A 57671-nucleotide genomic window follows, 5' to 3' on the forward strand; every position below is an offset into this window, starting at 1 on the left:
AGCTCGATGGTGAGGGTCCCGGTGGCCAGGGCGACGGTCCGCGCGCAGCGGCGTCCGCCGGCGGGCCCGGCCCCTTCCGCCGGCGACGGGCCCGCCGGCTCCGGCGGCTGCGCGCCGTCCAGCACGATCTCCGCGCCGGAGGCGAGGCCGCGGACGCGGACCGCCACCGGGGCGTGGCCCGGCACCCGGAAGTGGTGAGCCGTCCAGGCGGGCTCGCCGCCCAGGCGCCAGCCCGTGGGCACCGAGAAGGGGTCCACCCAGGCCGGTGGGCGAGGAGCCCGTCCCTCGCCGGGGGCGGGGGGCAGGAGCTCCGTCTGCCGCAGCAGCGCGGCCGCCACGTACACCTCGTCCGGCACGTCGAGCGGCACGAGCGAGGCGGCGTCGCGGTCCACCAGACCCGTGTCCAGCGACCCGGACACCACGTCCGGGTGCGCCAGCAGGCGCCGCAGGAAGCCCGCGTTCGTATCCACGCCCAGCACGGCCGTCTCCGCCAGCGCGGCCCGCAGGCGGCGCAGCGCGGTCGCCCGGTCCGGGCCGTGGGCGATGACCTTGGCGAGCATCGGGTCGTAGGACGTCCCCACCTCGCTGCCCGGTGCCAGGCCGGAGTCCACGCGGACGCCGTCGCCCGCCGGCTCGCCCAGCGCGAGCACCGTGCCCGCCGACGGCAGGAAGTCGACGCGCTCGCCGCTCACCCGGGCCGTCTCCGCGCAGATCCGCGCCTCCACGGCGTGCCCGGTCAGGGCGATGTGCTCCTGCCCGATGCCCAGCCGCTCGCCGGCGGCGACCCGCAGCTGCCACTCCACCAGGTCCAGTCCGGTGACGAGCTCGGTCACCGGGTGCTCCACCTGGAGGCGGGTGTTCATCTCCATGAAGAAGTACGAGGCGGGGTCCTCGCCCGGCACGATGAACTCCACCGTGCCCGCGCCGGTGTAGCCGCACGAGCGGGCGGCCTGGACCGCGGCCTCGCCCATCGCGGCCCGTGTCGCCGCGTCCAGCAGGACGCTCGGCGCCTCTTCGATGATCTTCTGGTGGCGGCGCTGCAGCGAGCACTCGCGCTCACCGAGGTGGATGACGTTGCCATGGGCGTCGGCCAGCACCTGGATCTCGATGTGGCGGGGGCGGTCGACCCAGCGCTCGACGAGGAGCGTGTCGTCACCGAAGGAGCCCCGCGCCTCGCGCCGCGCGGCGGCGATCTCCTCGCCGAGCACCGCCTCGTCGCGCACGAGCCGCATGCCCTTGCCGCCGCCGCCCGCGGAGGGCTTCAGCAGCACGGGCATGCCGATCTCCCGTGCCGAGGCGGCGAGCTGCGCGTCGCTCAGGCCGCTGCCGGAGGAGCCCGGTACCACCGGCACGCCGGCCGCCCGGACCGTCTCCTTGGCGCGGATCTTGTCACCCATCAGCTCGATGGCCCCCGCGGGCGGGCCGATGAAGGCCAGCCCGGCGTCCGCGCAGGCGCGTGCGAAGGCCGCGTTCTCCGCGAGGAAGCCGTAGCCGGGGTGGACGGCCTGCGCGCCGGAGCGGGCTGCCGCGGCCAGCAGCCGTTCTATGGACAGATAGCTCTCCGCGGCCGCGGCCGGTCCGATGCGGACCGCGGTGTCGGCCTCGCGGACGTGCCGGGCGTCCGCGTCCGCGTCGCTGAACACGGCGACGGAGCGGACCCCGAGCTCCCGCAGCGTACGGATGACCCGTACGGCGATCTCGCCTCGGTTGGCGACAAGGACAGTGTCGAACATGCTCCGCCTCACATCCGGAAGACGCCGTAGCCGGGCGCCGCACTGTCCTTCTGGGGCAGCGGGGCGTTGGCACAGGCCGTCAGCGCCAGACCCAGCACCTGCCGGGTCTCCAGGGGGTCGATGACTCCGTCGTCCCACAGCCGGGCGGTCGCGTAATAGGCGTTGCCCTGGGTCTCGTACTGCTCGCGGACGGGGGCCCGGAAGGCGGCCTCGTCCTCCGCGCTCCACTGCTCGCCGCGCGCCTCCAGCTGGTCGCGCTTGACGGTCGCGAGGACCGAGGCCGCCTGCTCGCCGCCCATCACCGAGATCTTCGCGTTGGGCCACATCCACAGGAAGCGCGGGGAATAGGCGCGGCCGCACATGGAGTAGTTGCCCGCGCCGTAGGAGCCGCCTATCACCACGGTCAGCTTCGGCACGCGGGCGCAGGCGACGGCCGTGACCATCTTCGCGCCGTGCTTGGCGATGCCGCCCGCCTCGTACTGCCGGCCGACCATGAAGCCGGAGATGTTCTGCAGGAAGAGCAGGGGGATGCCGCGCTGGTCGCACAGCTCGATGAAGTGGGCGCCCTTCTGGGCGGATTCGGAGAAGAGGATGCCGTTGTTGGCGACGATGCCCACCGGGTGGCCGTGGATGCGGGCGAAGCCGGTCACCAGCGTCTGCCCGAACTCGGCCTTGAACTCGGCGAACCGCGACCCGTCGGTGATCCGGGCGATGACCTCGCGCACGTCGTACGGGGTCCGCGAGTCCACCGGGACCGCGCCGTAGAGCCCCGCCGGGTCGGCCGCGGGCTCCTCGACCGGCTCCACGGACCAGGGCAGGCCGCCGCGCGCGGGCAGCGTGGAGACGATGGTCCGTACGATCCGCAGGGCGTGGGCGTCGTCCTCGGCGAGGTGGTCGGTGACGCCCGAGACCTTCGAGTGGACCTCGCCGCCGCCCAGCTCCTCCGCCGTGACGACCTCGCCCGTGGCGGCCTTCACCAGCGGCGGGCCGCCCAGGAAGATCGTGCCCTGGTCGCGCACGATCACGGCCTCGTCGCTCATCGCCGGGACGTACGCGCCGCCGGCCGTGCAGGAGCCGAGCACGGCCGCGATCTGCGGGATCCCGGCGCCGGACATGCGGGCCTGGTTGTAGAAGATCCGGCCGAAGTGCTCGCGGTCGGGGAAGACCTCGTCCTGCAGGGGCAGGAAGGCGCCGCCGGAGTCGACGAGATACAGGCAGGGAAGCCGGTTCTCCAGGGCGATCTCCTGGGCGCGCAGGTGCTTCTTGACGGTCATCGGGTAGTACGTGCCGCCCTTGACCGTGGCGTCATTGGCGACGATCACCGTCTCGCGGCCGGACACCCGGCCGATGCCGGCGATCACACCCGCGGCCGGCGCCGCCCCGCCGTACATCCCCTCGGCGGCCAGCGGCGCGATCTCCAGGAAGGGTGAGCCGGCATCCAGCAGGGCGTCCACCCGCTCCCGCGGCAGCAGCTTCCCGCGGGCGGTGTGCCGCGCGCGGGCCCTCTCGCCCCCGCCCAGCCGTGCCGCGGCGAGCTTGCGGCGCAGCCCCGAGACCAGCTCGCGATGCGCGGCCTCGTTCGCCCGCCAGGCGTCGGACGCCGGATCTGCGGCGCTCCCCAGCACCGGTGCCTGCTGCATGGACTCGAGCTCCCTTGCTCGGTTAATGAGCGTTAACACGTGTGGCTTCAGGTTAACGACCACTAACGGCCCTGTCTAGAATTACCTTCGTGAAAGACGCAGCCGGCAGTCCCCGCACCGCTCCGCCCACCCGCCGCGAGCAGATCCTCCAGGAGGCCGCCCGCCTCTTCGCCGAGCGCGGTTTCCACGGCGTCGGGGTGGACGAGATAGGGGCCGCGGTCGGTATCAGCGGGCCCGGCCTCTACCGCCACTTCGCGGGCAAGGATGCGATGCTCGCCGAGCTGCTGGTGGGCATCAGCGGGCGGCTCTTCGCGGGCGGCCGGAAGCGCGTCGCCGCGGCCTGCGAGGCGGGCGCCGGCCCGGCCGCCGTGCTCGACTCGCTCATCGACGGGCACATCGACTTCGCCCTCGACGACCGCGCGCTCATCACCCTGCACGACCGTGAGCTCGGCCAGCTCCGCGACAGCGACCGCAAGCTGGTGCGCTCCCTGCAGCGCCAGTACGTGGAGCTGTGGGTCGACGTCGTGCGCAAGCTGCACCCGGGCGCCGCCGAGGCCGAGGCCCGCACCGCCGTCCACGCCGTCTTCGGACTGCTCAACTCCACTCCTCACCTCGGCCGGCCCGGCGCGCTCCCCAGCCGTGCGGCCACCGCCGCCCTGCTGCGCCGCCTCGCCCTGGGGGCACTGGGCGCCCTGTCGGACTGAGCCGGACCGGGCCCGTGCGGCGGGTGCCGTCCGGCCGCCGGGAGGGAGCCGGCAGGATCTGGACAGCCGCGATGACCGGCCGGTAACTTCGCTGAGCAAGCGCTTATGCAGCCGGGAGGGAAGCCATGCGCCGTACCGTCTTCCACGAGGACCACGAAGCCTTCCGGGACACGATCCGCGGCTTCGTCGCCGCCGAGGTCGTGCCCTTCTACGAGCAGGGGCGCGAGGCCGGATCGGCGCCGCGCGACTTCTACAGGAAGCTCGGCGCGCTCGGCGTCTTCGGCATCGAGGTCCCCGAGGAGTACGGCGGCGCCGGGCAGAGCACGTTCAAGTTCCAGGCCGTCATCACCGAGGAGTGCGCCCGCGCCGGCGTTTCACGCCTGTACGCCGACACCGGGGTCAGCCGCATCTACGGCGGTACGAGCGAGGTCATGCGCTCGATCACCGCCAAGTCGATGGGCCTGTGAGTCACGGGCCTGCAGGCCACCGCCCCTCATGGCGCCCCCACCCTCGCGCCACCCACCACCGTGTAAGGACCATCGGCCAATGAGCGAGCCCCTTACCCCCCTGGACGACCTCCTCGGTCTGCTCGACCTCGAACCGATCGAGAAGGACATCTTCCGCGGCACCACCGGCCGCCCCACCCTCGTGCCGCGCGTCTTCGGCGGACAGGTGGCCGCTCAGGCTCTGGTCGCCGCGGGGCGCACGGTCCCCGGCGACCGGCCCGCCCACTCCCTGCACTCCTACTTCCTGCGCCCCGGCGACCCCGAGGTGCCCATCGTCTACACCGTCGACCGCATCCGCGACGGACGCTCCTTCACCACCCGGCGGGTGGTCGCCGTCCAGCACGGACAGCCCGTCTTCCACCTCTCCGCCTCCTTCCAGGAGCACGAGGAGGGGCTGGAGCACCAGGAGCCGATGCCGCCCGCACCGGACCCGCTCACCCTCCCCACCCCCGCCGAGATGCTGTCCCGCCACGCCGACCGCCTCGGCGGCCCCGCCGTGGTCGAACGGATCCTGGAGGCGCGCGGCGCGGTCGACCTGCGGTACGTGGACGAGCCGCCGTTCGCCAGCGTGGGCGAGCCGCGCGAGCCCAGGTCGCAGGTGTGGTTCCGCACCAACGGCAAACTGGCCGACGACCCGCTGCTGCACATCTGCCTGGCCACCTACGTCTCCGACATGACGCTCCTGGACTCCGTCCTGCTCGCCCACGGGCGCGGCGGCTGGGCCGTCGGCGACGTCGTCGGCGCGAGTCTGGACCACGCCATGTGGTTCCACCGCCCCTTCCGGGCCGACGAATGGCTGCTCTACGACCAGGAGAGCCCCACCGCCCAGGGCGGCCGGGGGCTCGCCCGGGGGCGGATCTTCACCGCCGACGGACAGCTTGCGGTGTCGGTGATCCAGGAGGGAGTCGTTCGCGTGCCGCGGTGATCCCGGGGCCGTTACCCTTGTGATTGACCGTCAGAAGTCATAGGGGAGGGGCAACATGACGACTACGCCGGCGCCGATGGGGATGGCGTTCAGAGGCATGCTGATCGTGGGGGGCGGCGCCGTCATCCTCCTCGGCATCGTCCTCGCGTTCTTCTGGCACGCCGAGGTGGTCGAGCTGACCGGCACCTCTCGGCTGATGTCGGGGCTCGCCCTGCGGGTCTTCGAGGCCGCCGCGCTGTACGGCGGCTCGTGGCTGGCGGTGCGGGGCTGGAACGGCCGGCTGCGGCACGGAGGCTAGGACCTGTGGTCTTCCCCTCCCCGCCTCTTCCCGCAACCGGGGCTCCGCCCCGGGCCCCGGTCCTCGATCCGGGGCGGAGCCCCGGTTACAGCAGCCCCGCCGCATCCAGCAAATACGCCGTCATCGGCTCGTAGAAGCGCGGGTCCAGGACGTGGTCGTCCAGCGGCACCGCCACCTGCAGCGTGCCCTCCGCCTCGGCGAGGAAGAGCGCCGGGTCGTTGCAGTCGGCGTAGCCCACCGTGTCGATGCCCTGCTGCGCCGCACAGCCCGCCCAACCGTGGTCGGCGACCACCAGGTCCGGCAGCGGACTGCCCTCGTGACGCAGGCCGTCGAGGATCGCGGCCATCGGGGCCGGGGAGTGCGTGTGCCACAGCGTCGCACCACGCTCGTACACCGCCACGTCGGCGACCTGGTACACCGAGCCGTCGTCCGCCCGCAGCCCGCCGGGGATCGAGACGATCTCGCATCCCGCCGCCCGCAGCGCGGCCGCCGTCGCCCGGTGCACGTCGAGCAGCCCGCCCGGGTGCCCGGTGGCGAACAGCACCCGGTGCCCGCCCTCCGCCGCCTTGCGCAGGAACGCCGACATCCGCTCCAGCGCGGCCACCGTCAGCTCCGGGTCGATCGTGTCCTGGCCCGCGCGGTGGGCGAGGTCGTCGCTGACGCCGCAGCGCTCCGCCATGACGGCCAGGACGTCCTGCTCGTCCCTCCAGCGGTCGCCGAGCTCCAGGCCGAACCAGTACAGCCGGTCGCCCTGCGCCAGCCTTCGGTAGTGGTCGAGGTTGTTCTCGCGGGGAGTGGCGACGAGGCCCGCGATACGCGTACGCACGAGGTGATCGATCAGTTCGGTACGGCTGGGTGCTATCGGCATGGGCTCATTCTCCCCCTGGAGCGCGCGATGGACGCCATGTCCATATGGCGAGGCCGGACCCTTCAGTTCCGTACATGTGCGGAATCCGCCTCCCTGCCTACCCTCGGGTACGTCCATCGCCGCTGCTCCGGCGTTGACGTGACCGTGACCCGTCGGCGCCCCGTCCGTGATCCGAGAGGCCTCAAGCATGAGCACCCCCGCCCCCCGTGAACCGCGCGGCCCCGTCGACTCCTCCCGCATCCCCCGCTACGCGGGCCCCGCGACCTTCGCCCGGCTGCCCCGCCTCGACGAGGTCGGCACCACCGACGTCGCCGTCGTCGGCGTGCCCTTCGACAGCGGCGTCTCCTACCGCCCCGGCGCCCGCTTCGGCGGCAACGCCATCCGCGAGGCCTCCCGCCTGCTGCGCCCGTACAACCCGGCCCAGGACGCCTCGCCCTTCGCGCTCGCGCAGGTCGCGGACGCCGGTGACATCGCCGCGAACCCGTTCAACATCGACGAGGCCGTCGAGACCATCGAGGCCGCGGCCGACGACCTGCTGGGCACCGGCGCCCGCATGATGACCCTGGGCGGCGACCACACCATCGCGCTGCCGCTGCTGCGCTCGGTGGCCAAGAAGCACGGCCCCGTCGCCCTGCTGCACTTCGACGCGCACCTGGACACCTGGGACACCTACTTCGGCGCCGAGTACACCCACGGCACGCCGTTCCGCCGGGCCGTCGAGGAGGGCATCCTCGACACCGAGGCGCTGTCGCACGTGGGCACGCGCGGCCCGCTGTACGGCAAGAAGGACCTCACCGACGACGAGAAGATGGGCTTCGGCATCGTCACCTCCGCCGACGTCATGCGGCGCGGCGTCGACGAGATCGCCGACCAGCTGCGCCAGCGCGTCGGCGACCGCCCGCTGTACATCTCCATCGACATCGACGTCCTGGACCCGGCCCACGCCCCCGGCACCGGTACGCCCGAGGCGGGCGGCCTGACCTCCCGCGAGCTGCTGGAGATCATCCGCGGGCTGTCCTCCTGCAACCTGGTCTCCGCGGACCTGGTCGAGGTCGCCCCGGCCTACGACCACGCCGAGATCACGTCGGTGGCGGCGTCCCACGCGGCGTACGAGCTGACGACGATCATGTCCCGGCAGATCGCCGCCTCGCGCGGCTGAGGCCGTAACCGGGGCTCCGCGCCCCGGACCCCGGTCCTCAAACGCCGGACGGGCTCGACGTTGCCCTGCCTGTGACCGCCCGGCCAGGCATTTTTCTTGCGATGGGATGAAATTCGTACAGCAAAGCGTTGGGGCCTTCCGTCAGACAGGGGAGCGGGGCAGCGGGAGGTCTCGGGTGGCGGCGACGGAAACAACCGGTCAGGGGTGGGCCAGGAGGCTCACGTCGTACTGCTGGCGGTACCGCGGCACGGTACTGCTGGCGCTGGGCTCCTCCCTCGCCGGCATGGCCGTCATGGCGCTCGTCCCCCTCATACCCAAGCTGATCATCGATGACGTCATCGGCTCCCACCAGCGCCCCCTGGCGCCCTGGGCCGTCCTCCTGGTGGTCGCGGCGGTCGTCGTCTATGCCCTGACCTACGTCCGGCGCTACTTCGGCGGCCGGCTCGCGCTCGACGTCCAGCACGACCTGCGCACCGAGATGTACGCCAGCCTCGCCCGCCTGGACGGCAAGCGGCAGGACGAGCTCTCCACCGGCCAGGTCGTCGGCCGCGCGACCAGCGACCTCCAGCTGATCCAGGGCCTGCTGTTCATGTTGCCGATGATGATCGGCAACATCCTCCTCTTCGTCATCTCGCTCATCGTGATGGCGGTCCTCTCGCCGCTGCTGACCGTCGTCGCGCTCGCCGTGGCCCCGGCCATCTGGTTCCTCGCCCAGCGCAGCCGCACCAAGGTCTTCCCCGCCACCTGGTACGCCCAGGGCCAGGCCGCCGCCGTCGCGGGCGTCGTGGACGGCGCCGTGACGGGCGTCCGCGTCGTCAAGGGCTTCGGGCAGGAGGCGCAGGAGGCCGGGAAGCTCCGTGAGGTCAGCCGCAGGCTCTTCGCCGGGCGGCTGCGCACGGTCCGGCTGAACTCCCGCTACACCCCCGCGCTGCAGGCCGTGCCCGCCCTCGGGCAGGTCGCCATGCTGGCGCTCGGCGGGTGGATGGCCACGCGCGGACAGGTCACGCTCGGTACGTTCGTCGCCTTCTCGACCTATCTCTCGCAGCTCGTGGGACCCGTGCGCATGCTGACCATGGTCCTGACCGTCGGTCAGCAGGCGCGCGCGGGCGTCGAGCGCGTCCTGGAGCTCATCGACACCGAGCCGGTGGTACAGGAGCACGCCGCGGCGCGCGAGCTGCCGGCGAACGCCCCCGCGACGGTCGAGCTGGACCACGTCACCTTCGGCTACGACCCCCAGCGCCCCGTCCTCGACGGCCTCACCCTGCGTGTCGAGCCCGGCGAGACGGTGGCCGTGGTCGGCGCCTCCGGCAGCGGCAAGTCCACACTCGCCCTCCTGCTGCCGCGCTTCTACGACGTGACCTCCGGTGCCGTGCGGATCGGCGGCCAGGACGTACGCGAGCTGACGCTCTCCTCGCTGCGCGCCGCGATCGGGCTCGTGCCCGAGGACAGCTTCCTGTTCTCCGACAGCGTCCGCGACAACATCGCCTACGGCGCCCCGGACGCGACCGACGAGCAGATACGGGCCGCGGCACGGGCCGCGCAGGCGGACGGGTTCATCAGCGCCCTGCCCGAGGGCTACGACACCGAGGTCGGCGAGCAGGGCCTGAGCCTCTCCGGCGGCCAGCGCCAGCGCATCGCCCTCGCCCGGGCGATCCTGACCGACCCGCGGCTGCTGCTCCTGGACGACGCGACGTCGGCGGTCGACGCGCGCGTGGAACACGAGATCCACGAGGCCCTGCGCGGCGTCATGGCCGGCCGTACGACGCTGCTCATCGCCCACCGCGCCTCGACGCTCGCGCTGGCCGACCGGATCGCGGTGCTGGACGGCGGCCGGCTCGCCGACATCGGCACCGCCGACGAGCTTCAGGGCCGCTGTGAGCTGTACCGGCGCCTCCTGACGGACCCGGAGGAGCTGGCGGGCGTCGCCAAGGATCCCGCGGGGGCCGTGGGGACGGGCACACCCGCGCCCGCGCCGCCCGCACCCGACGGCCCGGGCGGGCCCGCGGGGACGGCGGCCGACGGCCCGCGGCGACAGCTGACGGCCGGTGGCGAAGCGGGCTCGGGCCCCCTGGTCAGCCGGGACGGGGCGCTCACGGAACCGGTGCTCGCCGGGGCCTTCGGCGGCGAGGCGGCCGCCACCGGGCCGGCCGGGTACCCCATGGACACCCGGCGCGACCGCACGCCCGGCAAGGGCGGCCGCACCGTCGTCGACGGCGTCACGCCCGCCCTGTGGGTGCGCAGGGAGAGCCCGGACGTTCCCGGGCACGGGCACGGCGTGCTCGCCGGGATGCCGGCCACGCCCGAGCTGCTCGCCAAGGTGGACGCCCTGCCGCCCGCCGACGACACCCCCGACGTGGAGGAGGAGCGGGCCGCGCGCCCCGAGGAGTCGTACGGTCTGCGGCAGCTGCTGCGCGGGTTCCGGGCGCCGCTCCTCGTCAGCCTGCTGCTCGTGGCCGTCGACGCGGTCGCGGGTCTGCTGCTGCCCGTACTGATCCGGCATGGCATCGACCAGGGCGTCCAGCGCATGGCGCTGGGCGCCGTGTGGGCGGCGTCCGCGCTCGCGCTGCTCGTCGTCCTCGGGCAGTGGGCCGCGCAGATCGGCGAGATGCGGATGACCGGGCGGACCGGCGAACGCGTGCTGTACGCGCTGCGCGTGAAGATCTTCGCCCAGCTGCAGCGGCTCGGCCTGGACTACTACGAGCGCGAGCTCACCGGCAAGATCATGACCCGGATGACGACGGACGTCGACGCCATGTCGACATTCCTGCAGACCGGCCTGGTCACCGCCGTCGTCTCCGTTCTCAGCTTCTTCGGCATCCTCGTCGCGCTCCTCGTCATCGACGTGGAGCTGGCCCTGGTCGTCCTCGCCACGTTGCCCCCGCTCGTCCTCGGCACGTTCTACTTCCGGCGGCAGAGCGTCAAGGCGTACGAGCTCGCCCGCGAGCGCGTCGGCGTCGTCAACGCCGATCTGCAGGAGAGCGTCGCCGGCCTGCGCATCGTGCAGGCGTTCCGCCGCGAGGGCACCGGCGCCCGCCGGTTCGCCGAGCGCAGCGCGGCCTACCGGCAGGCGCGCGTGCGCGGCCAGTGGCTGATCTCGGTGTACTTCCCGTTCGTCCAGCTGCTGTCGTCGGTCGCCGCGGCCGCGGTGCTGATCGTGGGCGCGGGTCGGGTGAGCGACGGCACGCTGACGGCGGGCGCGCTGGTGGCGTACCTGCTCTACATCGACCTGTTCTTCGCGCCCGTCCAGCAGATCTCGCAGGTCTTCGACGGCTACCAGCAGGCCACGGTCTCCCTGGGCCGGGTACAGGGCCTGCTGCGCGAGCCGACGACGACGCCGGTGGCGGCGCGGCCGCGGCCGGTACGGGAGCTGAGCGGCGAGGTCGTCTTCGACGACGTGCGCTTCCACTACGGTGCCGGCGACGAGGGGCCCGCGCTCTCCGGTATCCGGCTGACGATCCCGGCCGGGCAGACCGTCGCCTTCGTCGGCGAGACCGGCGCGGGCAAGTCCACGCTGGTGAAACTGGTCGCCCGCTTCTACGACCCCACCTCCGGTGCCGTCCTGGTCGACGGCCACGACCTGCGCGAGCTGGACCCGGTCGCCTACCACCACCGGCTCGGCGTCGTCCCGCAGGAGCCCTACCTCTTCCCTGGGACGGTGCGCGACGCCATCGCGTACGGCCGTCCGGACGCCGGTGACGCCGAGGTCGAGGCGGCGGCCCGGGCGGTGGGTGCGCACGAGATGATCGCCACGCTGGACGGCGGCTATCTGCACACGGTCGCCGAGCGCGGCCGCAACCTCTCCGCCGGTCAGCGGCAGCTGATCGCCCTGGCGCGTGCCGAGCTGGTCGCCCCCGACATCCTGCTGCTGGACGAGGCCACGGCCGCGCTGGACCTGGCGACCGAGTCGCTGGTCAACCAGGCCACGGACCGGCTCGCCGGCAAGCGCACGACCCTGGTGGTGGCGCACCGGCTGACCACGGCCGCCCGCGCGGACCGCGTGGTCGTCCTCGACCACGGCCGCGTCGTGGAGGACGGTACGCACGTCGAACTCCTCGCGCGGGACGGGCGGTACGCCGGGTTGTGGCGGGCCTTCACGGGCGGGACGGTGCCGGTCCGGCGGGTGGGTGCCGTAGGTTGACGGTGGAGTGATCTTTGCCGCAGGAGCGGGGACCCCTGCGCCAGCTCACGTACCTCATCTCCATACTCCTCGACGGGTGCATCGCCGGGCCGGACGGCGAGTACGACTTCATGTACCCGTCCTGGACGAGGACTTCACCGCCTCGCTCGCAGCGAGCCACCCCGCCGCCCTGCCCGGCCATGTGCGCCCGCACCTCGGGCTCGGGCCCGGGAACCGGGACTTCGACACGGTGGTCATGGGGCGCGGCACCTACGAGCCGGGGCTCAAGGCGGGCTTCCCCAGCCCGTATCCGCACGTTCAAGAACGGCGCCCTCGTCGTCCGCTACGCCAAGATCACCACCGATTGACTCTGGCGTGGCGGATGTTGCCCCAGGTAGGTTCGCGGCGACCTTTGCGAACCCAGGGGAGGGCGCATGCGCAAGGCTCTCAGATGGCTGCTGGCGCTGACGATGTCCATAGGGGCAATCGGAGCCGGCGGCGCGACGGCAGGTGCGGCGAGCGCCGCGACCGTGCCGGACATCAAGGAACGCATCCTGAAGATTCCCGGGATGAGTTTCGTCGAGGAGAAGCCCTACGAGGGCTACCGCTACCTTGTTTTGAACTATCAGCAGCCCGTCGACCACAAGAACCCGGCCAAGGGCACCTTCCAGCAGCGCTTCACGCTGCTGCACAAGGCGACCGACCGGCCCACCGTCTTCTATACCTCCGGATACAACGTCTCCACCAACCCGTCCCGCAGCGAGCCGGCCCGGATCGTCGACGGCAACCAGGTGTCGATGGAGTACCGGTTCTTCACCCCGTCCCGCCCGCAGCCGGCCGACTGGTCCAAGCTCGACATCTGGCAGGCGGCCAGCGACCAGCACCGCCTCTACCGGGCACTCAAGCCGGTCTACGGCAAGAATTGGCTGGCCACCGGCGGCAGCAAGGGCGGCATGACGGCCACTTACTTCCGCCGCTTCTACCCCAATGACATGGACGGCACCGTCGCCTACGTCGCACCCAACGACGTGGTCAACAACGAGGACTCCGCCTACGACCGGTTCTTCGCGGGCGTCGGCGACAAGGCCTGCCGCACGCAGCTGGAGTCGGTGCAGCGCGAGGCGCTCGTACGCCGCGACGAGATCGTGGCGCGCTACCAGAAGTGGGCCGACGAGGGCGGCAAGACCTTCAAGGTCGTCGGCAGCGCCGACAAGGCCTACGAGAACGTCGTCCTCGACCTGGTGTGGGCGTTCTGGCAGTACCACCTGCAGAGCGACTGCAAGACCGTGCCCGCGACCAAGGCGCCGACGGACCAGCTCTACAAGTTCATCGACGAGATCTCCGGCTTCGACGCCTACACCGACCAGGGCCTGGAGCAGTTCACGCCGTACTACTACCAGGCGGGCACCGAGCTCGGCGCCCCGACCTTCAAGTCCCCGCACCTCAAGGGCCTGCTGCGGTACCCGGGGATATACCAGCCGCGCAACTACGTACCGCGCGACATAGCGATGAAGTTCCGCAACGGCGCGATGGCGGACGTCGACCGCTGGGTGCGTGACGACAGCAAGCGCATGCTGTTCGTCTACGGGCAGAACGACCCGTGGAGCGCTGAACCGTTCCGCCTGGGCCGTAACGCCGAGGCCCGGCACGACTTCCGGTTCTACGCGCCGGGCGGCAACCACGGCAGCAAGATCTCCGATCTCGTCGCTGACGAACGGTCCGTGGCCACGGCCGAGGTCCTGCGCTGGGCGGGCGTCGCCCCCGCGGCCGTGCAGAAGGACGACCGGCACGCCAAGCCGCTGGCGCCCTACGACGCCAAGCTCGACCGCACGCCGGTGGAGCAGAAGTCCGTACTGCGGCCGTAACCGCACCGCGTTTTCAGGAGAGGCGGCGGGCGCACCCCACGGGTGCCCCACCGCCCACCTGGACGTACAGGTCGGTGTCCGGCGGGCAGTCCTCGCGGGTACCGGCCGTCTCCTCCACCCGGAACTCCGGGGCCCGCCCCCGCGAGCCCTCGCAGGCGGTCTCCTTCACCACCCCGCGCCGCTCGGTGTACACGCAGTCGCCCGTGACCGTCAGCGGGCCGCCGCCCCGGCCCGGGTCGCCGGGGTGCGGGGGCCGCAGGTTCCGCATGCAGGCGTAGCCCTCCGGGGCGCTCGCCGACTCCGAGGTACCGGTGTTGACGGCCGTGATGTGCAGGACGAAGTCCGTGGTGCCGGGGCAGCGCGGACCGCCGGACCGCGGGCCGTAGTAGCGGGCGAGGACGCTCGCGGTGGCCTGCTCGCTCGCGCAGTCCACCTCCCCGAAGTCCGGCCCGCCCCGGCCGGCACAGGAGCCCCGGCCCAGGAACGTCGCGCCGCGCCCCGGCCACGTCGGCGACATGGCCGCCTCCTCGCCCGGGGCGACGCTCTCCGCCCCGGCGCGGGCCGGGACCTGGCAGCCGGTCAGCGCGCACGATCCGTACAGGACGGCCAGCGCGAACAGCGCCTCCGGCAGCGCGCGATGGCGCATGTTCTCCCCCAGACATCCTGCGAGCGTCCACAGTTACCGGACGGCCACGAGCGCACGCCAGGCGTGCGGGAGGGTTTGCGGACGGTGACGCACGCCCCGGACGCCTGCCCCGGCGGCAGCACGCCCGTGGGACGGACCGCGCGCCGGAGCCGTCCGGCCAGGGCGCTCGCGCACCGGCCTAGCCCGCGGCGCCGCGGGCCCTGCCGAAGCCGCGTGCCCTGCCGAACCGCGCGGGCGGGCGGGTGGCCAGCAGCTTCGCGCGGGGAGCGAGCCGGCGGACCATCGCGAGGACCGACTCGGTACGGGAGCGGTCCGCGTCCAGCACGGTGAAGAGGTTGACCCCGAGGTAGAAGGTGACCGCGGCGTTGGCCAGGTCGCGCGGGGGCGTCAGCCGGGCCAGCGCGGTGCCGCCGATGACGCGCTCCAGGGTCTCCTCCATGAACGCCAGCCACGGTTCGACCCGGACCCTGATCCCCTCGCGCAGCTCCGGCTTGGCGACGGCGGCGGCGACGAGCTCCGACAGGAGCGTGATGTGGCCGCCTTCCAGGTCGTCGCGGTAGATGCGGGTGGCCCGCTCGGCGAGCTCCTCCAGCGTGCGCGCGTCGGCGACGGTGGCGGTGTGCCGCTCCATGCGCTCGGCGGAGGAGCGGTCGAGCGCGGCGAACAGCAGCGGGTCGACACCGCCGAAGTGGTAGAAGATCAGCGCGGAGTTCACGCCGGCCTCCCTGGCGATCGTCCGCGCGCTGGCCTTGCCGTACCCCTGCGTACGCAGGACCGTGCCCGCCGCGGTGATCAGCCGTTCCTTGGTCTCCACCGACATGTGCCGCCCTCTCGAAGAGCGTTCATCATACGGTTTAAGCGACTGATCAAAACGACATGTCACCCGGTGCGCTCGGGCCAGTGCTCGCGCAGCAGGCGCACGGTCTCACTGATCGCCGGGCGGCGGGCGGCGCCGGTGCGCCAGTAGGCGAACAGCCGTCGCACGGGAGCGGGTTCGAGCGGGACGGCCAGCACTCCTTCCGGGAGTGGGCCGCGGCCCAGCCGGGGCATGAGCGCGATGCCCAGGCCGGCCGCGACGAGCGCGACCTGGGTGTGGTTCTCGGCGGCCTGGTAGGCGAGGTCCGGCTCGCTGCCGGCGGCGCGCAGGGTGCGCACGAGCCAGTCGTGGCAGACGGTGCCGGCCGGCTGGCCGATCCAGCGCTGCTGCGCGAGGTCCGTGTGGAGCAGTCGATCGCGCCCGGCCAGCGCGTGGCCCCGGGGCACCAGGACGTCGCAGAGGTCGTCGCCGATCCGCGCCCGCCCCAGCCCCTCCGGGGCGGGCAGGGGCGTGATGTCCCACTCGAAGGTGACCGTCATGTCGAGCACCCCCTGGGCCACCAGGTCCACCGACAGGTGCGGATCGACCTCCACCAGGCGCGCGTCCAGGGCGGGGTGCTCGCGGCCGAGGGCGGCCAGCACACCCGGCAGGAGCCCCCGCGCGGCCGACGCGAACGCCCCGGCCACCAGACGGCCCGCCGGCAGCCCGCGCCGCTCCTCCAGCTCGGTCTCCGCCCGCTCGACCATGGCCAGCAGCTCCTGGGCGGTCTGCGCCAGCCGGACCGCCGCGTCGGTCAGCGCCACCCCCCGCCCCCGGCGCTCCAGCAGGGTGGTGCGGGTCTCCCGCTCCAGTTTGGTGATGGACTGCGATACGGCGGAGGGGGTGTATCCCAGGGCGACGGCGGCGGCGCTGACCGAGCCGTGCACCGAGACGGCGTGCAGAGCCCGCAGGCGGGACAGGTCCAACATGCGTTCCGACTCCCGTGGTTCGAGTATCGCTGGTTTGAGTATCGCTGGTTTGAGTATCGCTGAATCCCATCATGTAGAAATGTGTGCTGGTGCTACACGGTCGGCAGCCGTGATGCTCCTCGCATGCGTCCGTTGCACATCGCCCTCGCCGTTCTCGTGGCTGCCCTGTGGGGGGTCAACTTCGTCGTCATCGACATCGGGCTCGACCACTTCCCGCCGCTGTTGTTCTGCGCGCTGCGCTTCCTGGCCGCCGCCCTGCCCGCCGTCTTCTTCGCCGGCCGGCCACCGGTGAAGTGGAGGTGGATCATCGCAGTGGGGCTGGTGCTCGGCGTGGGAAAGTTCGGGCTGCTGTTCATCGGGATGCGGACCGGGATGCCGGCCGGGCTGTCCTCGCTGGTGCTCCAGGTCCAGGCGGTCTTCACGGCCCTGTTCGCCATGGCCGCCCTGGGCGAACGCATGGGCCGGGCCCGGGTGCTGGGCATGGGCGTGGCCCTGGCCGGCATCGCGGTGGCGGCCGTCGACGAGGGCACCTCCGGCCCGCTCCCCGGCTTCGCCCTCGTGGTGCTCGCGGCGGCCTTGTGGGGTGTGTCCAATGTCCTGACCCGCAAGGCGGCGCCGCCGGACGCGCTGCGCTTCATCGTCTGGGTGAGCTGCGTCCCGGTGCTTCCGCTGCTGCTGCTCTCCCTCGTCTTCGAGGGGCCGCACGCCGACGCCGAGGCGCTGCGTTCCCTGGACGCCGACGGTGTGGGGGCGGTCCTCTTCGTCGCCTGGGTCTCCACCGTGCTCGGCTTCGGCGCCTGGGGCTTCCTGCTGCGCGGCTACGACGCCTCCGCCGTCGCGCCCTTCACGCTGCTGGTGCCCGTCTTCGGGATGTCGTCGGCGGCGCTGCTGCTGGGGGAGGCGGTGAGCCCGCTGCGGTGGTGCGCGGCGCTGTTGCTGGTGGGCGGGGTCGCCCTCACGTCATTGGCGGGGCAGCGGCGATCAGGCCCCGCAGGTACTCCGCGCCCGGCCCCGCCAGCTGAGGGAAGTCGGCCGCCTGCGGGTGCCAGCGCTTCTCGTACTCCCAGCACAGCCAGCCGTCCCAGCCCGCGCGGCTGAGCGTCCCCACGAAGGCGCCGAGCGGCAGCACGCCCGAGCCCAGCGGCAGCGGCGAGGTCTCCTCCGCCGAGGCGACGTCCTTGAGCTGTACGTAGCCCAGGTGCGGGGCGAGGGGCGGGTAGCTGTCGGCCGGTTCCTCCCCGCCCAGCCAGGTGTGCAGCACATCCCACAGCGCACCGATGTTTCCGTGTCCCACGGGCCCCAGGATGCGCACGGCGTCCTGTGCCCGGCGGTGCGAGTCGTGCGTCTCCAGCAGCACGCGGACGCCCGTGTCGGCGGCGAGCGGCGCGACCGCGGCGAGGCGGCGCGCCGCCACCGCGTCGGCCTCCGGCGCGGGCAGCTCCCCGCCGCCGGGGAACACCCGCACATACGGCGCCCCGAGGTCCGCGGCGAGCCGGACCAGCCCGTCCAGCTCCGCGAGGACCGGCTCGTCGGGACCTGCCGCGGCGACCTGGGCGTACCCGGCCACGGCCAGGATCTCCACCCCCGCCTCCGCGAAGCCGACGGCCGCCGCCGCGCGCTGCGCGGGGGAGATCCCGGGGTGGACGGGTTCCTCCGGATGAGCCCGCACCTCGACTCCGTCGTAGCCGTACGTGCGGGCGAGCCGCGCCACGTCATGGAGGGGCATTCCGGGCACACCGAGGGTGGAAAAGGCCAGCTTCATGGTGATCGGTTTCCCCGGAACGCGGTGGGAAATGCCCCTGGTGCCGAAGACGGGAGGAACTCGCCGATGACGGTCAGGAACATACGCGTCGCCATGAACGGCGTCACCGGTCGCATGGGCCACCGCCAGCACCTCGTGCGCTCGGTGCTCGCCCTGCGCGAGCAGGGCGGCATCGACACCGGCGACGGCACGACGCTGTGGCCCGAGCCGGTCCTCGTCGGACGCGACGGCCGGAAGCTGGCGGGGCTCGCCGCGCGCCACGGCATCGAGCGCTGGTCCACCGACCTCGACGCCGTCCTCGCCGACCCGGCCGTCGAGGTCTACTTCGACGCGCAGGTCACCGCCGCCCGCGAGAGCGCCGTACGCAGGGCCATAGCGGCGGGCAAGCACGTGTACTGCGAGAAGCCGACCGCCGGCGGCCACGCGGGCGCCCTCGCCCTGGCCCGCCTCGCCCGGGAGGCCGGCGTGCGGCACGGAGTCGTGCAGGACAAGCTCTTCCTGCCCGGGCTGCGCAAGCTCAAGCGGCTGGCCGACGACGGCTTCTTCGGCAGGGTGCTGTCGCTGCGCGGCGAGTTCGGCTACTGGGTCTTCGAGGGCGACCGGCAGCCCGCCCAGCGGCCCTCGTGGAACTACCGGGCCCAGGACGGCGGCGGCATAGCGGCCGACATGTTCCCCCACTGGGAGTACGTCCTGCGCGAGCTGGCCGGGCCCGTACGCTCCGTCCAGGCGCACCTGGCCACCCACATCCCCCGGCGCTGGGACGAGCGGGGCACCGCCTACGAGGCGACCGCCGACGACGCCGCCTATGCCGTCTTCGAGCTGGAGGGCGGAGCCGTCGCCCAGTTCAACTCCTCCTGGACCGTGCGGGTGCACCGGGACGAGCTGCTGGAGCTGCAGGTCGACGGCACCGAGGGCTCGGCCGTCGCGGGGCTGCGGCACTGCCGCGCACAGCACCGCTCGGCCACCCCACGGCCCGTGTGGGACCCGGACCTGCCCGCCGGCGAGGATTTCCGCGCGCAGTGGCGCGAGGTGCCGGACGACGGGGAGCCCACGAGCGCCTTCAAGGCGCAGTGGGAGCTGTTCCTGCGCCATGTGGCCCTCGGTGAGCCCTGGCGCTTCGACCTGTTCGCGGGCGCCCGCGGGGTGCAGCTGGCCGAGCTGGCCCGCCGCTCCGCCGCCGAGGGGCGCCGGCTGGCCGTGCCGGAGCCCGCGCCGTGATCCGGCTGCCGGACGCCGGCGGGGCGCTGCGCCCCTACCAGCCCCGCAGGGCCGCGCCCGTGCCGCCGGGGCCGCCTCCCACGAGCCGGGCGCTCTTCGCGGCCGCCCACGTCGTCGCGAACCCCTTCGGCAACACCACCCCCCATGGCCCCGCCGGCCTCGACTGGGACGCCACGCTCGCTTTCCGCCGCCACCTGTGGGCGCACGGCCTGGGAGTGGCCGAGGCGATGGACACCGCCCAGCGCGGGGCGGGCCTGGACTGGCCGGCCGCCGCCGAGCTCATCCGGCGCTCCGCCGCCGAGGCCGCGGCGGTGGGCGGCCGGATCGTGTGCGGGGCCGGCACCGACCAGCTGGTGCCGCCGTACGGCCCGGTGGAGGCCGTCGCGGCGGCCTACGAGGAACAGCTGGCGGTCGTGGAGGCGACGGGTGCCCGTGCCGTCGTCATGGCCTCGCGCGCCCTGGCCGCCGTCGCCACACAACCGGACCACTACGAGGAGGTTTACGGACGGCTGCTGCGCCAGACGGCCGGACCCGTCATCCTCCACTGGCTCGGCCCCATGTTCGACCCCGCGCTGGAGGGCTACTGGGGCAGCACCGATCCGGATGCGGCCACCGGCACGCTCCTGCGGATCGTCGCCGCCCACCCGGACAAGGTCGACGGAGTGAAGGTCTCGCTGCTGGACGCCGGGCACGAACGCGCGCTGCGGCGGCGGCTGCCCGCGGGTGTGCGCTGCTACACCGGCGACGACTTCCACTACGCCCGGCTCATCGAGGGCGACGGGCGCGCCCACAGTGACGCCCTGCTCGGCGTCTTCGACCCTCTGGGCCCGCTCGCGGCCCACGCCGCGCGCCTGCTCGACGCGGGTGACCGGCAGGGCTTCCGTGCGGTGCTGGACCCGACCGTGCCCCTGGCCCGGCATCTCTTCGAGCCGCCGACCCGCTGCTACAAGACGGGCATCGTTCTCCTCGCCTGGCTCGCCGGGCACCAGAAGCACTTCACGATGGCCGGGGGCCTGCACTCCGCGCGGACGCTGCCGCACCTGGCCCGGGCCTACGAACTGGCCGACGGCCTCGGCCTGTTTCCGGACCCGGAGGCGGCCGAGGCCCGGATGGCCGCCCTGCTGGCGGTCCACGGGGTGGAGCGGTGAGCGGGCCGCCCGAACGGTTCAGCCTCAACCAGCAGACGGTGCGCCAGTGGTCGCTGCCCGAGCTCGTGGCGGGCTGCGCCGCCGCGGGCGTGCGGTCGGTCGGGCTGTGGCGGGAGCCGGTGCGGGAGTACGGCGCCCGGGCCGCCGCCCGCCTCGTGCGCGGCGCCGGACTGGCCGTCAGCAGCCTGTGCCGCGGCGGCTTCCTGACCGCCGGTGACCCCGCGGGCCGGGCTGCGGCCCTCGCCGACAACCGGGCCGCCATCGAGGAGGCCGCCACCCTCGGCACCGCCACCCTCGTGCTCGTCTCCGGCGGCCTGCCGCCCGGCAGCCGTGACCTGCGCGGCGCGCGCGAGCGGGTGGCCGAGGCCCTCGCCGAGCTGGCCCCTTGCGCGGCCCGGTACGGCGTGCGGCTGGCGATCGAGCCGCTGCACCCGATGTTCGCCTCCGACCGCTGTGTGGTCTCCACCCTCCGGCAGGCCCTCGACCTCGCCGAACGCTTCCCCGCGGACCAGGTCGGCGTCGTCGTGGACACCTACCACCTGTGGTGGGACGACACGGTCGGCGGCCAGCTCGCCCGGGCGGGGGAGGGCGGCCGCATCGCGGCCTTCCAGCTCGCCGACTGGGTCACGCCCCTGCCCGAGGGCGTCCTGCTGGGACGGGGACAGCTGGGGGACGGGTGCGTGGACCTGCGGTGGTTTCGGACACGGCTCGACGCGGCGGGCTACGCGGGGCCGGCCGAGGTGGAGATCTTCAATCCGGGGCTGTGGGGGCGGGAGGGCGCGGAAGTGCTGGCCGAAGTGCTGGACCGGTACCGGACCCATGTGCAGTGAACCGACGTTCCTACGGTACGTAACGGAATGATAACGCCACGAAATCGCTGCAACTCCTCGGCGCCCCGGTGAGTCGTTACGGACATCAGGCTTCCTGGGGAGGGATCCGGGGGGATTCGGAGGAAGCCGGTTCCGGGGGGAACCCGAGGGGCCCGGCCATCGGCCGGGCCCCTCGAATCGGTCCGGTCGGATTGTTTCCGGTCCCCCGGCCCCGTCGGCCCCGCCGTCCATCCCCCGTCGGCCATGCAGGCCCCGTCGGCCCCGTTCAAGCGGAATCATCACTATCCACAGGCCCGAACGCTCTGTCGGACCCCGGCGGTACCGTCAGGGCATGGTGCAACTGGCTGTGGTCGAAGGGGTCCTCGAGCGGATCACCTACGCCAATGAGGAGAGCGGCTACACCGTCGCCCGCGTCGACACCGGCCGCGGCGGCGGCGATCTCCTCACGGTGGTCGGCTCGCTGCTCGGCGCGCAGCCGGGTGAGTCGCTGCGCCTGGAGGGGCGCTGGGGCTCCCACCCGCAGTACGGACGGCAGTTCACCGTGGAGAACTACACCACCGTGCTGCCCGCCACCATCCAGGGCATCCGCCGCTATCTGGGCTCCGGCCTGATCAAGGGCATCGGACCGCGCATCGCCGACCGCATCGTCAGCCACTTCGGCACGGACACCCTCGACGTCATCGAGAGCGAGCCCAAGCGCCTGATCGAGGTCCCCGGCCTCGGTCCCAAGCGCACGAAGTCCATCGGCGCCGCCTGGGAGGAGCAGAAGGCCATCAAGGAGGTCATGATCTTCCTGCAGGGCGTCGGCGTCTCCACCTCCATCGCCGTGCGCATCTACAAGAAGTACGGCGACGCCTCCATCTCCGTCGTCCGCAACCAGCCCTACCGGCTCGCGGCCGACGTGTGGGGCATCGGCTTCCTGACCGCGGACCGTATCGCCCGGTCCGTCGGCATTCCGCACGACAGCCCCGAGCGGGTCAAGGCCGGGATGCAGTACGCCCTGTCCCAGTCCGCCGACCAGGGCCACTGCTTCCTCCCCGAGGAACGGCTGATCGCCGACGCGGTCAAGCTCCTCCAGGTCGACACCGGCCTGGTCATCGACTGCCTGGCCGAACTGGCGGCCGATGAGGAAGGGGTGGTCCGCGAGAGCGTCCCCGGCCCGGACGGCGGGGAGCCGGTCACGGCGGTCTACCTCGTCCCCTTCCACCGCGCCGAGCTGGCCCTGGCCGCGCAGTTGAGGCGGCTGCTGCGCGCGGAGGACGACCGGCTGGGCGCCTTCGGGGACGTCGAGTGGGACAAGGCCCTGGCCTGGCTCGCGGACCGCACGGGCGCCGAGCTGGCGCCCGAGCAGCAGGAGGCGGTCCGGCTCGCGCTCACCAGCCGGGTCGCGGTCCTCACCGGCGGGCCGGGCTGCGGCAAGTCCTTCACCGTGCGCTCCGTGGTCGAGCTGGCCCGCGCCAAGAAGGCCAAGGTCGTGCTGGCCGCGCCCACCGGCCGCGCCGCCAAGCGCCTGTCCGAGCTCACCGGCGCCGACGCCTCCACCGTGCACCGCCTGCTGGAGCTCAAGCCCGGCGGTGACGCGGCATACGACCGGGACCGGCCGCTGGACGCCGACCTGGTGGTGGTCGACGAGGCCTCCATGCTCGATCTGCTGCTGGCGAACAAGCTGGTCAAGGCCGTGGCCCCGGGCGCCCATCTGCTGCTCGTGGGGGACGTGGACCAGCTGCCGTCGGTGGGGGCCGGCGAAGTGCTGCGCGACCTCCTCGCACCGCACAGCCCCGTCCCGGCGGTCCGGCTCACCCGCATCTTCCGGCAGGCGCAGCAGTCCGGTGTGGTGACCAATGCACACCGCATCAACTCCGGGGTGCAGCCCATCACCCAGGGGATGACGGACTTCTATTTCTTCGCCGAGGAGGACACCGAGGAGGCGGGCCGGCTCACCGTGGACGTGGCCGCCAGACGCGTCCCCGCGAAGTTCGGGCTCGACCCGCGCCGCGACGTCCAGGTGCTGGCCCCCATGCACCGCGGGCCGGCCGGTGCGGGCAACCTCAACGGCCTCCTGCAGCAGGCCATTACGCCCGCGCGGCCCGACCTGCCCGAGCGGCGCTTCGGCGGGCGGGTCTTCCGGGTCGGCGACAAGGTCACCCAGATCCGCAACAACTACGAGAAGGGCGAGAACGGCGTCTTCAACGGCACGGTGGGCGTGGTCACGGCGCTGGACACCGTCGAGCAGCGGCTGACCGTGCGCACCGACGAGGACGAGGAGGTCGGCTACGACTTCGACGAGCTCGATGAGCTCGCCCACGCCTACGCGGTGACCATTCACCGCTCCCAGGGCAGCGAGTACCCGGCGGTGGTGATCCCCGTCACCACCGGCGCCTGGATGATGCTGCAGCGCAATCTTCTCTATACGGCTGTTACTCGGGCAAAGCGTCTGGTGGTCCTCGTCGGCTCGCGGCGCGCGCTGGCCCAGGCGGTGCGGACGGTCTCGGCGGGCAGGCGTTTCACGGCGCTGGATCACCGGCTCGCGGGGGGCGGCTGAGGTGGTGTTCGTCTCCGAGCGGTTTACCAATCCGGGCGAACGGGGCAGGATGGGCAGGCTGGACGGCACTCAGTGCCGTCTTTAGGCCCTATGGCCGACCCCGAGTGCACGTACATCGTCCAAATGGGGGAAGGTAGGGGTAGTCAGGGCACCTCGAAGAAGAGGCACAACGTCGGTGAGGGATGACGTGAGCGACAACTCTGTAGTACTGCGGTACGGGGACGGCGAATACACCTACCCGGTGGTCGACAGCACCGTCGGCGACAAGGGCTTCGATATCGGCAAGCTCCGCGCCCAGACCGGTCTGGTGACCCTGGACTCCGGCTACGGCAACACCGCCGCCTACAAGTCCGCCGTCACCTACCTCGACGGCGAGCAGGGCATCCTGCGCTATCGCGGCTACCCGATCGAGCAGCTCGCCGAGCGCAGCTCGTTCCTGGAGACGGCGTTCCTGCTGATCAACGGCGAGCTGCCCACCGTCGACGAGCTGGCGAGCTTCAAGGGCGAGATCACCCAGCACACGCTGCTGCACGAGGACGTCAAGCGGTTCTACGACGGCTTCCCGCGTGACGCCCACCCGATGGCCATGCTGTCGTCCGTGGTCAGCGCGCTGTCGACCTTCTACCAGGACAGCCACAACCCGTTCGACGAGAAGCAGCGTCACCTCTCGACGATCCGGCTGCTGGCCAAGCTGCCGACGATCGCGGCGTACGCCTACAAGAAGTCGATCGGCCACCCGGTCGTCTACCCGCGCAACGACCTCGGCTACGTCGAGAACTTCCTGCGCATGACCTTCTCGGTGCCCGCCGCGGAGTACGAGCTGGACCCGGTCGTCGTCAGCGCCCTCGACAAGCTGCTGATCCTGCACGCCGACCACGAGCAGAACTGCTCCACCTCCACCGTGCGCCTGGTCGGCTCCTCGCAGGCGAACCTGTTCGCCTCGGTCTCCGCGGGCATCAGCGCCCTGTGGGGCCCGCTGCACGGCGGCGCCAACCAGTCGGTGCTGGAGATGCTCGAGGACATCCAGGCCAATGGCGGCGACGTCGACTCCTTCATCCGCAAGGTGAAGAACAAGGAGGACGGCGTCCGCCTGATGGGCTTCGGCCACCGCGTCTACAAGAGCTTCGACCCCCGGGCGAAGATCATCAAGGCGGCGGCGCACGATGTCCTCTCGGCGCTCGGCAAGTCCGACGAGCTGCTGGACATCGCGCTGAAGCTGGAGGAGCACGCGCTCTCCGACGACTACTTCGTCTCGCGCAACCTCTACCCCAACGTGGACTTCTACACCGGTCTGATCTACCGGGCGATGGGCTTCCCGACCGAGATGTTCACGGTGCTCTTCGCGCTCGGCCGGCTGCCCGGCTGGATCGCCCAGTGGCACGAGATGATCAAGGAGCCCGGCTCCCGCATCGGCCGTCCGCGCCAGATCTACACGGGCGTCGTCGAGCGCGACTTCGTCCCCGTCGAGCAGCGCTGACCCTCCCCGGCCACCGCCGGGAGGCTGCCCGCAGCCGTACGCGCGAAGGCGCCCCACACCGATGAGGTGCGGGGCGCCTTCGCGTACGTGTACCCAGCAAGTGAAAAGCGCCCCGACTCCAATCCCCCCACGGGTTGGAGCGAGGCGCCTTCCTGCCCCGGCACGGATTCCCCCCACGGGATCCGGCCGGGAGCGGACGGACGCGATCTGCCGGGACGCGTACGTACGGGAGGGCCGCTCAAAGCTCCCCGGGTACGTGCCCCGGCCACGCGTGGCCGGTCCGTCCCCCAAGACGACCCGGCACTGCCTGGTTAGACCAATGTCCCCCCATGATGGTTACCTCCCAATGCCTGTGATCTAGGTCTCCTGGCGCAGGGGGACGTAAAAGGGCAAGACCCTACTTGTGGGGATTTTGTGAAGGTGGCGCCGGGGCCGGATGGCTCAAACCCGTCCGGTGAGCTCGTAACCGGCCTCGTCCACGGCGGCGCGCACGGCCTCGTCGTCCAGCGGGGCGGTGGTGGTCACGGTGACCAGGCCCGTGGCGGCCACCGCCGCGACCGAGGTCACGCCGCCGAGCGCGGAGATCTCGCCGGTGACCGCGGACTCGCAGTGGCCGCAGGTCATGCCGGTGACCTTGTAGACGGTGGTGGTCATGGGCGTACTCCTCGGAATGTGTCGTGCTCGTGCCGTGTGGCACCGTCAGCACTTTACCCCCCGGGGGTATTCCCGGGGGGTAAAGGGGTGAGCGGTTGAAGGTTTCTGCGGGTCAGGACCGACCGCGTGCGCGCCCGTTGCGGCCGGGGCGCTGGGTCACCCAGGTCCGAATGGTGTCGGCGAACCAGTACGGTCTCCCGCCGTCGGTGCGGTCGGGGGCGGGCAACAGCCCGTGCTTGCGGTACGAGCGCACCGTATCGGTCTGCACGCCGATATGTGCGGCGATCTCCTTGTAGGACCAGAGTCGACGGTCGGCCATCTCTCGCGCCTCTCCGCTGCGCCGCAGCCACGGAGGGGTCCGTGGGGGGAGCCGCGACGCTGCCGTTCTTGATCGCCAGCCTGTCCCCGGACAACGACGGAGAGTGACCATGACGGAGCGCTGTCGGGCTTCTGTGACGGAAGGTTCGCGCGGATGTGACGACCGTGACAGGAAGGTAACTCGGTAACAGACCCCCGGGGGCTCAGCCGACGTCCCGCTCCACCCGCACCGGCCGGTTCTCCCGGCGGGAGACCTCGCACGCCTCCGCGACCAGCAGCGCCCGCAACCCCTCCACCGCCGGGCAGGGATTGTCCCTCTCGCCCCGCGCGGCCCGCACGAAGGCCGCCAGCTCCGCCCGGTAGGCGTCCTCGAACCGCTCCAGGAAGCCCGGCCAGGGCCGCTCGGGGGCCGCCGGACCGTCCGGCTCCGCCGAGGTCATGGGCGTACGACCGGCCAGCCCGACCACCCATTGGTCGCGCTCGCCCGACAGCTCCATCCGCACGTCGTACCCGGCGCCGTTGTAACGGGTGGCGGTCACCGTGACGAGCGTGCCGTCGTCCAGGGTGAGGAGAGCGGCGGCGGTGTCCACGTCGCCCGCCTCCCGGAAGAAGGCCGCGCCGCCGTCGCTGCCCCGCGCGTACACCTCCACCACCTCACGTCCCGTCAGCCACCGCACCGCGTCGAAGTCATGGACCATGCAGTCCCGGATCAGGCCGCCGGACAGCGGGACGAACTCCGCCGGCGGCGGCACGGCGTCGGAGTTGACGCACCGGATGGTGTGCACCCGCCCCAGCGCCCCGGACCGCAGCGCCTCGCGCGCCGCCCGGTACCCGGCGTCGAAGCGGCGCTGGAAACCGATCTGCAGCAGGGTGCCCGCCGCCTCCGCCTCGCGCAGGGCCGCGGCCGTGCCCACCGGGTCCAGGGCGAGGGGCTTCTCGCAGAAGGCGGGCAGTCCGGCCCGCGCCGCCCGGGCGATCAGCTCCGCGTGGGCGGCGGTGGCGGTGGCGATGACCACCGCGTCGCTCGCCGCGAGGACCTCGTCCGCCGACCGGAGCGCGCGGGCCCCGGCGACCCGCCCGGCCAGCGCCTCGGCCCTGGCGGGCTCGGTGTCGGCGATCACCAGCTCGCCGACACCCGCCACGACGGCGAGCGCCGCCGCGTGGAACGATCCGATGCGGCCCGCGCCGAGCACTCCGACGCGCAGCAGGTCACTGGTCATCGCTTCGTCACCCCGTTTCGTCGTCGGTACCCACGGCGGTGCGGGCGGGGGCGGAGGCCCTCAACTCCGGTCCGCCGCCCGGTACAGGTCCGGGCGCTCGGCGAGCGTGACCGCCGTGCGACCGCCGCTCTCCTGGGCCCGTACGCCCGCCTCGCAGACGGCGGCGGCCGCGTAGCCGTCCCAGGCGCTGGGGCCGATGACCCCGCCGCGCCGGGTGGCGTCGACCCACGCCTGCACCTCCCGGTCGTAGGCGTCCTTGAAGCGCACGACATAGTCCTGGGCGATCTCCCCGCCCCACCGGCCGGCGGCATTCACGTACAGCCCGTGCGCGTCGCCGGCGCGCGCGGTGCCGTGCTCGCCGACCGCCTCGCAGCGCACCTGGTAGCCGAAGCCGCAGTTGACGAAGATCTCGACGTCGACGACCGCGCCGCCGGAGGTCTCGAAGAGGACGAGCTGAGGGTCGCTCAGCCCCTCGGGCGCGGCGGCCGAGGGAGCCGGCCGCAGGACGGTGACGGCGGTGATCTCCTGGCCCAGCAGCCAGCGGGTGACGTCGGCCTCGTGCACCACCGAGTCGTTGATCGTCATCCGGCTGGTGAAGCCGGGCGGCGTCGAGGCGTTGCGGTGCGTGCAGTGCAGCATCAGCGTCCGGCCGAGCCCGCCCCCGTCCAGCACCGCCTTCAGCTGCCCGAACTCGGCGTCGAAGCGCCGCATGAAGCCCACCTGCACCCGCCGGTGCCCCAGCCGCGTCTCGGCCTCCACCACCCGCAGGGCCGAGGCGGCGTCCGGAGTGAGCGGCTTCTCGCACAGGACGGGCAGGTCACGCGCGAACGCCTCCAGCAGCGCCGCCTCGTGGGCCGGGCCGGGGGAGGCGATGATCACGGCGTCGACGTCGTCGGCGGCCATGGCGGCCGCCGGGTCGGTGTAGGCGGCGCAGCCGTCGACGAGGGCCGCCACCCCCTTGGCGCGCTCACCGTCGAGGTCCACGACGGCGGCCACCCGCGCCCCGCTGATGACCTCGTCGATGCGCCGGACGTGGTCCGAGCCCATCCGGCCGGTGCCGATCACGGCTACGCCGAGCGTTCCGTCTCTCATGGCTTGTTTCCTCACGTTCCTCGGGCTCGTTCCGCCGGGCTACGCGCCGCAGGAGCGCAGGAAGGCGCGGGTGCGCCGGGCGATGGGCAGCGGCCGGTCGGGCGGGCAGGGGTACATGTCCTGCTCGACGATGGCGAACAGGTCCACGCCGAGCCCCTGCGCGGCGGTCAGTACGGGCTCCAGCGCCGGGATGCCGCGCGGCGGCTCGCACATCACGCCCTGCCGGACGGCGGGGCCGAAGGCGGTGCCCCGCCCGGTCACATCGGCCAGGACCGCCGGGTCCACCTGCTTGAGGTGGAGGTAGTCGATCCGTTCGCCGTAGGTCTTGATGAGCTTGACGCTGTCGCCGCCGCAGTAGGCGTAGTGCCCGGTGTCCAGGCAGAGGTTGACCAGGCCGGGGTCGGTGGCGTCGAGGAAGCGCTCGACATGGGCCTCGGTGTCGATGTGGGTGTCGGCGTGCGGGTGCACGGCGATGGACAGCCCGTACCGGCCCATGACCTCGTCGGCCAGGCGCTCCATGCCGGTGTTGAGGTGGCGCCACTGCTCGGCGGTGAGCTCGGGGCTCTCGATGATCTCGGCGCTCCTGTCGTCGCGCCAGAAGGAGGGGATGACGACGAGGTGGTGCGCGCCCACCGCCCGGGTCAGCCCGGCGACCCGGGCGACCTGCGCCCACGTCTCGTCCCAGACGGAGGGACCGCGGTGCAGGGCGGTGAAGACCGTACCGGCGGAGACCTTCAGCCCCCGGCGGCCGGTCTCGTCGCGCAACCGGGCGGGATCGGTGGGCAGATAGCCGTACGGGCCCAGCTCGATCCACTCGTAACCCGCCTCCGACACCTCGTCCAGGAAGCGTTCCCAGGGGACCTGCGCCGGGTCGTCGGCGAACCAGACGCCCCACGAATCCGGCGCGGAGCCGACACGGATCCGGTTCAGGGCGGGGGGAAGAGGCGGTCGGGCGGCGGCGTCCATGCGGCGGCTCTCCTCTCGCCGGTCGGCGTTGACCGGGCAAGGCTGGGGATGCCCGTAGCTTCCTGGCTGGGCAGGGGAGTGTCAAGGTTTCGTCCGGACATATGGACGTAACGTCAATCCCTTGTCTGTGACGTCCTTATGTAAGGACAAATGCTTGACATTGCTGTGCGCGGCCCGCTAGACCTGAGCCCCGGAGCCGAAGGGCGGAGGGGAGACCATGACCGGTCCTTACGACCTCATCACCATGGGCCGGGCCGGGGTGGACCTCTACCCCCTGCGGACCGGGGTGCCACTGGCGGAGGTCGAGACGTTCGGCAGGTTCCTGGGCGGATCGGCGGCCAATGTCGCGGTCGCCGCCGCCCGGCTGGGCCGCCGCACCGCGCTGATCAGCCGCACCGGTGACGACCCGTTCGGCGGCTATGTCCGCCGGGCCCTGCGCGACTTCGGCGTCGACGACCGCTGGGTGACGCCCGTGACCGCCTACCCCACGCCCCTGACCTTCTGCGAGATCCACCCGCCGGACCACTTCCCGCTGTACTTCTACCGCCGCCCCAAGGCGCCCGACCTGGAGATCCATGCCGCCGAGCTGGACCTGGACGCCATCCGCGCCGCCCGGATCTTCTGGGTGACCGGCACGGGCCTGAGCGAGGAGCCCAGCCGGACGGCGACCCTCACGGCGCTCGCAGCCCGGGCGAAGCGGGACGTCACCGTCTTCGACCTCGACTGGCGGCCGATGTTCTGGGGCGGCGAGGGCGGCGCCTCCGACGCCGGTGGCGCCCGCGGACCGGCCGCCATGGCCGCCGCCCGGCCGCACTACGCGGCGGCCCTCGCCCACGCCACCGTGGCCGTGGGCAACGCCGACGAGTGCGAGGTCGCCACCGGTGAACGCGAACCGCACGCCGCGGCGCGGGCGCTGCTGGACGCCGGTGTGGAGCTCGCCGTCGTCAAGCGGGGTCCCCGGGGAGTCCTCGCCGTGCACCGCGACGGCACCACCGCGCAGGTACCGCCCATGGCCGTGGAGGTCGTCAACGGGCTCGGCGCCGGCGACGCCTTCGGCGGCGCGCTCTGCCACGGCCTGCTGGCGGGCTGGGACCTGGAGCGCGCCGTGCGGTACGCCAACGCGGCGGGCGCGATCGTCGCGTCCCGGCTGGCGTGCTCGGCCGCGATGCCGGGGCGCGACGAGGTCGAGGGGCTGCTCGGCGGTGCGGGTGCCGATGGTGGTTGCGTCGGTGCCGGTGCCCCCGGTGGCGGTGACCGCAGCGCCGGTGCCGGTGCCGATGCCGGTGCCCTGGGTGGCGGTGACCGCAGCCACGATGCCGGTTCCGGTGGCCGTGCCGGCGGCCGTTCCATGGAAGCCGAGGGCCGCTCGTGACGTCCATCCGTATCGCCGACCTGCCGAAGGTCCGCAGCAGGCACCCCGAGGCCATCGCCGAGGCCGCCGCGCGGCGGGCCCGCCGCCCCCTCCTCGGCGACAGCGGCCGGCTGATGATCGTCGCCGCCGACCACACCGCGCGCGGCGCCCTCGACGTCGCCGGCCGGAGCCTGGCCATGGCCAACCGTGCCGACCTCCTGGAGCGACTGTGCCTCGCCCTCTCGCGCCCCGGCGTGGACGGGGTGCTCGCCACCGCCGACATCCTCGACGACCTGCTGCTGCTCGGCGCCCTGGAGAACAAGGTCGTCATGGGCTCCATGAACCGCGGCGGCCTCTTCGGCGCCTCCTTCGAGATGGACGACCGCTTCACCGGGCCCCGCGCCGGCGACCTGGTCCGGCGGGGCTTCGACGCCGGCAAGCTGCTGCTGCGCATCGACTACGACGACCCCGGCTCGCTGACCACGATGGAATCCGCCGCGCGCGCCATCGACGAGATGGCCGCCTGCCGGCTGCCGGTCTTCGTGGAGCCGTTCCTGTCCCGGCGCGTCGGAGCCACGGTCCGCAACGACCTCGGCGCCGACGCCGTCACCACCTCCATCGCCATCGCGTCGGGACTCGGCGCCACGTCGGCGTACACCTGGCTGAAGGTGCCGGTCACCGATGACGCCGGTGACATGGCGAGGGTGATGGAGACGTCGACGCTGCCGGCGGTGCTGCTGGGGGGTGACGTGGGCGGGGACCAGGATGCGGCGTACGAGCGGTGGCGGGGCGCGCTCGCGCTGCCGTCCGTGCAGGGGCTGGTGGTGGGGCGGGCCCTGCTGTATCCGGTGGACGGGGATGTGGGGGCCGCGGTCGATACGGCGGTGGGGCTGCTGTGAGCTGTCGCGTGCCGGAGGGTTCCTTCCCCTACCCGCCCTTTCACCGTTTCCTGTCCTCAAGCGCCGGACGGGCTGGTTGTGCTGCTGTGTCCTCAAGCGCCGGACGGGCTGGTTGTGCTGTGTCCTCAAGCGCCGGACGGGCTGGTTTTCCGCCGGTCCGGGCAACAATCAAGCCCGTCCGGCGATTGAGGACCGGGGTCCGGGGCGGAGCCCCGGTTACGGGAAGGGGCGGGTCGGGGGAAGGAACCAGCGGGTACCGGCCACCAAGAGACGAGGACCGTATGACGTCAGCCGATCACCATCTCCCCGCCGGCACCGCCGCCGGCGGCGCGTACGACCTGGACATCGCCCCCGAGCGCGCCGGCTGGACGTACTCCTCCCTGCGCGTCCTGACGCTCCCGCCCGGCGACAGCCACGAGTTCCCCACCGGCGACAGCGAGTGGATCGTGCTGCCCCTCAGCGGCGGCTGTACGGTCGCCGCCGACGACATCACCTTCGAACTGCGGGGTCGCGAAAGCGTCTTCGCGGCCGTCACCGACTTCGCCTATGTGCCGCGTGACGCGCACGTCACCGTGACCTCCCCGCAGGGCGGCCGTTTCGCGCTCACGGGGGCGCGCTGCGAGCGTGCGCTGCCCGCCCGCTACGTTCCCGCCTCCGCCGTCCCCGTCGAGCTCCGCGGCACCGGCGACTGCTCGCGGCAGGTCAACAACTTCGCCGCCGCCGGGGTCTTCGCGTGCGAGCGGCTCATCGCGGTCGAGGTCATCACACCGGGCGGCAACTGGTCCTCGTACCCGCCGCACAAGCACGACGAGCACCGCCCGGGCGAGGAGTCGGAGCTCGAGGAGATCTACTACTTCGAGATCGCCGAGGCGCCCGGCGGCACCGCCGGCGTCGGCTACCAGCGGGTGTCGCCTTCGCGGGACGGGGGCACCGACATCCTCGCCGAAGTCCGCAGCGGTGACGCGGTGCTGATCCCCGACGGCTGGCACGGACCGTCCATCGCCGCGCCCGGGCACGCCATGTACTACCTCAACGTCATGGCCGGGCCCGGCGCCGAGCGGGAGTGGCTCATCCGCGACCACCCCGACCACGCCTGGATCCGCACCACCTGGCCCGAGCGGCCCGTCGATCCCCGGCTGCCGCTGTACCCCGAGGGAGAACAAGGACGATGACCCGACGCCTCACCGTCGCCCAGGCGCTGGTGGAGTTCCTCGCGCACCAGTACACCGAGCGCGACGGCCACCGCCGGCGCCTGGTCGCCGCCTGCTGGGGCATCTTCGGCCACGGCAACGTCGCCGGGATCGGGCAGGCGCTGCTGGAGACCGGGGACGGGCTGCCCTACCTCCAGGGCCGCAACGAACAGGCCATGGTCCACGCCGCCGTCGGCTACGCCCGTCAGTGCGACCGGCTGTCCGCGCACGCGGTCACCACCTCCATCGGCCCCGGCGCCACCAACCTCGTCACCGGCGCCGCCCTCGCCACGGTCAACCGCCTCCCCGTGCTCCTCCTCCCCGGCGACACCTTCGCCACCCGGCCCGCCGACCCGGTGCTGCAGCAGCTCGAACACCCCGGCGCCGGCGACGTCTCCGTCAACGACTGCCTGCGCCCGGTCTCCCGCTACTTCGACCGGATCACGCGCCCCGAGGCGCTGATCCCCGCCGCGCTGCAGGCCGTGCGGGTGCTGGCCGACCCCGTGGAGACCGGCGCCGTCACCCTCGCCCTGCCCCAGGACGTCCAGGCCGAGGCGTACGACTGGCCGGAGGAGTTCTTCGCCGGCCGCGTCTGGCACGTGCGCCGCCCCGGCCCCGACCCCGCCGGGCTGGCCGCGGCGGTGGCCGCGGTGCGGGACGCCCGGCGCCCGCTGATCGTCGCCGGCGGCGGCGTCCACCACAGCGAGGCCGAGGACGCGCTGCGCGCGCTCGCCGACGCCACCGGCATCCCGGTCGCCTCCACCCAGGCCGGCAAGGGCTCGCTGCGCCACGACCACCCCTGCGACGTCGGCGGCATCGGCCACACCGGCACCGCCGTCGCCGACGCCCTCGCGGGCGCCGCCGACCTGGTCATCGGCGTCGGCACCCGCTACAGCGACTTCACCACCGCCTCCGCGACCCTCTTCGCCGCCCCCGGCGTGCGCTTCGTCAACCTCAACATCGCCGCCTACGACGCGCACAAGCTCGCCGGGCTGCCCCTGGTGGCCGACGCCCGCACGGGCCTTCAGGCGCTGGCGGAAGGGCTGCGGGGCCACCGGGTGCCGGACGCGTACGTGAGCGCGTACACCGCCGGGAAGCGCGAGTGGGAGGCGGCGGTCGACTACGTCTACTCCTGGCGGGACGACGGCGACGGGCGGCTCCCCACCCAGACCCAGCTGATCGGCGCGCTCGACGCCGTCGTCGGCGACGAGGACGTGATCATCAACGCGGCCGGTTCGCTCCCCGGCGACCTGCACAAGCTCTGGCGGGCCCGCTCCCGCCGCCAGTACCACGTCGAATACGGCTACTCCTGCATGGGATACGAGATCCCGGCCGCGATCGGCGTGTGCCTGGCCGCCCCCGACAGGCCCGTGTGGGCACTGGTCGGAGACGGCACGTACCTGATGATGCCGACCGAGCTCGTCACCGCCGTGCAGGAGGGCATCGCCATCAAGGTGATCCTGGTGCAGAACCACGGCTACGCCTCGATCGGCGGCCTCTCCGAGTCCGTCGGCGGCGAGCGCTACGGCACCGCCTACCGCTTCCGGTCGCCCGACGGCACGTACACCGGCGACCCGCTGCCCGTCGATCTCGCCGCCAACGCCGCCTCTCTGGGCATGAGCGTGCTGCGGCCCCGTACGGTCCACGAGCTGGGCGCGGCGCTGGCCGAGGCGCGCTCCTCCGACCGGCCCACATGTGTCTATGTGGAGACGAAAACAGCCGACACAGTGTCCGGCGCGCCCCCCGCCCAGGCGTGGTGGGATGTGCCTGTCGCCGAGACCGCGACCCGCCCGGCGGCCGTATTGGCCCGGGAGGAGTACGAGCGCAACGCAGCCGCCCGCCGTCGTTACCTTTGACGTAAGAGAGGTCGCAGCAGATGAAGACCGTCAACCACTGGATCGGCGGCAAGTCCGTAGAGGGTGCCTCCGGCGAGTACGGACCGGTGACCGACCCGGCGACCGGTGCCGTCACCACGCGGGTCGCGTTCGCGTCCGCCGAGGAGGTCGACACGGCCGTCGCGGCGGCGAAGGCCGCGTACGCGACGTGGGGCGGCTCGTCGCTGGGGGCGCGCACGGCGGTGCTGTTCCGCTACCGTGCGCTGCTGGACGCCCACCGCGACGAGCTCGCGGAGCTGATCACCGCCGAGCACGGCAAGGTGCACTCCGACGCGCTCGGCGAGGTCGCCCGCGGCCTGGAGATCGTCGAGCTGGCGTGCGGGATCACCACGCAGCTCAAGGGCGAGCTGTCCACCGAGGTCTCCAGCCGCGTGGACGTCGCCTCGATCCGGCAGCCGCTGGGCGTCGTCGCGGGCATCACGCCCTTCAACTTCCCGGCCATGGTGCCGATGTGGATGTTCCCGCTCGCCATCGCCTGCGGCAACACCTTCGTCCTCAAGCCGAGCGAGAAGGACCCCTCGGCCGCGCTCCGCCTGGCGGAGCTCGCCGCAGAGGCGGGCCTGCCCGACGGCGTCCTCAACGTCGTCAACGGCGACAGGACGGCCGTCGACCGGCTGCTCGAACACCCCGACGTCGCCGCCGTCTCCTTCGTGGGCTCCACCCCCATCGCCCGCTACATCCACACCACGGCCTCCGCCCACGGCAAGCGCGTGCAGGCGCTGGGCGGCGCCAAGAACCACATGCTGGTGCTGCCCGACGCCGACCTGGACGCCGCCGCGGACGCCGCCGTCTCCGCCGCCTACGGCTCGGCCGGCGAGCGCTGCATGGCCATCTCGGCGGTCGTCGCGGTCGGCGGCACCGGGGACGAGCTGGTGGCGAAGATCCGTGAGCGCGCCGAGAAGATCAAGATCGGGCCGGGTGACGACCCCACGTCCGAGATGGGCCCGCTGATCACCAAGGCCCACCGCGACAAGGTCGCCTCCTACGTCCGCGGAGCCGCCGCCCAGGGCGCGGAGGTCGTCCTGGACGGCACCGGCTTCACCGTCGAGGGCTATGAGGACGGCCACTGGATCGGCCTGTCGCTGCTGGACAAGGTGCCGACCGGCGCGGACGCCTACCGCGACGAGATCTTCGGCCCGGTGCTGTGCGTGCTGCGCGCGCAGACCTACGAGGAGGGCGTGGCCATCGTCAACGCCTCGCCGTGGGGCAACGGCACCGCGATCTTCACCCGCGACGGCGGCGCGGCCCGCCGCTTCCAACTGGAGGCCGAGGCGGGCATGGTGGGCGTGAACGTGCCCATTCCGGTGCCGGTCGGCTACCACTCCTTCGGCGGCTGGAAGCACTCGCTCTTCGGCGACCACCACATCTACGGAAACGACGGCGTCCGCTTCTACACGCGGGGCAAGGTCGTCACCACCCGGTGGCCCGACCCCGAGGACGGCGGCGTCGACCTGGGGTTCCCGCACCACCGCTGAGCGGCCGCCGCGAGGGGTTCGTCCCGGTTTGCCGGGATGGGCCCCGTAAGCTCGGGGCATGACCTGGTCGAGCGCGCTGAAGGACACCGCACGCGCCGGGCTGACGATCGAGCGCACCAAGCTGGAACCGCTGGTCGCGCTGCGCGGCGCGTGCGGCGTCGCGATCGTCATCGGCCTCACCCTGTGGCTCGGCACGCCCAAGCTGGCCGTCTCGTCGGCCTTCGGCGCCTTCGCCTCGGGGCTGGCCACCTTCCAGCGCAGCTGGCGGCCGCGGCCGGTGCTGGCGCTCGCCGTGTCGGTCGGGCTGGGCTTCAGCACGTTCGTGGGCTACATGGCCATCGGCGACCACGTGGTCTTCGCCGTGCTCCTGGCCGTCTGGACGCTGCTGGCGGGCATGGCGTGGGCGATCGGGCCCGTGTCGGGGATGGTGGCCTCGCAGATGGTCGCCGTCATGCTGTTCACCGTCACCCTGCCCACCTCGGTGCTCGGCGCGCTGCACCACGCGGCCCTCATCGTCTTCGGCGGGCTGGTGCAGGCGGCGCTCATCCTCGCCCTGCCGATCCGGCCCTGGGGGCGCCAGCGCGACGCGCTCGCCGACGCGCTGGCCGCCGAGGCCGACTACGCCCGCCGGCTCCGCCACGACCCGGAGGCCCGCTTCGACCCCCAGCCGCTGATGGACGCCCGCAGTGCCGCCGCCCTGACGCCCCGCCAGGCGCGCCGCAGGCCCGGCCAGCTCGGCGGCCCCCGGGGCCTGGCGGAGCGGTTGCGGCCCGTCCTGGCCTCGCTCGCCGACCCCGTCCTCGGCCCGCCCCCCGAAGGGCCCGAACGGGACCGGGCCCAGGAGCTGCTGGCTGCCGCCGCGGTCGTGCTGGACGCGGTGGCGCACGCGGTCCGCTGGGGCAAGCCGGTGCGGCTGCCGCCGGAGGTGATGGCCACCCTGGACGTGCCCGACGAGTCCGGGCTCGTCCTCACCGGCGCCGCCCGCCGCTCCGCGCTGCGGCTGATGGTGCTCCTCGCCGAGGTCGTCGAGTCCGCCGACGAGCGCGTCGAGTCGACCGGGCCCGCCGCCGCCGGGGAGCACCGCCACCTGCTGCGCCCCTCCGTGCCCCGGCTCGTGCCCGTCGGCCTGCGGGCCCTGCGGCGCGAGGCGCGCTGGTCCTCGGCCATCGGCCGGCACGCGGTGCGGGTGACGGCGGTGGTCCTGACCGGTTACGCCCTGGGGACCGCGCTGCCCCTGGGGCACGGCTACTGGGCGCCGATGACCTCGGTGATGGTCATGCGGCCGGACTTCGCCCAGACCTACTCGCGGGGCGTCGCGCGCTTCGCCGGGACCGTCGTCGGCGTGTGGCTCGCCGGGGGGCTCGTGGCGCTGGTGCACCCGGGCACGTACGTGTGCGCGGCGCTGGCCGTGCTCTGCATCGCCCTGATGTACCTGCTGATGCGTACGGGCTACAGCGTGGCCTCCGCGTGCATCGCCGCCTACGTCGTCTTCCTGCTCGGCATCGCGGGCGAGGGCTGGTCGCAGACCGTGCAGGCCCGGCTGGCGCTGACCCTGCTGGGCGGCCTGCTGGCGCTGGCCGCGTACGCGGTCTTCCCCGCCTGGGAGACGCTCAGGCTGCGCGACCGGCTCGCCGACTGGCTGGAGACCAACGGCCGCTACGCCCTCGCGGTGCTCGACGTCTACGCGCACCCGGCGGACCGCAAGCCGCGCCGGGTGCGCGAGGCCCTGCTGGACTCGCGGGCGGCACGCCTGAGGTGGGAGGAGGCCGCCGGGCGCGCGGAGAAGGAGCCGGTGCGCCACCGGGGCATCTCCCGGAAGGCCGAACGCGCGGCGGAGTCGGCGCTCTCCACGATGGGGCGCGCCACGATGCTCATGGAGGCCCACCTCCCGGACCGGGACGCCGAACCCTCCCCGGGCGCGGCGGAGTTCGCGGCCGCGCTGCGCGCCGCGCTGCCGGACGCGGCGGGTGCCGTGCGGGAGCGGGGCAGGCTGGACTGGTCGGGCCCGCGCCGGGCCCATGCCGCCTGGCGGGCGGCGGCGGGCGAGGAGGGGGTGGCGGTACGGGCGTCGGAGCTGCTGCTGGACGCGCTGGAGGAGCTGGCGCAGGCGCTGACGCCACCGCGGGGGCGCAGCCGCAACCGCAACCGCCGGGCGCGGCGGCGGTGAGGGCCGGTCACGGCGTGAACAGGCGGTCCAGGTGCGCCTCCGCGAGGCGCATCGTCTCCCGCGGGGTCTGCACGTCGAGCAGGGCGTGACTGGCGAGGCCGTCGACCAGGCAGATCAGCAGCATCGCCTCGGTGTCGGGGTCGCGGTCGGCCGCGATCTCGCCGCGCTCCATCGCCGCCCGGATCTGCCCGGCGAACAGCTCCCGCAGCAGCGGGACACCGTCCTTGGCGTGGTGGCGCAGGCGCTCGTCGTGGACGGCCTGCGCGAAGTAGGCGACCTGGACGAGGTGGCCGTTGCGGCTGTTGGCGTCCAGGGGCAGCATCTCGGCGACCGTCTCGCGCAGGACCGTGCGCGGTGCGGGCCCGCCCGCCGACGCCTCGACGCGGGCGCGGATGCGACGCGTGGCGAGCTCGTTGATGTGGGCGAGGGCGAAGACGAGCATGTCGCCCCGGCTGCGGAAGTAGTGCTGCAGCTGCCCGAGCGACATGCCCGCCTCGGCCGCCACGTCCCGCAGGCTCGCGCCTTCGAGACCGCGCGTGGACGCGATCCGCCACAGGGCCTCGGCGATGCTGCTGCGGCGTTCGTCGTGGTCGACGCGCTTGGGCACGGTGCTGCCTCCAGTTTTGCAGGTCAGTTGTATTGTCATAGCCTTGCCCTTGGCAGTACAACTGACTTGAAAGAAAAACGGGGGACATCGTGGCCGGACATCCGCATTCTTGGCAACCGCGGCTCCGGCCGCCACGTCACCGGGTCGATCCCCGCGCCCGCCGCTGGTGGGCCGCACAGGCGTGGCTCACCGTCAGCGGGCCCCTGCTGCTGACCGCGCTCGCCCTGCTCCTCCTCTCGGCCCTCCTCTTCCCCGGCGCGCTGCCCTGGCTGGCCCCGACGGCGGGCGTCGTCCTCGTCCTGCCCGCGCTCGGCTACGCCCTGGTCATGCCCGCCCAGCGCTGTCGCGTGCACGCCTGGGAGCTGGGGGAGACGGCGGTCCACGCGGCCGACGGCTGGTTCTTCCGCCGGCGCCGCATCGCTCCGCTGTCACGGGTGCAGACCGTCGACATCCGGCGCGGCCCGCTGCAACGGCGGTACGGACTCGCCACGGTGACCGTCACCACGGCCTCCACCGCCGGGGACGTGACGATCGCCGGGGTCTGCGACGAGGTCGCCCGCGAACTGGCGGAGCGCGTCGCGGCGGCGGCCCGGCTCCTTCCGGGAGACGCGGCATGAGCGGGCAGTGGCGCCGCCCGGACCCCCGTACGCTCCTGGCGCACTGCGCCTGGACGGTCGCTCCGCTGGGTTCGCTGGCGCTGACCGCGCTCGCCACGGGCGGGCGGCCGCCCGCACGGGCCTGGATCACGCTCGCTGTCATCACGCTCGTCTTCGCCGGCCTCACCGGCGCCGGCCTCCTCACCTGGCGGCGCACCCGCTACCGCGTCACCGACGACTCCCTCGAACTGCGCACGGGCCTGCTCACCCGGCGCGTACGGGCGATCCCCCTGCACCGCATCCGCACCGTCGACTTGACCGCCAACCCCGTGCAGCGGCTGCTCGGCCTGACCGTGCTGAGGGCGGGCACCGGCGGCGGGCGTACCGGCGAACTGTCCCTGGAGGCGCTCTCGCGGGCCGAGGGTGCGCGGCTGAGGGCGGAACTCCTCGCGCGGGCACCGGGCGCGGCCCAGGAGACCGGGGACCCGGTCCTGGCCGAGGCTGACGCGCGGTGGCTGCGGTACGCGCCGCTGACCTTCTGGGTCTTCGGTGGAGTCCTCACCGTGGCCGGCTCGGCCTGGCGGGCGCTGGACGCCATGGGCGTCGAGCCCTGGCGGACCGGCTTCGTCCGGGACCTCTTCCGCGAATTCGGCAGGAGCGCGCTGTGGGTCACCGTTCCCCTGGCCCTGTTCGCCGTCACCGCGCTCGGCGTCGTGGGCGCGGTGCTGCTCTACGCCGAGAACTGGTGGCGGTACCGCCTGGAATGGTCCGATACGACCACCCTCCACGTCCGCCGGGGCCTGCTCACCACCCGGGCCGTCTCCATCGAGCGCGCCCGGCTGTGCGGAGTGACCCTGCACGAACCGCTGTTGCTGCGCGCGGGTGGCGGCGCGAGCGTACGCGCGGTCGCGAGCGGTCTGGGCGACCGGGAGGAGAACCGCGGGCGCAGCGTCGTCCTGCCGCCCGCGCCCCGGGCGGTGGCCCTGCGGGTGTGCGCGGCGGTGCTGGGGGCGCGGGCGATTGCGGCGGGTCCGGAGCAGGGGCTGCACCCGCACCCCCGGGCCGCCCTGCGGCGGCGGCTGGTGCGGGCACTGGTGTGGGGCGTGCTGCCAGTGACGGTGGTGCTCGCCGCGCTGGGGTGGCTGCTCACCCCCGTGCTCCTGTACTGCGCGGCGCTCTGGACGGCGGTCGCGGCCCCGGTCGCCCTGGCGCTGGCCCACGACGCCTACCGGTCGCTGGGCCACGGGGTGCGCGGGCGCCACCTCCTCGTGCGGTCCGGCACCTTCGGCCGCCGGACGGTGGCCCTCGACCGGGACGCGGTGCTGGCGTGGACCTTCACGGACACGCTCTTCTCCCGGCGCGCAGGTGTGGTCACTGTCACGGCGGCCGTCGCCGCAGGGGAGGACGGATACCGCATACGGGATATGTCTGCCCAAGGAGCTGTCGGATTCGCGGAGTTTGCGGTGCCGGGAATCGTCAGTGAGTTCCTTGATCGACCACTTGTCTGACTTTTCTGTCGTACATTCGCACCTACTTTTTTGTTATCTGCGGACCGATGCCCGGTCTCCTAGGTGTCGGATCGGACGCCAATGTGGCGGGTGCGGAAAGAGGTGCGGGCGTGAAGAGTGAGAACGTGGCCCTGGTGGAAGCGGCACGGGCCGGGAACACCGCGGCACAGGACGAGCTCGTCGCCTCCCACCTGCCACTGGTCTACAACATCGTCGGCCGCGCCCTGAACGGGCACGCCGACGTCGACGACGTCGTCCAGGAGACGATGCTCCGCGTGATCAACGGCCTGGACGGGCTGCGCGACCCCGAAGGCTTCCGGTCCTGGCTCGTGGCGATCACCATGAACCAGATACGCACCCACTGCCGGGCGGACCGCCCCGAGTCCCCCCTCAGCGGCCTGCAGGAAGTGGTCGGCGAAGTGCCTGACCCCAAGGCCGACTTCGTCGACCTGACCATCGTGCGGCTCGGCCTGGAGGGCCAGCGCAAGGAGGCCGCCGAGGCCACGCGCTGGCTCGACGACGGGGAGCAGGAGGTCCTGTCCCTGTGGTGGCTGGAGGCTGCCGGCGAGCTCCGGCGCACCGAGGTCGCCGCCGCCCTGGAACTGGCCCCGCAGCACGCGGCCGTGCGCATCCAGCGGACCAAGGCCCAGCTGGACACCGCCCGGGGCGTGGTCCAGGCCCTCACCACCCAGCCGCGCTGCCCGCAGCTCGCGGACGTCGTCGCCCCCTGGGACGGCGTCCCCTCCGCCCTGTGGCGCAAGCGAATAGCCCGGCACGTGCGCGGCTGCGGCCGCTGCTCCGGTGCCCTGGCGGCCCTGTACCCGGCGGAGGGCCTGCTGGTCGGCCTCGGCCTGGTGCCGGTCGGCGGCGCGCTGCTCGCCCGGTGGGGCGGCGGGACGGCCCCGCACACCCAGGCCGTGGCCCACGCCGCGCCGGCCCCCGCCGGCAGCCCGGGCCCCCGCTCGGGCGGCCACCGCGCCGCCGGCCGCCGGCAGCGCGCGGGCGGCGGCCATCGCGCGGGTGCCAGCCGGTCCCGTACGGCCAGGCGGGCCGTCATCGGGGCGGGCGTCCTGGCGATCGTGGCGGGCGGCGCACTGGGCGGCACCTACTTCTTCAAGGACTCCCAGGACACCACCGTCAACACCGAGGCCGTCGACTCCTCCAGCAGCCTCAGGCAGCAGAGCGCCAAGGAGCCCTCGCCGCTGCGCCCCGGCCCCTCGCAGTCGGCCGGGACCGGTGCGTCGGCCTCCGCGAGCCCCTCGCCGAGCGCCTCGGCCTCCGAGTCGAAGTCCCCCTCCAAGGCCCCCGAGACCCACGCCTCCACCCCCGGGACCGAGCGCACCACCGCCCCGTCCCGCCCCGGGAAGAGCGCGCCCAAGCCCCCCGCGGGCAACCCGGGCGGCGGTCCCCTGGCCCAGCAGGTCGTCGACCTGGTCAACAGCGAGCGGGCCAAGGCCGGCTGCTCGCCCGTGACCTCCAACAGCCTCCTGGACGCCGCCGCCCAGGGCCACTCCGACGACATGGCGGCTCGCGGCTTCTTCAACCACACCAACCCCGACGGCAAGGGCCCGGGCGAGCGCGTCACCGCCGCCGGCTACAAGTGGAGCACCTACGGCGAGAACATCGCCTACGGGCAGCAGAGCGCCGCCTCCGTCATGGACTCGTGGATGAACAGCGACGGCCACCGCAAGAACATCCTCAACTGCTCCTTCAAGGAGATCGGCGTCGGCATCAACCAGGCCCCGGGCGGCCCCCGCTGGACCCAGGTCTTCGGAGCCCGCTGACGCCACCGCAGCGCGCGGCCGCGCCCGTCGTTGAACGGGCGTGTCCGGTCCGGACGAAGCGCTGCACGCTCTGAGCGTCAGCGGCCTGCTCAGGTCGTACGGCCCCGGGCCGGTGCTCCGCGGGGTTCCGCTCGGTCCCGGCACCCTGGGCCGAAATCGTGGGGGACGGTGTGAGCAGGACGACGCCGCCATGCGTCCTGTGCGGACAGATCGTCGCGGACTCCGGTGCCGTTGCGCACCGAGCCCGCTCGGCTACTGCCTCCTGCAGACGGTCCGCAACGACTTCCCCGGTGCGGTGCTGTACGGGCACCTGCTCCTGGGGCCCGCGTGGTTCACGGCGATATGACGCTGGGCACCGCGGCGTTCCGCGTACGCACCCGCAACCATCGCTCGCCCCGGCTCCGCGTGCGGGCGCCGGCATCTCCGTCTTCCCGTAAGGGAATCGACAAGGTGACGGGCGGATGTGCGGTCTGATCCGGATTCCGGACCGGTTCTCATCGGACCGGAAAAGGAGAATGGCAGCTTATGCGCGCACATGAGCCGGCACGCCTGCGGTGTGGCAGCTTTCTGCCGATCTCCCGGTGAACGCGGCCGTGAAATGCACGCCCCAACCCACACTGGATGCGCCGATATTCCCTCCTGCCCGAGGAACTCATGACCATTAGCATCCAGGGCACTACAACGACCTCTTTCCAACCGCCAGCCCGATTCGAATTCCCGAATTCGGGTACTACGACGGTGGAATTCGTTGTGCCCGTCTACAACGAGGAGCGGGCCCTACCCGGCTGCCTGCGTACCCTGCATGCCCGACTGTCGAACGAATTCCCGTTCCCCTGGCGCATCACCGTCGCCGACAATGCCAGCACCGACGGGACGCTGGCCACCGCGCACCGCCTCGCCCGTGAACTGCCCGGCGTCGGCGCCGTCCACCTCGACCGCAAGGGGCGCGGTCTCGCGCTGCGGACCGTCTGGGCCGCGAGTGACGCGCACATCGTCGCCTACATGGACGTGGACCTCTCCACCGGGCTGGATGGGCTGTTGCCCCTGATAGCGCCGCTGGCCAGCGGCCACTCCGACCTGGCGATCGGCAGTCGGCTGGCTTCCGGCGCCCGTACCGTGCGCGGACCGCGCCGTGAGTTCGTCTCCCGCTGCTACAACGGGCTGATCCGGCTCTCGCACGGCGCCCGGTTCAGCGACGCCCAGTGCGGTTTCAAGGCCGCCCGCACCGAGGTGCTGCGCCCCCTGCTGACCGTCACCGAGGACGACGCGTGGTTCTTCGACACCGAACTGCTGCTGCTGGCCGAGCACAACGGCCTGCGGATCCACGAGGTGCCCGTCGACTGGGTGGAGGACATCGACACCCGCGTTGATGTCATGGGCACGGCGATAGATGATCTGCGGGGTCTGTGGCGGATGGCCCGGGTCCGGGCGTCGGGCGCCGGCACCGTGGAGCTGCCCCGCCGCCCGGCGCCGGCCGCCGAACACCCCGACGCGGTCCTTGCTCCCACGTCCGCCCGTTCCACCCTCTCGTGGGAGGTGGGCTGCTTCCTCGCCATCGGTGTCGTCTCGACGATCGGCCAGGCCCTCCTGTACTGGCTGCTGCGCACGTGGTGGTCGCCCGCCCTGGCCAGCCTGGCCTCGCTGCTCGTCCTCACTGTGCTGAACACCGAGGCCAACCGCCGGCTGACGTTCCGGCACTCCTCCACCAAGCCGGCCCGCGCCCACCTCGGCGCCGGTGCCCTCTTCCTGCTCGGGTACCTGATCACCACAGCCTCGGTGCTGTCGTTCACGCACGTCGTCAACGGAGCCTCGCCGGCGGCCGAGACCGCAGTGCTGGCCGTTTCGTCGGCCGTCGTGACCGTCATCCGGTTCATCGTGCTGCGGCTGGCCGTCTTCCGCAGCTTCCGCCGGCGCCGCACTCCCTGACGAAAGCGAATCAAACCATGAGCAACTCCGTCTCCACCCTGCCCCGCGAGCCCGCGCCCGGCCGGACGACGCCACGGGTGCGCCCTGCCGCCCTGCCCGCCCGGTCGGCGCGCGCGGCCCTCGGCGCAGTCCTCCTCCTCGCCGTCGGGCTCTACGGATGGTCCCTGACCAGTCTCGACTGGGGCAACATCTACTACTCGGCGGCCGCCAAGTCGATGGGGACCAGCTGGAGCAATCTGCTCTTCGGCTCCTACGACGCGGCCGGAGTGATCACGGTCGACAAGCCGCCGAGCGCCTTGTGGCCCCAAGTGATCAGCGGCAAGATCTTCGGAGTGCACGGGTGGTCGCTGATCCTGCCCCAGGTGCTGGAGGGCGTGGCCGCGGTGCTCGTGCTGCACCGCACCGTGCGCCGCTGGGCCGGTGAGGGCGCGGGACTGCTCGCCGCCCTCACCCTCACCCTCACCCCGATCACGGTGGCCATCAACCGTGACAACAACCCTGACACCCTGCTGATTCTCCTGGTGGTCTCGGCCGCGTACGCCCTCACCCGCGCCCTGCAGGCATCGCAGGGCGCCACGGGCCGCTCCGCCACCTGGTGGCTGTGCGCGAGCGGCTTCCTCATCGGCTGCGGCTTCCTCACCAAGATGCTGGCCGCCTGGATGGTGCTTCCCGCGCTCGCGGCGGCCTGGGTCGTCGGCGCGGCGGGCAGCTGGGCCACCCGGCTGTGGAGGCTGCTGCTCCCGGGCGCGGTGCTGGTCGTCTCGTCCTTCTGGTGGGTCGCGGTGGCCGAACTGTGGCCGGCCGACGACCGTCCCTACATCGGCGGCGGCAAGAACGGCTCCGCCTGGGACCTGGTGATGGGCTACAACGGGCTCGGCCGCATCTTCCACGCCGAGGACGCCGCGAAGGGCACCGACGCCTTCGGCGGCAAGGCGGGGCTCGGCCGCCTCTTCAACGCCCAGGTCGCCGGCCAGATCAGCTGGTTGCTGCCGCTGTGCGCCGTGGCGCTGGCGGTGGCGGTGGCGGGCGCGGTGCTGCGACGCCGTGGCGTCCTGACCGCCGACGCGGTCCTGCCCGCGTCCGGCTGGGTGCTGTGGGGGACATGGCTTGTGGTGTGCGCCGTCCTGTTCTCGACCCAGCAGGGCCTCTTCCGCCCTTACTACACCACCCTGATCGCTCCAGCGATCGCCGCCCTGTGCGGAGGCCTGCTCTCCGCGCTGATCCGCGCGCACCGGGCGGGGGTGCGCTGGGCTACCCCGGCCGCCCTGGCCGCCGTCGTGGTGACCACCGGCTGGGCCGCGGTGGTCATCCGCCGTGCGCCGGACTGGAACGGATGGCTCGTCTGGCCGGTCCTGCTGGCCGGCTGCGCCGCCGTCGCCCTGCTCCTGGCCTCCCGGCCGGTGAGCGGACTGCGCCCGGCCGCACTCGCGTGCGCGGTGGTCGCCGTCCTCGCGGCCCCCGGAGCCTGGGCGGCGACCGTCCCCGGCTCCACTCAGGCGATGGGCGGCCTCAACCCGATCGCGGGACCGACGAAGCTGCCGCACATCCCGAGCAGCAGCATCGAACTCACCGAAACCCAGCGCAAGATCCTCCGCTACGTCACCGAGCGGGCCCGCTCCGAGCAGATCCCCCTGGCCATCGAACGCGGCTCCATGGCCGCCTCCGCGTACATCCTGAACACCGATGAGCCAGTCATCGGCATGGGCGGTTACGGGGGCGACAACGACTCACCGACCCTTGCCCAGCTGGAGAAGTGGACCAAGAGCGGCCGGCTGCGGTATGTCCTGGGAGCGGACAAGGGTGCCATGGGTGCCGACACTTTCGTCCGCCGCACCGCATGGATCGGCGAGCACTGCGCCAAGGTCCCCGCATCGGCGTACGGCGGCGTCCCCCGTCCCGCCACCGCACCCGGCGCCCAGGGATTCGGGGACGACGTCGTGCTGTACGACTGCGCCACCCGCTGACGAGGACCCGCCGCCCGCATGGGATTTTTCGATCACGGCAGAATCCCCTGCGGGCGAATCCCCGGTCACCGGCGACGAGCAGGCGAACCGTCCGTGGCCGGCACCGTATTCAAGAATTCTCTGCACCCTTCCGCCGGTATTCTCCGGATGGCATTATCCGGGCCCTTTCATTTCCGGCACCGCGTACGATGCGCATCACCGCCGCCGGCCGCCCTTGAGGGTGGCCCGCAGGTACTCGCGGTTCATCGAGGCGATGGACTGCAGCGGAATGCCCTTCGGGCAGGCCGTGGCGCACTCGCCCGTGTTGGTGCAGCCGCCGAACCCCTCGTCGTCCATGGCCGCCACCATGTCCAGCACCCGCGACTCCCGCTCCGGTGCGCCCTGCGGCAGGACGTTGAGATGCACGACCTTCGCCGACGTGAACAGCATCGCCGACCCGTTCGGGCAGGCCGCCACGCACGCCCCGCAGCCGATGCACTCGGCGTGCTCGAAGGCGAGGTCGGCGACCGGCTTCGGCACGGGCGTCGCGTGGGCCTCGGGGGCGGAGCCGGTGGGTACGGAGACGTAGCCGCCGGAGCCGATGACCCGGTCGAAGGCCGAACGGTCGACGACCAGGTCCTTGACGACCGGGAAGGCGGCGGCCCGCCACGGCTCGACGTCGATGGTGTCGCCGTCGCGGAAGTGGCGCATGTGCAGCTGGCAGGTGGTGGTGCGTTCCGGGCCGTGCGCCCGGCCGTTGATGACCATGCCGCAGGCGCCGCAGATGCCCTCGCGGCAGTCGTGGTCGAAGGCGACCGGCTCGTCCCCGGAGAGGATCAGCTCCTCGTTGAGGTGGTCGAGCATCTCCAGGAAGGACATGTCCTCGCTGATGCCGCTGACCTCGTACGTGGTCATGGCCCCGGTGTCCTCGGGGGTGCGCTGGCGCCAGATGCGCAGGGTGAGGTTCACGTGTAGCTCCGCTGGGTGGGGTGGACGTACTCGAAGTTCAGGTCTTCCTTGTGGAGCACGGGCGCGCTGCCCGTCCCCGTGAACTCCCAGGCCGCTGCGTAGGCGAACTCCTCGTCCTTACGGGCCGCCTCGCCGTCGGGCGTGCGGCTCTCCTCCCGGAAGTGGCCGCCGCAGGACTCCGTGCGGTGGAGGGCGTCCAGGCACATGAGCTCGGCCAGTTCGAGGTAGTCCACGATCCGGTTGGCCTTCTCCAGCGACTGGTTGAGCTCCTCGCCCGTACCCGGCACCTTGAGCCGCCGCCAGAACTCCTCCCGCAGGGACGGGATGCGCTCCAGCGCCTTGCGCAGGCCGGTGTCGGTGCGGGCCATGCCACACTCGTCCCACAGCAGTTCGCCGAGCTCCCGGTGGAAGGAGTCGGGCGTGCGGTCGCCGTCGACCGCCAGCAGCCGGGCGAGGCGGCCGGTGACGTCGGCCAGTGCCCCGGTGACGGCCGGGTGGGAGGGGTCGACGCTCTCGTGGGGGTGGCGGGCGAGGTAGTCGTTGATGGTGGAGGGCAGGACGAAGTAGCCGTCGGCCAGGCCCTGCATCAGGGCGGAGGCGCCCAGGCGGTTGGCGCCGTGGTCGGAGAAGTTGGCCTCGCCGATCGCGAACAGGCCGGGCACGGTCGTCTGCAGGTCGTAGTCCACCCACAGGCCGCCCATCGTGTAGTGGATGGCCGGGTAGATGCGCATCGGCACCTCGTACGGATTCTCGGCGGTGATCCGCTCGTACATCTCGAAGAGGTTGCCGTACTTCGCCTCGACGGCCGCGCGGCCCATCCGCTCGATCGCGTCGGCGAAGTCGAGGTAGACGCCCTGGCCGCCGGGGCCGACGCCCCGCCCCTCGTCGCAGACGTTCTTCGCGGCGCGCGAGGCGATGTCGCGCGGGACGAGATTGCCGAAGGAGGGGTAGAGGCGCTCCAGGTAGTAGTCCCGCTCGTCCTCGGGTATCGCGGCCGGCGGGCGGGTGTCGCCCTTGGCCTCCGGGACCCAGATGCGGCCGTCGTTGCGCAGCGATTCGCTCATCAGCGTCAGCTTCGACTGGTGGTCGCCGGAGCGCGGAATGCAGGTGGGGTGGATCTGGGTGAAGCAGGGGTTGGCGAAGTGGGCGCCGCGCCGGTGGGCGCGCCAGACGGCCGTGGCGTTGGAGTTCTTCGCGTTGGTGGAGAGGTAGAAGACGTTGCCGTAGCCGCCGGACGCGAGCACGACGGCATCGGCGAAGTGGGTGTCGATGCGGCCGGTGACCAGGTCGCGGGCGACGATGCCGCGCGCCCGGCCGTCGATGACGATCAGGTCGAGCATCTCGGTGCGGGTGTGCATCTCGACGGCGCCCGCGTCGATCTGGCGGCTGAGCGCCTGGTAGGCGCCGAGCAGCAGCTGCTGCCCGGTCTGCCCGCGCGCGTAGAACGTCCGCGAGACCTGGACGCCGCCGAAGGAGCGGGTGTCCAGCAGCCCGCCGTACTCACGGGCGAACGGCACGCCCTGGGCCACGCACTGGTCGATGATCTCGACGGAGATCTGGGCGAGGCGGTGGACGTTGGATTCGCGGGCGCGGAAGTCGCCGCCCTTGACGGTGTCGTAGAACAGACGGTGCACGGAGTCGCCGTCGTTGCGGTAGTTCTTGGCGGCGTTGATGCCGCCCTGGGCCGCGATGGAGTGGGCGCGGCGCGGAGAGTCCTGGAAGCAGAACTGGACGACGCAGTAGCCCTGTTCGGCCAGCGTGGCGCCGGCCGCGCCGCCCGCCAGGCCGGTGCCGACGACGATCACGGTGTGCTTGCGGCGGTTGGCGGGGTTGACCAGCTTCGCCTCGAAGCGGCGGCGGTCCCAGCGCTCGGCGACGGGGCCGCCGGGAGCCTTGGCATCGGTGAGGGGAGCACCGGTGCGGTAGTGGAGGTATTCGTTCATCTCAGCTCACGACTCCTGTCAGGACGCCCACGGGTATGGCGATGAATCCGCAGGTCAGCGCGAGCGCCAGACCGTCGGCGAGGAGCCTGAGCACCTGTTCGCGGCGGGGGGAGCCGACGCCCAGGGTCTGCGCGGCGCTCCAGAAGCCGTGGCGGATGTGCAGGCCGAGGGCGAGCATCGCGGCGATGTAGAAGGCGCTGACGTACCAGCGGTCGAAGGAGGCGACGAGGTTCTCGTACGGGCGGCCCTGTTGCGCGTTGGGGTTCACGGTCAGGGTGGTGAGGTCGAGGATGTGCCAGACGATGAACAGGCCCAGGATCACCCCGCCCCACCGCATGGTGCGCGTCGCATAGCTCGCACGCTGCCGTTTGTGCGCGTACTTCGCCGGGCGGGCGGTGATGTCCCGGCGGCTGAGCTGGTACGCCGCGACCCCGTGCAGGACGACCGAGGCGGACATCACCGCCCGTGCGGTCCACAGGAACCACTCCCGGTGCAGGAACGGCTCGCCGACGGTGCGGATCCAGTGCCCGTAGTGGTTGAACTCGCCGGCTCCGAAGAACACCTTCAGGTTGCCCATCATGTGGGCGACGAGGTACGCCAGCATGATCAGGCCGGTGACGGCCATGACCGCCTTCTTGCCGACGGTCGAGCGCCACACGGAGCCGATGAGGGAGGGAGACCGGGCCGTCCGGGTCGCGAGTGCCATGGAACCCGACGGTAGGCGGGTCCCTTCGATGCGTCCAAGACATGATCATGCTGGTTTCCATAGGCTGTGCCTATCTATCCTGGGGTGGTGCAACTTCAGCAGCTCCGCTACTTCGCCACGGTCGCCGGCCTGCGCCACTTCACCCGGGCCGCCGAGGCGCTGCACGTCGCTCAGCCGTCGCTCTCCCAGCAGATTCGCGCCCTCGAAAGGGAATTGGGCGCCGAGCTCTTCCACCGGGCCCGCGGCAACATCACCCTCACCGACGCGGGCGAGGCCCTGCTGCCGCTCGCGCGGCGGGTCCTGGAGGACACCGAGACGGCCCGCCGCGAGGTGCAGGAGGTCGCCCAGCTGCGGCGCGGCAGGGTGCGGCTGGGCGCGCCGCCGAGCCTGTGCGCCAGCCTGGTGCCGGACGTCCTGCGCACGTACCACGAGCGGTTCCCGGGCATCGAGCTGCATGTCGACGAGGGCGGGTCGCAGGACCTCGTCCGCCGGCTCGCCGACGGCCGCCTCGACCTCGCCCTGATCATCACCCCGCTCGGGGTCGGCGCCCCGGCCCTGGCGACGACCGAGCTGCTCCGCGAGGACCTGGTCGTGGTTTCCTCGCCCTCCGGCCCCGCACCGGGCCGGGGCCCGCGCGTGCGGGTGGAGGAGTTGCGGGACCTGCCGATGGTGATGTTCCGGCGCGGCTACGACCTGCGCGAGATCACCACCGCCGCGTGCCGGGCCGCCGGCTTCGAGCCCTCCTTCACCGTCGAGGGAGGCGAGATGGACGCCGTCCTCGGCTTCGTCCGCGCCGGCCTGGGGCTGGCCGTGGTCCCCGGCATGGTCGCGGCCCGCTCCGGCCTGCGGGTCACGCCCTTCGAGGGCGAACGCATGCGGCGGACCGTCGCGGTCGCCCACCGCAAGGACGCCGCCCCGCCCCGCGCGGCGCGCGAACTGCGCCGCGTGCTGCTGGAGCACCTGGAGGTGGCGGAGGAGGAGTGAGGGGCGCTCAGCCCCACACCGTGCGGCCCAGCGCCACCCCGGTGAAGGCCGCGCCCGTCCCGCACACCACGCTCGCCACCGCGTTGAGCGCCGCGTACCCCCGGGCACCGTCCTCGGCCAGGCGCAGCGTCTCGTACGAGAAGGTCGAATACGTCGTCAGCGCGCCGCACAGGCCCGTACCCAGCAGCAGGCGCCACCGCTCGTCCGGCACCGCCCCGGTCAGGACACCCAGCACGAGGCAGCCGGCCACGTTCACCACGAACGTGCCCCAGGGGAAGACCGCGTCGTGCCGGGACTGCACGACCCGGTCCGTGAGATAGCGCAGAGGAGCGCCGGCCATGGCGCCGGCGATGACGAGCAGCCAGTTCACGCAGGGGTCTCCCGGCCGCGGCCCTTGTAGTGCAGGACCTCCACCTCGTCGAGGGTGACCAGGCCCTCGCCGACCAGCTCCGCCAGTACGGGCAGGAAGGCCCGTACGCGCTCCGGGGTGTCCACGACGATCACCGCCACCGGCAGGTCCTCGCTCAGCGACAGCAGCCGGGAGGTGTGGATCAGCGACGAGGCGCCGAAGCCCTCGATGCCGCGGAAGACGCTGGCGCCCGCGAGGCCCGCGGCGTGGGCGCGGTGGACGATCTCGGAGTAGAGCGGCCGGTGACCCCGGCCGGTGACGCAGGTGTCGGACTCGCCGACGAGGGCCGTGACGCGCAGGGCCTTGCCGTGGAGCCTCATCGTGTCCTCCGCAGGACGATCAGCCGCCGGGTCGCCGCCGCGGCCGCCCACACCGCCGCCAGCGCGGCGACGGGAGTCGCCGCCAGAGCGAGGAGAGCGCTGCCCGCACGGCCGTCCTCCACCAGGCGCTGGACGTCGACGGCGTACGTGGAGAACGTCGTGAAGCCGCCCAGCACGCCCGTGCCCAGGAACGGCCGGGCCAGCCGGTGCGGCGTGCCCAGTTCCGTGACGCTCACCAGGAGCACCCCGATCAGCGCGCAGCCCACCGCGTTGACCAGCAGCGTCGTCCACGGGAAGGCGCCGCTCGCGGTCGGCCACAGTAGTGCCGCGCCGTAGCGGGCCGCGGCCCCCGCCCCGCCGCCCAGGGACACCGCGCACAGAACGGGCCACGGGCCCCGGGAGGCGTGGCGTCGCGGGGGCGCCGGCGCAGCGGCGCCCGTCATCGCTCCCGGCCGTGCCGCGCCCGTCGTGCCCATCGCGTCAGGCTAGCCCACGCCCGCCTCCCCGCCGCTCAGCCCGCCACCCGGCCCGACACCGCCGCCAGGCAGGCCTCGGCCCGGTCGGCGTCCATCAGCCACTCCTGGTAGTCGGCGGGGTCGGCGAAGCCGTTGACGTAACGGTGGGCCAGCTCCGGATGTTCGGTGGCCGCGGCGAGAATGTGCTGGACGTGCTCGGGCAGCGGGGCGTCCAGCAGCATGTTGGTGAAGGCGGTCGTGTGCCGTGCGTGCTCCCACCAGCCCGCGAAGGTCTCGTGCATCCACGCCCGGTCGAAGGGCCGTTCGCCGCGCGCCAGCACCGAGCTCAGATAGCGGCCGGCGCAGCGCGCCGCGTTGTTCGAGCCCTGACCGGTGACCGGGTCGTTGAGGACGACGGCGTCGGCCATGCCCAGGACGTACGAGCCGGGGGCGACCTCCGCGACGGGGTGGCGGACCACCGGGACGAGGCTTCCACTGAGCACGGCCCCCGCGTCGGCGGGCTCGGCGCCCGCGCACCGTTCGTACTCCCACGGCGCGTACGAGCGCAGCAGCTGCCAGGAGCGCTCCAGCGCCGCGCCCGGCCCCGGAACGTCGTCCCAGCAGTCGAGGGGCCCGCCCGGCCGGCCCTCCCACAGCAGGATGTGGCACGGCCCGGAGAGCGTCAGCGCGGGCAGCACGAAGAACTCCCCGGCCTCCTGGAACCCGCACATCCGCAGATAGGAGGGCGGCAGGCCGGGGTCCGGCCGGGCGCCGTGCACATAGACGCACGCCAGGGCGCGCCTCGCGGCGCGGTAGGGGCTGTGCCGGTCGTCCCGCCCGAAGACCTCCCCCAGCGGCCCGTGCCCGGACGCGACGACCGTCAGGTCGTGGCCCGCGGCCAGCGCCGCCAGCTCCCCGGCCGCGACCTGCCGGTACTCCACCCGGCCGCCGCGCTCCTCCAGCAGCTCCAGCCACCGGGCGGTCTTCACCCGCTGGTCGACGGAGCGGGCGGGCTCGTCCAGGGCGGCGACGACGGCCCGCTCCGGGGCCGCGGCGCCCGGCGCCTCGACGCGGCTGATCCGCATGCCCTCGACCGGGGGCGTCTCCTCGTCCCACAGGTTCAGGCCCAGCTCCCGCTCCAGGGCGAGCGCCGGCCCGTACATCAACTGTGTGGACAGCACCCGCCCGCCCCGGATCTCCTCGGGCGTACGGGCGCTGACCACGGTCACCTCGTACCCGGCCGCCCGCAGCCCCAGGGCCAGCTGCAGCCCCGCCTGTCCGGCGCCGACGATCGCGATCCTGCGCATGGTTGCCTCCGAAAGCCGGTTCCCGTGGCCGCCCCCCGTTGTAACCGCCCGCGGCGCGCGCTGTACAGACGGCACGCGCGGGCCGCACCGGCCGTCACCCTGCCCACCCGACACCGCGGTTGGCAGGAAACCGGCGCTTCCTTCGCGTGCCGCTGGGCAGTCTCCTGGCCGGTCACCCTCCGCCGTCGAGAGCGGAGCCGCCGCCCGCCAGGGCCGGCCGAGGCCCGCGACCCGAGCCAGGGAGGCACCCGGATGACGAAGCAACCCCAGCCGCCCGGCCAGGTGGCGCCCCGCACCCCCTCGCCCCGGCGCCAGCGCGCGCGGATGCTCGACCGGGTCGAGGAGCGGCTGCGCGGCCTCTTCGACGACGAACACCACTTGTGGCGCACCGCCGACGCCCGCGGCGCGGAGCTGATCGAGTCCCTGGCTTCGCTGGTGACCGCCGGCGGGGACAGGGCGCGCCCGGTCGTGCTCCTCACCGGCTACCTCGCCGCGGGCGGCAACCCGGCCGCCGCCGAGGCCGTCGAGGTTGCCGCCGCCCTTGAACTCCTCGACACCTGCACCCTCATACGCGGCGACGTCCGTGACGACGCCGCCCTGCGCCGGGGCATCCCCACCCTGCACACCGGCCGGGCCGCCGACCACGAGCGCGGCGGCTGGTCGGGCGACTCCCGGCGGTTCGGCGAGTCCACCGCCACGCTCGCCGGCGACCTCGCCCTGGCCCTCGCCGACCGGCTCGCGGCCGGGCTGCCCGCCGACGCCCGGCCGCTCTGGGACGAGCTGCGCGTGCGGCGCGCCATCGGTTCCTACACCCGCGAGGCCATGGCCGCCGAGTACCTCGACGACCCCTGGCCGGGGCGCTGCGTGTCCGGCTGCGACCGCGGCTGCACGGCCGGCTGGTACGCCCTGGCCCACCCCTTGCGCCTGGGCGCGGCCCTCGCCGGCCGCCCCGACCTCGACGCCCCCTACGACGCCTACGCCCGCCCGCTGCACGCGGCGTGGCGGCTGCGGGGCTTCCTCGACGGCGGTCCGGAGTACGCGTGGGACGCGCAGCTGCTGCGCGAGCTCCTGCTGGACCCCGAGGAGCGCGACATCGCCGAGGAGCTGATCGAGGAGCTTGTGCGGCGGGCCCGCGCCACGGTCGCGGCCGCGCCCGTGGCGGAGGGCTGGCCCGGGGAACTGGCCGCCTTCGCGGCGCGGGTGGCGTCCCAGGACGGGTGACCGCGGCGCCTCCCGGTGCCAGGGCGTGTGCGCAAAGTCCCGCCCGGCCCGCGGCACCCGGCACCGGGGTCACCTCCCAGCGGTGGCCGGGGGGACCTCCTCGCGTCGTCGGCACCGCCCGGGTACGCCCCGTACGAGGGCGACCCTCCGCCTTGCGACCGCAGGCACCGGACGCCACGGCCCACGCCCTTCGGGCGCACGGCGCTACGTTGCGGACACGCCCCGGCGGCCGGGCACCGAGATGGCGGTGACGATCAGGCCGTCGCGGACCAGCCAGCGGCCGTCGAAGCCGGAGAGCCGGTTCCCGGTCGCGGCCAGCAGCGGATCCGGCGTCAGCACCCGGGCGCTGAAGGTCCGCGCGTCGGGGTCGACCTCGACGACGGCGTCCTGGAAGTCCAGCCAGAGCCGGGTGAGCGGGAACCACGCCTTGTAGACGCTCTCCTTGGCGCTGAACACCAGCCGGTCCCAGCACACCTCGGGCCGCTCGGCGTCCAGCCGGGCCAGCCATCCGTGCTCCTCGGGGCGCGTCACCAGTTCGCGTACCCCGTCGTTGGGCAGGGGCTCGTTGGGTTCCGCGTCCAGTCCGATGGTCAGCACATCGGCGTCCCGCGCGACGGCCGCCGCCCGGTAGCCCGCGCAGTGGGTCATGCTGCCGACGATCCCGGCCGGCCACTGCGGGGCGCCGCGCTGCCCGGGGATGATGGGAGCGGGGGCGATGCCCAGCCGGCCCAGGGCGGTCCGGGCACAGGTCCGCACCGTGGTGAACTCCCTGCGCCGCTTGTCCACCGCCTTGGTGAGGAGCGCCTCCTCCTCGGCGAACAGCGCGGGCGCCGCTGCAGGGTCGTCGAACGACTCGGCGGTCTCGATCGGTGAGGTCAGCAGGGCGCCAATCATTTTCGCCAGTAATCCCATGGTCGGAGCGGCCGGAGTGCCTGTACGACAGGAACCCTGCCAGCCGGGAAGCCAATGAGGAAACCCCTATTGCTGTTGATCAGCCCACACCGGCCACCCATTCGGCCCCTATCGGGATCACTCGGTCGCTTCACGGACGAAACCTTTGCGATCTCCACACGTTGATCCGGGCTCCCGGCCGTCACCGGCCGGGTGCTCGTCCCGTACGTCCAAGCAAAGGTGTCTCCCCATGTCACGAATCGCCAGGGCTGCAGTCGTCACCGCCGCCATGGGCGCCACTCTCGCCGGCGTCGCCGGCGGGGCGGCCGCCGACTCCGGAGCGAAGGGTGCGGTCGTCGGTTCCCCGGGTGTCATCTCGGGCAACGTCATCCAGATTCCCATCCACGTTCCGATCAACCTCTGCGGCAACACCATCAACATCGTCGGGCTGCTCAACCCGGCATCCGGCAACGTCTGCGTCAACGGCTGACGCCTGCCCGGCGCGGTCGGCCGGTGGTTGCGGGACGCACCCCGCACCCGAGCCGTACCGCTGCATGGCGCCCCCGGCGAACCGCCGGCGGGCGCCATGTGCCTTTCCGCCCCGCTCCGGCCCGCCCCGCTCCGGCCTCGGCGGGCCGCACGTAGGATCTCTCCCCACAACTGCGGTGGGGCGGGGAACGCATGGCGGAGCGCGAGGGCACCGAGAACTCGATCACGGGCGGCACGTTCCTGGCACCCGTGGTGCAGGCGCGGGAAGTTCACGTGCACCGGGACAGGACGCGGGCCCCACGGCTGCTGGGCCCGGCGCCGGAGGTGTTCGTCGACCGCGTCCCGGTGTTCGCGGCCCTCGCGCGGGCGTCCGCCGAACGGGCCGGGCGCGACGCGCCCCTGCTCGTGATGGTGACCGGCCTGCCCGGCATGGGGAAGACCGCCACGGCCCTGCGCTGGCTGCACCAGCTCGGCGCGGGCTTCCCCGGCGGCCACCTCCAGGACGACATGAGCCCGCAGGGCCCGCTCAGGCCGCGGGACCCCGTCGCCGTACTGGAGGGCTTCGTCAGAGAACTGGCGGCTCATCAGTTACCGCCCGGCCTGAGGCCCACGGACCCGGAGGGCCTCGCCGCGCACTACCGGTCGCTGACGGCCGGCGCGCCCACGCTGGTGTTCCTGGACAACGTGGTGAGCGCCGCGCAGGTGCGTCCCCTGCTGCCGGGCCACCCCGGCAGCGTGGTCGTCGTCACCAGCCGCTTCCCCCTCACCGGCCTGCGGGCCTCGCACCCGCGCACGCTGAGCGTCCGCCTCGACGCCCTCGACGCCGTGGCCGGCGCCGAGCTGTTCCACGCGGTGACGGGGTGCCCCGACGCCCTGGACCGGCCGGCGCTGGAGGACGTGCTGCGTGCCTGTGCCGGCCTGCCACTGGCCGTACGGATCGCGGGTGCCCGCGTGGGTGAACTGCTGGAGACGGGGGAGGATCCCGCGGAGCTGGCCCGTGAACTCGCCGACCGCCGCACCCGTCTGGAGGCGCTCACCGTGCCCGACGACCTCTCCGTCGCGCAGGTCTTCGACGCCGTGTACGCCTCCCTGCCCCCGGGCGCGGCCACGCTCTACCGGGCGCTGGGCCTGCACCCGACGCCCGGGTTCTCCCGCGAGCTCGT

The 57671-nt window shown here is 73.1% G+C and carries 48 protein-coding genes and 1 pseudogene (2 of these 49 cut by a window edge); 28 read left to right on the top strand and 21 right to left on the bottom strand.

Translation table 11 applies throughout. The features are described 5' to 3' along the window. Both AB0F13_RS11110 and AB0F13_RS11115 read right to left on the bottom strand, forming a co-directional pair. Positions 1-1733, bottom strand: the 5' portion of a protein-coding gene (locus tag AB0F13_RS11110; RefSeq protein WP_362078638.1) for a biotin carboxylase N-terminal domain-containing protein. Its footprint begins 373 nt before the window's first position; 1733 of the gene's 2106 nt are visible here — the first part of the coding sequence; its start codon is at positions 1731-1733; its stop codon lies beyond the left edge, outside the window. Between the two features lie 8 nt (positions 1734-1741). Next, positions 1742-3373, bottom strand: coding sequence for a carboxyl transferase domain-containing protein (locus AB0F13_RS11115; RefSeq protein WP_362078641.1), 1632 nt, complete (start codon positions 3371-3373; stop codon positions 1742-1744). Positions 3374-3462: 89 nt separating this feature from the next. Between AB0F13_RS11115 and AB0F13_RS11120 the strand changes: the two genes are divergently transcribed. The 4 genes from AB0F13_RS11120 (at position 3463) to AB0F13_RS11135 (ending at position 5806) form a co-directional block, all read left to right on the top strand. Beyond that, a complete protein-coding gene (locus AB0F13_RS11120) occupies positions 3463-4077 on the top strand; it encodes a TetR/AcrR family transcriptional regulator (protein WP_362078644.1) in 615 nt (204 codons plus the stop codon). A 125-nt stretch (positions 4078-4202) separates the two neighbouring features. Continuing rightward, complete coding sequence (locus tag AB0F13_RS11125; RefSeq protein WP_362078647.1) at positions 4203-4544, top strand: acyl-CoA dehydrogenase family protein; 342 nt, start codon at positions 4203-4205, stop codon at positions 4542-4544. A 79-nt stretch (positions 4545-4623) separates the two neighbouring features. Continuing rightward, the gene (locus tag AB0F13_RS11130; RefSeq protein ID WP_362078650.1) at positions 4624-5508 is read left to right on the top strand and encodes an acyl-CoA thioesterase II; all 885 of its coding nucleotides are present in this window, start codon (positions 4624-4626) and stop codon (positions 5506-5508) included. A 55-nt stretch (positions 5509-5563) separates the two neighbouring features. Next, positions 5564-5806 (top strand): hypothetical protein, encoded by a 243-nt coding sequence (locus AB0F13_RS11135; protein ID WP_362078653.1) that lies wholly within the window; start codon positions 5564-5566, stop codon positions 5804-5806. 85 nt (positions 5807-5891) lie between these two features. Here AB0F13_RS11135 and AB0F13_RS11140 read toward each other — a convergent pair whose 3' ends face one another. After that, complete coding sequence (locus AB0F13_RS11140; protein ID WP_362078656.1) at positions 5892-6674, bottom strand: phosphatase; 783 nt, start codon at positions 6672-6674, stop codon at positions 5892-5894. A gap of 187 nt (positions 6675-6861) precedes the next feature. Between AB0F13_RS11140 and speB the strand changes: the two genes are divergently transcribed. The 3 genes from speB (at position 6862) to AB0F13_RS11155 (ending at position 13815) form a co-directional block, all read left to right on the top strand. Next, positions 6862-7833, top strand: a complete 972-nt coding sequence (speB, locus tag AB0F13_RS11145) for an agmatinase (protein ID WP_362078659.1) — start codon at positions 6862-6864, stop codon at positions 7831-7833. Between the two features lie 175 nt (positions 7834-8008). After that, positions 8009-11971 (top strand): ABC transporter ATP-binding protein, encoded by a 3963-nt coding sequence (locus tag AB0F13_RS11150; RefSeq protein WP_362078662.1) that lies wholly within the window; start codon positions 8009-8011, stop codon positions 11969-11971. Between the two features lie 413 nt (positions 11972-12384). Further along, the gene (locus AB0F13_RS11155; RefSeq protein ID WP_362078665.1) at positions 12385-13815 is read left to right on the top strand and encodes a S28 family serine protease; all 1431 of its coding nucleotides are present in this window, start codon (positions 12385-12387) and stop codon (positions 13813-13815) included. 13 nt (positions 13816-13828) lie between these two features. Here AB0F13_RS11155 and AB0F13_RS11160 read toward each other — a convergent pair whose 3' ends face one another. The 3 genes from AB0F13_RS11160 to AB0F13_RS11170 all read right to left on the bottom strand — a co-directional run bounded on the left by AB0F13_RS11160 (position 13829) and on the right by AB0F13_RS11170 (position 16246). Then, positions 13829-14461, bottom strand: coding sequence for a hypothetical protein (locus tag AB0F13_RS11160; protein WP_362078668.1), 633 nt, complete (start codon positions 14459-14461; stop codon positions 13829-13831). A gap of 178 nt (positions 14462-14639) precedes the next feature. Then, on the bottom strand, positions 14640-15281 hold the full coding sequence (locus AB0F13_RS11165; protein WP_362078671.1) for a TetR family transcriptional regulator: 642 nt from the start codon (positions 15279-15281) through the stop codon (positions 14640-14642). A gap of 59 nt (positions 15282-15340) precedes the next feature. Then, the gene (locus AB0F13_RS11170; protein ID WP_362078674.1) at positions 15341-16246 is read right to left on the bottom strand and encodes a LysR family transcriptional regulator; all 906 of its coding nucleotides are present in this window, start codon (positions 16244-16246) and stop codon (positions 15341-15343) included. Positions 16247-16369: 123 nt separating this feature from the next. Between AB0F13_RS11170 and AB0F13_RS11175 the strand changes: the two genes are divergently transcribed. After that, a complete protein-coding gene (locus tag AB0F13_RS11175) occupies positions 16370-17344 on the top strand; it encodes an EamA family transporter (protein ID WP_362078677.1) in 975 nt (324 codons plus the stop codon). Here AB0F13_RS11175 and AB0F13_RS11180 read toward each other — a convergent pair. After that, positions 17226-18008 (bottom strand): annotated as a pseudogene (locus AB0F13_RS11180) (sugar phosphate isomerase/epimerase family protein); the annotation flags it as partial. The gene AB0F13_RS11175 and the pseudogene AB0F13_RS11180 overlap by 119 nt on opposite strands. A 66-nt stretch (positions 18009-18074) precedes the next feature. Here AB0F13_RS11180 and AB0F13_RS11185 point away from each other — a divergent pair. The 5 genes from AB0F13_RS11185 (at position 18075) to AB0F13_RS11205 (ending at position 25223) form a co-directional block, all read left to right on the top strand. After that, positions 18075-19226 (top strand): Gfo/Idh/MocA family oxidoreductase, encoded by a 1152-nt coding sequence (locus AB0F13_RS11185; RefSeq protein ID WP_362078680.1) that lies wholly within the window; start codon positions 18075-18077, stop codon positions 19224-19226. After that, positions 19223-20374 (top strand): dihydrodipicolinate synthase family protein, encoded by a 1152-nt coding sequence (locus AB0F13_RS11190; RefSeq protein WP_362078683.1) that lies wholly within the window; start codon positions 19223-19225, stop codon positions 20372-20374. The genes AB0F13_RS11185 and AB0F13_RS11190 overlap by 4 nt, the downstream gene beginning before the upstream one ends. Further along, positions 20371-21204, top strand: a complete 834-nt coding sequence (locus tag AB0F13_RS11195) for a sugar phosphate isomerase/epimerase family protein (RefSeq protein WP_362078686.1) — start codon at positions 20371-20373, stop codon at positions 21202-21204. Before AB0F13_RS11190 ends, AB0F13_RS11195 begins: the two co-directional genes overlap by 4 nt. 331 nt (positions 21205-21535) lie before the next feature. Next, positions 21536-23746, top strand: coding sequence for an ATP-dependent RecD-like DNA helicase (locus tag AB0F13_RS11200; RefSeq protein ID WP_362078689.1), 2211 nt, complete (start codon positions 21536-21538; stop codon positions 23744-23746). A 187-nt stretch (positions 23747-23933) separates the two neighbouring features. After that, entirely contained in the window at positions 23934-25223 is a 1290-nt protein-coding gene (locus AB0F13_RS11205; RefSeq protein WP_362078692.1) for a citrate synthase, read from the top strand. 441 nt (positions 25224-25664) lie between these two features. Here the strand turns inward: AB0F13_RS11205 and AB0F13_RS11210 are convergent, their stop codons facing one another. The 5 genes from AB0F13_RS11210 to AB0F13_RS11230 form a co-directional block, all read right to left on the bottom strand. Further along, positions 25665-25877, bottom strand: coding sequence for a heavy-metal-associated domain-containing protein (locus AB0F13_RS11210; RefSeq protein WP_362078695.1), 213 nt, complete (start codon positions 25875-25877; stop codon positions 25665-25667). A 112-nt stretch (positions 25878-25989) separates the two neighbouring features. Further along, positions 25990-26196 carry a MerR family DNA-binding transcriptional regulator gene (locus AB0F13_RS11215; RefSeq protein WP_362078698.1) on the bottom strand — a complete coding sequence of 69 codons (207 nt, stop codon included), beginning with the start codon at positions 26194-26196 and terminating at the stop codon, positions 25990-25992. A gap of 202 nt (positions 26197-26398) precedes the next feature. Further along, positions 26399-27400 carry a Gfo/Idh/MocA family oxidoreductase gene (locus tag AB0F13_RS11220; RefSeq protein WP_362078852.1) on the bottom strand — a complete coding sequence of 334 codons (1002 nt, stop codon included), beginning with the start codon at positions 27398-27400 and terminating at the stop codon, positions 26399-26401. A 75-nt stretch (positions 27401-27475) separates the two neighbouring features. Next, on the bottom strand, positions 27476-28507 hold the full coding sequence (locus tag AB0F13_RS11225) for a Gfo/Idh/MocA family oxidoreductase (protein ID WP_362078701.1): 1032 nt from the start codon (positions 28505-28507) through the stop codon (positions 27476-27478). 39 nt (positions 28508-28546) lie between these two features. Further along, entirely contained in the window at positions 28547-29473 is a 927-nt protein-coding gene (locus AB0F13_RS11230) for a sugar phosphate isomerase/epimerase (protein ID WP_362078704.1), read from the bottom strand. A gap of 217 nt (positions 29474-29690) precedes the next feature. Here AB0F13_RS11230 and iolC point away from each other — a divergent pair, with 217 nt between their 5' ends. The 6 genes from iolC (at position 29691) to AB0F13_RS11260 (ending at position 38450) form a co-directional block, all read left to right on the top strand. Next, entirely contained in the window at positions 29691-30845 is a 1155-nt protein-coding gene (iolC, locus tag AB0F13_RS11235) for a 5-dehydro-2-deoxygluconokinase (protein ID WP_362078707.1), read from the top strand. After that, entirely contained in the window at positions 30842-31723 is an 882-nt protein-coding gene (locus AB0F13_RS11240) for a deoxyribose-phosphate aldolase (protein WP_362078710.1), read from the top strand. Before iolC ends, AB0F13_RS11240 begins: the two co-directional genes overlap by 4 nt. 281 nt (positions 31724-32004) lie before the next feature. Next, a complete protein-coding gene (iolB, locus tag AB0F13_RS11245) occupies positions 32005-32895 on the top strand; it encodes a 5-deoxy-glucuronate isomerase (protein WP_362078713.1) in 891 nt (296 codons plus the stop codon). Further along, positions 32892-34769: a 3D-(3,5/4)-trihydroxycyclohexane-1,2-dione acylhydrolase (decyclizing) gene (gene iolD, locus AB0F13_RS11250; protein ID WP_362078716.1), complete on the top strand. Its 1878-nt coding sequence runs from the start codon at positions 32892-32894 to the stop codon at positions 34767-34769. Before iolB ends, iolD begins: the two co-directional genes overlap by 4 nt. 20 nt (positions 34770-34789) lie before the next feature. Continuing rightward, complete coding sequence (gene mmsA / locus AB0F13_RS11255; RefSeq protein WP_362078719.1) at positions 34790-36283, top strand: CoA-acylating methylmalonate-semialdehyde dehydrogenase; 1494 nt, start codon at positions 34790-34792, stop codon at positions 36281-36283. Positions 36284-36341: 58 nt separating this feature from the next. Beyond that, positions 36342-38450, top strand: a complete 2109-nt coding sequence (locus tag AB0F13_RS11260; protein ID WP_362078722.1) for an FUSC family protein — start codon at positions 36342-36344, stop codon at positions 38448-38450. 7 nt (positions 38451-38457) lie between these two features. Here AB0F13_RS11260 and AB0F13_RS11265 read toward each other — a convergent pair whose 3' ends face one another. After that, a complete protein-coding gene (locus AB0F13_RS11265; RefSeq protein WP_362078725.1) occupies positions 38458-39057 on the bottom strand; it encodes a TetR family transcriptional regulator C-terminal domain-containing protein in 600 nt (199 codons plus the stop codon). Positions 39058-39146: 89 nt separating this feature from the next. On the opposite strand from AB0F13_RS11265, the gene AB0F13_RS11270 reads away from it, so the two are divergent. The 5 genes from AB0F13_RS11270 (at position 39147) to AB0F13_RS11290 (ending at position 46835) form a co-directional block, all read left to right on the top strand. Further along, positions 39147-39674 (top strand): PH domain-containing protein, encoded by a 528-nt coding sequence (locus AB0F13_RS11270; RefSeq protein WP_362078728.1) that lies wholly within the window; start codon positions 39147-39149, stop codon positions 39672-39674. After that, positions 39671-41161 carry a PH domain-containing protein gene (locus AB0F13_RS11275; RefSeq protein ID WP_362078731.1) on the top strand — a complete coding sequence of 497 codons (1491 nt, stop codon included), beginning with the start codon at positions 39671-39673 and terminating at the stop codon, positions 41159-41161. Before AB0F13_RS11270 ends, AB0F13_RS11275 begins: the two co-directional genes overlap by 4 nt. A 110-nt stretch (positions 41162-41271) precedes the next feature. Next, complete coding sequence (locus AB0F13_RS11280) at positions 41272-42945, top strand: sigma-70 family RNA polymerase sigma factor (protein ID WP_362078734.1); 1674 nt, start codon at positions 41272-41274, stop codon at positions 42943-42945. Between the two features lie 738 nt (positions 42946-43683). Next, complete coding sequence (locus AB0F13_RS11285) at positions 43684-44871, top strand: bifunctional glycosyltransferase family 2/GtrA family protein (RefSeq protein ID WP_362078737.1); 1188 nt, start codon at positions 43684-43686, stop codon at positions 44869-44871. A gap of 17 nt (positions 44872-44888) precedes the next feature. After that, the gene (locus tag AB0F13_RS11290) at positions 44889-46835 is read left to right on the top strand and encodes a glycosyltransferase family 39 protein (RefSeq protein ID WP_362078740.1); all 1947 of its coding nucleotides are present in this window, start codon (positions 44889-44891) and stop codon (positions 46833-46835) included. Positions 46836-47030: 195 nt separating this feature from the next. On the opposite strand, the gene AB0F13_RS11295 is transcribed toward AB0F13_RS11290, so the two are convergent. The 3 genes from AB0F13_RS11295 to AB0F13_RS11305 are packed head-to-tail and all read right to left on the bottom strand — an operon-like array spanning position 47031 to position 50432. Then, complete coding sequence (locus tag AB0F13_RS11295) at positions 47031-47783, bottom strand: succinate dehydrogenase/fumarate reductase iron-sulfur subunit (protein ID WP_362078743.1); 753 nt, start codon at positions 47781-47783, stop codon at positions 47031-47033. Further along, positions 47780-49726: a fumarate reductase/succinate dehydrogenase flavoprotein subunit gene (locus AB0F13_RS11300; protein ID WP_362078746.1), complete on the bottom strand. Its 1947-nt coding sequence runs from the start codon at positions 49724-49726 to the stop codon at positions 47780-47782. The genes AB0F13_RS11295 and AB0F13_RS11300 overlap by 4 nt, the downstream gene beginning before the upstream one ends. A gap of 1 nt (position 49727) precedes the next feature. Next, on the bottom strand, positions 49728-50432 hold the full coding sequence (locus AB0F13_RS11305) for a succinate dehydrogenase cytochrome b subunit (protein ID WP_362078749.1): 705 nt from the start codon (positions 50430-50432) through the stop codon (positions 49728-49730). An 87-nt stretch (positions 50433-50519) separates the two neighbouring features. On the opposite strand from AB0F13_RS11305, the gene AB0F13_RS11310 reads away from it, so the two are divergent. Next, complete coding sequence (locus AB0F13_RS11310) at positions 50520-51416, top strand: LysR substrate-binding domain-containing protein (protein WP_362078752.1); 897 nt, start codon at positions 50520-50522, stop codon at positions 51414-51416. A 7-nt stretch (positions 51417-51423) separates the two neighbouring features. On the opposite strand, the gene crcB is transcribed toward AB0F13_RS11310, so the two are convergent. The 4 genes from crcB to AB0F13_RS11330 all read right to left on the bottom strand — a co-directional run bounded on the left by crcB (position 51424) and on the right by AB0F13_RS11330 (position 53907). Further along, positions 51424-51786: a fluoride efflux transporter CrcB gene (crcB, locus tag AB0F13_RS11315; RefSeq protein WP_362078755.1), complete on the bottom strand. Its 363-nt coding sequence runs from the start codon at positions 51784-51786 to the stop codon at positions 51424-51426. Then, complete coding sequence (locus AB0F13_RS11320; RefSeq protein WP_362078758.1) at positions 51783-52145, bottom strand: DUF190 domain-containing protein; 363 nt, start codon at positions 52143-52145, stop codon at positions 51783-51785. The genes crcB and AB0F13_RS11320 overlap by 4 nt, the downstream gene beginning before the upstream one ends. After that, a complete protein-coding gene (locus AB0F13_RS11325) occupies positions 52142-52588 on the bottom strand; it encodes a CrcB family protein (RefSeq protein ID WP_362078855.1) in 447 nt (148 codons plus the stop codon). Before AB0F13_RS11325 ends, AB0F13_RS11320 begins: the two co-directional genes overlap by 4 nt. A 68-nt stretch (positions 52589-52656) precedes the next feature. Beyond that, entirely contained in the window at positions 52657-53907 is a 1251-nt protein-coding gene (locus AB0F13_RS11330; RefSeq protein ID WP_362078761.1) for a styrene monooxygenase/indole monooxygenase family protein, read from the bottom strand. Between the two features lie 252 nt (positions 53908-54159). On the opposite strand from AB0F13_RS11330, the gene AB0F13_RS11335 reads away from it, so the two are divergent. After that, on the top strand, positions 54160-55128 hold the full coding sequence (locus AB0F13_RS11335; RefSeq protein WP_362078764.1) for a polyprenyl synthetase family protein: 969 nt from the start codon (positions 54160-54162) through the stop codon (positions 55126-55128). A gap of 204 nt (positions 55129-55332) precedes the next feature. Here the strand turns inward: AB0F13_RS11335 and AB0F13_RS11340 are convergent, their stop codons facing one another. Beyond that, positions 55333-56022, bottom strand: a complete 690-nt coding sequence (locus AB0F13_RS11340; protein WP_362078767.1) for a 4'-phosphopantetheinyl transferase superfamily protein — start codon at positions 56020-56022, stop codon at positions 55333-55335. Between the two features lie 247 nt (positions 56023-56269). On the opposite strand from AB0F13_RS11340, the gene AB0F13_RS11345 reads away from it, so the two are divergent. Together AB0F13_RS11345 and AB0F13_RS11350 are read left to right on the top strand one after the other, a co-directional pair. Next, a complete protein-coding gene (locus AB0F13_RS11345; RefSeq protein WP_362078770.1) occupies positions 56270-56509 on the top strand; it encodes a chaplin in 240 nt (79 codons plus the stop codon). Between the two features lie 191 nt (positions 56510-56700). Then, positions 56701-57671 carry the beginning of a tetratricopeptide repeat protein gene (locus AB0F13_RS11350; protein ID WP_362078773.1) on the top strand. It continues 1114 nt past the right edge of the window, so 971 of the gene's 2085 nt are visible here — the first part of the coding sequence; its start codon is at positions 56701-56703; its stop codon lies off the right edge, out of view.

This window comes from Streptomyces sp. NPDC026206, assembly GCF_040638465.1.
In the GTDB taxonomy this organism is placed as follows: domain Bacteria; phylum Actinomycetota; class Actinomycetes; order Streptomycetales; family Streptomycetaceae; genus Streptomyces.

Excerpts from the sequence above, each read along its gene's own strand:
- AB0F13_RS11155 (WP_362078665.1), top strand. The coding sequence starts at position 12,385 with ATGCGCAAGGCTCTCAGATGGCTGCTGGCGCTGACGATGTCCATAGGG.
- AB0F13_RS11345 (WP_362078770.1), top strand. The coding sequence starts at position 56,270 with ATGTCACGAATCGCCAGGGCTGCAGTCGTCACCGCCGCCATGGGCGCC.
- AB0F13_RS11260 (WP_362078722.1), top strand. The coding sequence starts at position 36,342 with ATGACCTGGTCGAGCGCGCTGAAGGACACCGCACGCGCCGGGCTGACG.
- AB0F13_RS11170 (WP_362078674.1), bottom strand. The coding sequence starts at position 16,246 with ATGTTGGACCTGTCCCGCCTGCGGGCTCTGCACGCCGTCTCGGTGCAC.
- AB0F13_RS11215 (WP_362078698.1), bottom strand. The coding sequence starts at position 26,196 with ATGGCCGACCGTCGACTCTGGTCCTACAAGGAGATCGCCGCACATATC.
- AB0F13_RS11210 (WP_362078695.1), bottom strand. The coding sequence starts at position 25,877 with ATGACCACCACCGTCTACAAGGTCACCGGCATGACCTGCGGCCACTGC.
- AB0F13_RS11160 (WP_362078668.1), bottom strand. The coding sequence starts at position 14,461 with ATGCGCCATCGCGCGCTGCCGGAGGCGCTGTTCGCGCTGGCCGTCCTG.
- AB0F13_RS11325 (WP_362078855.1), bottom strand. The coding sequence starts at position 52,588 with ATGACGGGCGCCGCTGCGCCGGCGCCCCCGCGACGCCACGCCTCCCGG.
- AB0F13_RS11320 (WP_362078758.1), bottom strand. The coding sequence starts at position 52,145 with ATGAGGCTCCACGGCAAGGCCCTGCGCGTCACGGCCCTCGTCGGCGAG.
- AB0F13_RS11230 (WP_362078704.1), bottom strand. The coding sequence starts at position 29,473 with ATGGACGCCGCCGCCCGACCGCCTCTTCCCCCCGCCCTGAACCGGATC.
- mmsA (WP_362078719.1), top strand. The coding sequence starts at position 34,790 with ATGAAGACCGTCAACCACTGGATCGGCGGCAAGTCCGTAGAGGGTGCC.
- AB0F13_RS11140 (WP_362078656.1), bottom strand. The coding sequence starts at position 6,674 with ATGCCGATAGCACCCAGCCGTACCGAACTGATCGATCACCTCGTGCGT.
- AB0F13_RS11300 (WP_362078746.1), bottom strand. The coding sequence starts at position 49,726 with ATGAACGAATACCTCCACTACCGCACCGGTGCTCCCCTCACCGATGCC.
- iolC (WP_362078707.1), top strand. The coding sequence starts at position 29,691 with ATGACCGGTCCTTACGACCTCATCACCATGGGCCGGGCCGGGGTGGAC.
- AB0F13_RS11175 (WP_362078677.1), top strand. The coding sequence starts at position 16,370 with ATGCGTCCGTTGCACATCGCCCTCGCCGTTCTCGTGGCTGCCCTGTGG.
- AB0F13_RS11135 (WP_362078653.1), top strand. The coding sequence starts at position 5,564 with ATGACGACTACGCCGGCGCCGATGGGGATGGCGTTCAGAGGCATGCTG.
- speB (WP_362078659.1), top strand. The coding sequence starts at position 6,862 with ATGAGCACCCCCGCCCCCCGTGAACCGCGCGGCCCCGTCGACTCCTCC.
- AB0F13_RS11125 (WP_362078647.1), top strand. The coding sequence starts at position 4,203 with ATGCGCCGTACCGTCTTCCACGAGGACCACGAAGCCTTCCGGGACACG.
- AB0F13_RS11200 (WP_362078689.1), top strand. The coding sequence starts at position 21,536 with ATGGTGCAACTGGCTGTGGTCGAAGGGGTCCTCGAGCGGATCACCTAC.
- iolB (WP_362078713.1), top strand. The coding sequence starts at position 32,005 with ATGACGTCAGCCGATCACCATCTCCCCGCCGGCACCGCCGCCGGCGGC.
- iolD (WP_362078716.1), top strand. The coding sequence starts at position 32,892 with ATGACCCGACGCCTCACCGTCGCCCAGGCGCTGGTGGAGTTCCTCGCG.
- AB0F13_RS11165 (WP_362078671.1), bottom strand. The coding sequence starts at position 15,281 with ATGTCGGTGGAGACCAAGGAACGGCTGATCACCGCGGCGGGCACGGTC.
- AB0F13_RS11330 (WP_362078761.1), bottom strand. The coding sequence starts at position 53,907 with ATGCGCAGGATCGCGATCGTCGGCGCCGGACAGGCGGGGCTGCAGCTG.
- AB0F13_RS11185 (WP_362078680.1), top strand. The coding sequence starts at position 18,075 with ATGACGGTCAGGAACATACGCGTCGCCATGAACGGCGTCACCGGTCGC.
- AB0F13_RS11305 (WP_362078749.1), bottom strand. The coding sequence starts at position 50,432 with ATGGCACTCGCGACCCGGACGGCCCGGTCTCCCTCCCTCATCGGCTCC.
- AB0F13_RS11335 (WP_362078764.1), top strand. The coding sequence starts at position 54,160 with ATGACGAAGCAACCCCAGCCGCCCGGCCAGGTGGCGCCCCGCACCCCC.
- AB0F13_RS11275 (WP_362078731.1), top strand. The coding sequence starts at position 39,671 with ATGAGCGGGCAGTGGCGCCGCCCGGACCCCCGTACGCTCCTGGCGCAC.
- AB0F13_RS11290 (WP_362078740.1), top strand. The coding sequence starts at position 44,889 with ATGAGCAACTCCGTCTCCACCCTGCCCCGCGAGCCCGCGCCCGGCCGG.
- AB0F13_RS11130 (WP_362078650.1), top strand. The coding sequence starts at position 4,624 with ATGAGCGAGCCCCTTACCCCCCTGGACGACCTCCTCGGTCTGCTCGAC.
- AB0F13_RS11115 (WP_362078641.1), bottom strand. The coding sequence starts at position 3,373 with ATGCAGCAGGCACCGGTGCTGGGGAGCGCCGCAGATCCGGCGTCCGAC.
- AB0F13_RS11340 (WP_362078767.1), bottom strand. The coding sequence starts at position 56,022 with ATGATTGGCGCCCTGCTGACCTCACCGATCGAGACCGCCGAGTCGTTC.
- AB0F13_RS11225 (WP_362078701.1), bottom strand. The coding sequence starts at position 28,507 with ATGAGAGACGGAACGCTCGGCGTAGCCGTGATCGGCACCGGCCGGATG.